We start from the raw sequence: 57671 nt of genomic DNA on the forward strand, positions 1-57671 counted from the left end.
CGGAATATTGGCCAGCGACCCCTGGAAGCTGCCAACAGCGGTGCGGGTGGCGGCGACTATGACGACTTCTTGCATGTTGAAACTCCTGCGAATTGCGGCGAGGCCATTCGCGGCCTCGACAAGCGATGGGTATTGCGGCGCGCGCGGAACGCCGCCCGACTCATCCGACGAATGAAAAAACCGCTGCGCAGGGCGCCATGCGTGGTGGCAGCCGGCGCAGCGGGGAGCAACTCAGAAGCTCATTTCGATGACATCGTCCGGCACGATCAACGGGCCTGCGGTCTTGCTGACGATCTCCTCGATGCACACCCCCGGTGCGCGCTCACGCAGGATGAAATGGCCGTTGTCGATTTCCAGGTAGGCGAGGTCCGTGAGCACCTTGCGGATGCAGCCGCAGCCGGTGAGCGGCAGGCTGCAATGCTTGAGCAGCTTGGACTCGCCGTCCTTGGAGGCGTGGGTCATGGTGACGATGATGTTGTCGGCACCGGCGACCAGGTCCATGGCACCGCCCATGCCCTTGATCAACTTGCCGGGAATCATCCAGGAGGCGATGTTGCCGTTGGCGTCTACCTCGAAGGCACCGAGCACTGTGAGGTCGACGTGGCCACCGCGGATCATCGCGAAAGATTCGGCCGAGGAGAAGATCGACGCCCCTTTACGTGCGGTCACCGTCTGCTTGCCGGCGTTGATCATGTCGGCGTCCAGCTCGTCCTCGGTCGGGAACGCGCCCATGCCGAGCAGGCCGTTTTCCGATTGCAGCATCACGTCGATGCCGTCCGGCACATAGTTGGCCACCAGGGTCGGAATGCCGATGCCCAGGTTGACGTAGTAACCATCTTTCAATTCGCGCGCCACACGCTGAGCCATCTGTTCGCGGGTAAGTGCCATGGTGAAATCCTCTGGTTGGAGTCTGATCAGGCGCGCAGGGTGCGCTTCTCGATACGCTTCTCGAAACTGCCCTGGATGATGCGATCGACGTAGATACCCGGGGTGTGGATGTGGGCCGGATCGAGCTCGCCGGGTTCGACGATTTCCTCCACCTCGACCACGGTGATGCGCCCGGCGGTGGCCACCAACGGGTTGAAGTTCTGCGCGGTGTGGCGATAGATCACGTTGCCGAAGTGGTCGGCCTTCCAGCCTTTGACGATGGCGAAGTCGCCGGTGATGGCCGGTTCCAGGATGTAATGGCGGCCATTGAATTCGCGTGCTTCCTTGCCTTCGGCGACCGGGGTGCCGTAGCCTGTAGCGGTGAAGAAGGCCGGAATGCCGGCACCACCGGCGCGCAGTTTCTCCGCCAGGGTGCCTTGCGGAGTGAGTTCGACCTCCAGTTCGCCATTGAGCAACTGCCGCTCGAACAGGGCATTCTCGCCGACGTAGGAGGCAATCATCTTGCGGATCTGCCGGTCTTCCAGCAGCACGCCGAGGCCGAAACCATCGACCCCGCAGTTGTTCGACACCACGGTCAGGCCGCGCACGCCGAGGCGGCGGATTTCGCCGATCAGGTTCTCCGGAATGCCGCACAGGCCAAAGCCGCCAGCCAGCACGGTCATGTTGTCAGTCAGGCCGGCCAGGGCCTCTGCGTAACTGCCTACCCGCTTGTCGAGTCCACTCATATCGCTGCGCCTCTTGTCATTATCGGTTTGGCAGCCGTGCCGCCAGAAAGTAAGTGAGAGCTTCACTGCTGCGGACTGATTTGTTAAGTTTGTTTTTATAAGCCATTAATCAGAAAAACAAACCAATGACCGTCAAGCAATTGCGCGCCTTCCTCGCCGTGGCGCAGAGCCTGAGCTTCGTCCAGGCGTGCGCGCGCCTGCATCTGTCGCAGCCGGCGCTGAGCCTGGCGATCAAGAACCTGGAGCAATCCCTCGGCGGCCCGTTGCTGGTGCGGACCACACGCAGCGTCAGCCTGACCCCCGAAGGCGAACTGCTGCTGCCGATCGCCCGACGCCTGCTGGCCGATTGGGACAACACCGAGGAGTTGCTGCGCCAGCACTTCACCCTGCAACTGGGCAAGGTTGCCATCGCCGCCATGCCCTCCTTCGCCGGCAACCTGCTGCCGGTTGCGCTCAAGGCGTTTCGTACGCGGCATCCGAAGGTCAATGTGGCGGTGCATGACGTCATCAACGAACAGGTGCTGGAGATGCTGCGCAACCGCCGGGTCGAACTGGGTATTGCCTTCGAGCCGGAATCCCTCGATGGCCTGGACTTTATCCCCTTCTATACCGACCGTTTTGTCGCGGTGGTACCCGCTGACTGCCCGCTGGCCGCGTGGCCCGAAGTGAGCTGGGCGGCGTTGCTGAAAGAGAGCTTTATCGCCTTGCAACGGCCGTCGGCGGTGCGCCTGCTGCTGGAGGAAAGCATCGCGGCCCAACATGGCAAACTGCAGGTGGCCTTCGAGAGCCACCAGCTGGTGACCGTCGGCCGCATGGTCGCCCAGGGCCTCGGCGTCAGCGCGGTGCCGAGCCTGTGCATCCAGCAGATGCAAGAGCTCGGTGCCCGTTGCATAGCCCTTTCCAACCCGCGGGTGGAACGCCGCGTCGGCCTGCTGCGCCTGGCCGAGCACGAGCTGTCGAGCGCGGCCCAGGCTCTGAGCGACGTGCTGCTGCACGTCACGGACTGGAACAGCCTGAATCTTGCGCCGGCCGGACCACCAGCAGACCAGAGCTGAGAGGTTGTGAAAAAACTCCCGCCTACTGCGACCGCCTCCAAACGCCCGCTGGCAGGGCAACGTCCGCGACTGCGTGCCATTATGTAATGACACCTCATGCAGCCAGCCGTCGCCTGCGGCTGGCGATTATTCAGCGGCGCTGGGAGGACAGATGAATCAACCCCTTTGGACCCCGTCCCCGGAGCGTGTGGCCGCCACCCGCATGGACGCCTTCCGCCGCTTCGTCAACCAGCGCCATGGCCTCGACCTGGCCGATTACCCAGCGCTGCATGCCTGGAGCGTGGCGGCCCGTGAGGCGTTCTGGCAGGCCATCGTCGACTTCTTCAACGTTGAATTCGCCGAGCAGCCCCACGCCGTGCTGGAAGAAGGCCTGGTCATGCCCAGCGCCCGCTGGTTCCCCGGCGCCGACCTCAATTTCGCCGAGCACCTGCTGCGCCGCCGCGACCAGCACCCGGCGTTGGTGGCCATCGGCGAAGATGGCAGCCGCGAACAACTGAGTTACGCCGAGCTGGCCGCCCAGGTCGCCGGGCTGCAGCGCAGCCTCAGGGCCGTCGGGGTTGGCGTCGGCGACCGGGTCGCGGCCTTCATGCCCAACACCTGGCAGACGGTGGTCGGCATGCTCGCCAGCACCAGCCTGGGCGCCACCTGGTCCTCCTGCTCGCCGGATTTCGGCACCCAGGGCGTGATCGACCGCTTCGGCCAGATCGAACCCAAGGTGCTGATCGCCGCCGCCGGCTACCGCTACGCCGGCAAGAACCTCGACTTGACCGGCAAACTGGGCGAAATCCTCGAACAGCTGCCGTCGCTCGAGCAGCTGCTGGTGGTGCCCTACGCCAATGCTCAGGCCGAGGCGGCGGACTTCCAGACCCCGGCCCGCGTCGCCCTGTGGCAGGACTTCTACCAGCCCGGCGGCGAGCCCAGCTTCACCCCGGTGCCCTTCGACCAGTCGCTGTACATCCTCTATTCCAGCGGCACCACCGGCGTGCCCAAGTGCATCGTCCACGGCGTCGGCGGCACCCTGCTGCAGCACGTCAAGGAACTCGGCCTGCACACCGACCTGCACGCCAGCGACACGCTGTTCTACTTCACCACCTGCGGCTGGATGATGTGGAACTGGCTGGCCTCGGGCCTGGCCCTGGGCGCCACCCTGGTGCTGTACGACGGCTCGCCCTTCCACCCTGGCCCCGAGCGCCTGATCGACCTGATCGACGCGGAAAACATCAGCATCTTCGGCACCAGCGCCAAGTACCTCGCCGCCCTGGAAAAGGCCGGGGCCAAGCCGGGCAGCAGCCACCAGCTGAATCGCTTGAAAACCATCCTCTCGACCGGCTCGCCGCTGTCCCACGAGAGCTTCGAGTACGTCTACCGCGAGATCAAAGCCGACATCTGCCTGTCGTCGATCTCCGGTGGCACCGACATCGTCTCCTGCTTCGCCCTGGGCAACCCGCTGTTGCCGGTGTGGCGCGGCGAACTGCAGTGCAAGGGCCTGGGCATGGACGTACAGGTGTGGAACGAGGCTGGCCAGCGGGTATTCGGCCAGAAAGGCGAACTGGTCTGCGTCCAGCATTTTCCCTCGATGCCGGTGGGCTTCTGGAATGATCCCGACGACGAGAAATTCCGCGCCGCCTACTTCGACACCTTCCCCGGCATCTGGGCCCACGGCGACTACGCCGAGGAGACCGCCCATGGCGGCCTGGTGATCCACGGCCGCTCCGACGCGGTACTCAACCCCGGCGGCGTGCGCATCGGCACCGCCGAGATCTACCGCCAGGTGGAGAAGGTCGACGAGGTGCTGGAATCCATCGCCATCGGCCAGGACTGGCAGGATGACGTGCGCGTGGTGCTGTTCGTCCGTCTGCGCGAGGGCGTGGCCTTAAGCGACGAGCTGCAGGCGCGCATCCGCCAGGTGATCCGCCGCAATACCAGCCCACGCCATGTGCCAGCCAAGATCATCGCGGTGGCCGACATCCCGCGCACCCTCAGCGGCAAGATCGTCGAACTGGCGGTGCGCAACGTGGTGCACGGCAAGCCGGTAAAGAACACCGACGCCCTGGCCAACCCCGAGGCGCTGGAGCTGTATCGGGATCTGCCGCAACTGCGGGACTGACCGTGTGATCGCAGGCCACCGCAATGAGCCGGCCCATACGGGCCAGCAGCACAGAGGCAGGCGGCTCTTTGCAACTACTGCCAGTTAGCGGGTAGCGTAGGGCCAGGTTAACCGCAGTCCAGGGGAGTGCAGCCGATGGTGCAGAGAAACGACTTCAACATCAGAACCATGACCCGCGCGGAAGTCGACCTGGCCATCGACTGGGCCGCGGCGGAAGGCTGGAATCCGGGCGTGCATGATGCGGACTGCTTCTATGCGGCCGATCCCAATGGCTTCCTGATCGGCTTGCTCGGCGCCGAGCCGATTGCGGTCATTTCGGTGGTGAAGTACGGCAGCGGTTTTGGCTTTCTCGGTTGTTACATCGTCAAGCCGCAATACCGGGGCCAGGGCTACGGCATGCAAATCTGGAAGGCTGGTCTGGCCTATCTGAGTGGCCGCGCCATTGGCCTGGACGGCGTGGTGGCGCAGCAGGGCAACTACATGAAATCGGGCTTCATCCTGAGCCATTGCAACGTCCGTTATCAGGGGGTCGGCGGTGGCGACTATCCAGCCGACCCACGCATTGTGCCTCTGCCCACCCTGCCCTTTGCCGACCTGCTCAGCTACGACCGAGCGTTGTTTGCCGAGAACCGTAGTGCGTTTTTACGCTGCTGGATCGACCAGCCCGAAAGCACCGCCCTCGGTATTGTCCAGGCGCAGCAGCTGGCGGGTTACGCGGTACTGCGCAGGTGCCGTGCTGGCTACAAGATAGGCCCCTTGTTTGCCGACAGTGCCGAGCTGGCGGAGCAGCTATTTCTGGCGCTGAAAGCCAGCGCCCCGGCAGGCGCGGCGATCTTTCTGGATACCCCGGCGGCGAATGCCGCGGCGATCGAGATGGCGCAGCGACATGGCATGACGGTATCGTTCGAGACCGCACGCATGTACCTGGGTGCCTGCCCGGAAATTCCCCTCGAGCGCGTGTTCGGCGTGACCAGTTTCGAACTCGGCTAATCGCACTGAGCGCAGCCGCGCCCCATGTGCAGAAACCCGACCACCGCGCAACACAGACAATACCCAGGACTTCACCCACAAGGAGCACCACCATGGCTGGACTCTACCCCGACAAGATCAAGACCCTGCCGCTGTTCGACGGTCGCTTCGATGCCTACAAGCTCGAAGCCAGCAACAGCGACGTATTGTTCGCCTCCTACCCGGCGGGCACCTCGATCCCGGCCCATAGCCATGACACCGAAAACTACGGGGTAATCACCCGTGGTGCGTTACAGCTGACCATCGACGGACAGACCACCACCTACAGGACTGGCGACTGGTATCAGGTGCCTGCTGGCGTACTGCACGCCGCCGAATTTGCCGAGGAAACCGACGAAATCGAGTTCTGGTTCAAGCCCGGTGCTCAGCCCTGAACAAAGGCCAGATCCCCCATGCAAGGGACTGCCGCTGAGCACAGCCCTCCATGCAGCGGAGCTCGCGCACCACTGCAGTTGAGCGCCGTCGCACTCAGGTGCCCATGCGGCCCGGATCTTCCGGTTCCTCATCCGCGGCGATGTCTTCCAGGGTCAACTCCATGCCCCAGCTAGGCGCTGCGGCCGGTTCCGGCCCCTTGACCTGGGTATCGGAGGCGGCAGCCGCCGTCTGATTCGCCGGGTTCTCCCGGTGCAGCTTGAGCTTGAGGCGCACGTTGTTCGCCGAGTCGGCATTCTTCACCGCCTCCTCTTCGCTGATGGCGCCTTCATGGACCAGGTCGATCAGCGCCATGTCGAAGGTCTGCATGCCCAGGTTCTTCGACTTTTCCATGATTTCCTTGATCTCGGAAAACTCGTTGCGCTTGATCAGGTCACGGATGGTTGGCGTGCCCAGCAGCACCTCCACCGCGGCGCGGCGCTTGCCGTCGCTGGTCTTGACCAGGCGCTGGGACACGAAGGCCTTGAGGTTGTTGCCCAGGTCGTTGAGCAACTGCGGGCGGCGCTCCTCCGGGAAGAAGTTGATGATGCGATCCAGCGCCTGGTTGGCGTTGTTGGCGTGCAGGGTGGAGATCGCCAGGTGGCCGGTGTCGGCAAAGGCCAGGGCGTGCTCCATGGTCTCGCGGTCGCGGATCTCGCCGATCAGGATCACATCCGGCGCCTGGCGCAGGGTGTTCTTCAGCGCCGCGTGAAAACTGCGGGTGTCGACCCCTACTTCACGCTGGTTGATGATGGATTTTTTGTGCCGATGGACATACTCCACCGGGTCTTCGATGGTGATGATATGGCCACCGGCATTGCGGTTGCGGTAGTCGATCAGCGCCGCCAAGGAGGTCGACTTTCCCGACCCGGTGCCGCCGACGAACAGCACCAGGCCGCGCTTCTCCATCACCGTACCGAGCAACACCTCGGGCAGCTTCAAGTCTTCGAACTTGGGAATATCCAGCTTGATGTTGCGCGCGACTATGGACACCTCGTTGCGCTGCTTGAAGATGTTGATGCGAAAGCGCCCCACACCCGCCAGGGAAATCGCCAGGTTCATCTCCAGCTCGCGCTCGAATTCCTCACGCTGGGCGACATCCATCACCGACTCGGCGATGGTGGCCACCTCGCCGGCCTTCAAGGCTTCCTGACTGAGCGCCTTGAGCACGCCGTTGAACTTGGCGCATGGCGGCGCGCCGGTAGACAGATAGAGGTCGGAACCGTCCTGGCTGGCCAGGACTTTCAGCATTGAGTGGATATCCATGAGCAGCGTTTCCGTCGATTGGATTTAATACAGTAGGCCAGGATTCGCCCGTGCCTCGGAGAATCCGGCAAACCTGAAAGTGACGTCATTCTGATGGCGCAGCAAACACTGGCACAATACGCGCCCGGTAGAAATGAGGAACTCGTCATGGCAAAAGCAATGGCCCGCCATATTCTGGTGAAAACAGAAGCAGAAGCCGCGGCACTGAAGAAGCGCATCGCCGCCGGCGAGGCCTTCGACCTGCTCGCACGGCAGCATTCCACCTGCCCGTCCGGCAAACGCGGCGGCGATCTCGGCGAAGTACGTCCCGGGCAGATGGTCCGGGCGATCGATCAGGTCATCTTCAAGAAACCCCTGCGTGAGTTGCACGGCCCGGTGAAGAGCCAGTTTGGCTATCACCTGGTGCAGGTGTTCTACCGCGACTGAGCGCAAATCACTCGGCAAAGCCGTCCATCTGTCCTCCCGACTGCCTTGCCGGGCCAGAAAGCTGTACAATCTTGCCCCTTTCGCGCTCCCGCGCTCGCTTTCTGGACAACGATTCGTGATCTCCACCGCCAATATCACCATGCAATTCGGGGCAAAACCCCTGTTCGAGAACGTTTCCGTCAAGTTTGGCGGCGGCAACCGTTACGGCCTGATCGGGGCGAACGGCTGCGGCAAGTCGACCTTCATGAAAATTCTCGGCAACGACCTGGAACCGAGCGGCGGTCAGGTGATGCTGGAGCCGAACGTGCGCCTGGGCAAGCTGCGCCAGGATCAGTTCGCCTACGAAGAATTCAGCGTGATCGATACCGTGATCATGGGCCATGAAGAGTTGTGGAAGGTCAAAGCCGAGCGTGACCGCATCTACTCGCTGCCAGAAATGAGCGAAGACGACGGCATGGCCGTGGCCGAACTGGAAACCGAGTTCGCCGAGATGGACGGTTACACCGCCGAATCCCGCGCCGGCGAACTGCTGATGGGCCTGGGCATTCCGCTGGCTCAGCATTTCGGCCCGATGAGCGAAGTCGCCCCAGGCTGGAAACTGCGTGTACTGCTGGCTCAGGCGCTGTTCTCGGATCCGGAAGTGTTGCTGCTCGACGAGCCGACCAACCACCTGGACATCAACACCATCCGCTGGCTGGAAAACATCCTGACCCAGCGCAATAGCACTATGATCATCATTTCCCACGACCGCCACTTCCTCAACAGTGTGTGCACCCACATGGCGGATCTGGATTACTGCGAACTGCGCCTGTTCCCGGGTAACTACGACGAGTACATGACCGCCTCGACCCAGTCGCGCGAACAACTGCTGTCGGACAACGCCAAGAAGAAGGCCCAGATCAACGAGCTGCAATCCTTCGTCAGCCGCTTCTCGGCTAACGCCTCGAAAGCCAAGCAGGCCACCTCGCGCGCCAAGCAGATCGACAAGATCCAGCTGGCCGAGGTCAAGCCGTCCAGCCGGATCAGCCCGTTCATTCGCTTCGAGCAGAACAAGAAGCTGCACCGCCAGGCCGTGATCGTCGACAGCATGGCCAAGGGCTTCGACGGCAAGCCGCTGTTCAATAACTTCAGCTTCACCGTCGAAGCCGGCGAGCGCGTGGCCATCATCGGCCCCAACGGCATCGGCAAGACCACCCTGCTGCGCACCCTGGTCGGCGAGCTGTACCCGGATGCCGGTACCGTCAAATGGACCGAAAGCGCCGAGCTGGGCTACTACGCCCAGGATCACGCCTCCGACTTCGAAGACGAGAGCAACCTGTTCGACTGGATGGGCCGCTGGACCCAGGGCGGCGAGCAACTGGTGCGTGGCACCCTCGGCCGCATGCTGTTCTCCAACGACGAGATCCTCAAGTCGGTGAAGGTGATTTCCGGTGGCGAACAGGGCCGCATGCTGTTCGGCAAGCTGATCCTGCAAAAGCCCAACGTGCTGATCATGGACGAACCGACCAACCACCTCGACATGGAATCCATCGAGGCGCTCAACCTGGCGCTGGAAAACTACCCGGGCACGCTGGTCTTCGTCAGCCACGACCGTGAGTTCGTCGGCTCCCTGGCCACGCGCATCATCGAACTCTCCGCCAGCGGCGTCACCGACTTCAGCGGCACCTACGACGACTACCTGCGCAGCCAGGGCCTGATCTGATTCAGGCAGGCTGAACCCTGGCAAGGTGGGACCAGCACGTGAATTGCTTCGGCCCCACCAACCCCCACCGCGCCCCGCTCCGCCTGCCAGGCCCCTGCCATCACGCCGGCATAAGCACGGCTGACAATCCGTTGAACAACGCTAGTGCGTGACGGCTAACCCCAGGCCTGAATTTCTCCTCAAGCTTCCTGCGCAGTCACCCGCACACTCGTGCCACCTCCCCGTCGACCTCCAAGTCTTCCAGCTGACAACCCGCCAACCGAGCGGCGCCAGTCACGCCCCCCAACTAAAAAGCCCCGCACTAGGCGGGGCTCTGGTTCAGCTCAGGTGAAGCTCAGGGCACACTGACTCCACGCTGAGCGGTTTGTGCCAGGTCCATCAGTTCGCGATTGGCGACCGCGTACATGGCGTAATCGGAGCCTGTCGCCGCACGCAACTCGGCGAGCATGGTCTTCCAGCGATCGACCAGACGACGATGCTGCTCCAGCCAGACCACCAACCGCTCTTCGATATCCGTCGGCGCCTCGACCATCTGCAGCGCCGACACGGTGATCGCTCGCTGCTGCCAGTCCAGATCGTCGCGGAAGGCTTCCCGCGCCAAGGCCTGCCAGTTGCTTTCCACCGCCAGACCGGTGATCTGTTGCAGGTACCAGGACAGCTCCAGCGACCCGCCAACTGCGAAGTAGCACGCGGCAACCCGCTGCGGATCCTGGGCGGTGACATCCGAAGCCTCGATGATTGGCAGCAGGGTGTACAGATGGCTGGTACCGGCCACCATACGCGCCAGCACCTCGGGCACACCGGCCTCGACATACGACTGGAAACGCGCGAGCCACTGCTCACGCGACGGGCCTTCGAGCAACTCGTCGAGGTTCATGGCCAGCGCTTCGATGCGTGGCGCGAAATGTGCGACATCGCGCGCCGCATCCAGCTCATTGCGGCGGCTACGCAGGAACCAACGGGTGGCCCGACGCCCCAGACGCATCAGCTCATCCATCATTTGCAGCTGCAGTTCGGCCGGCACCTGGTAGTCCAGCGCTTCGATCTGCTTCCACCAATGCGGCAGGCGGAACACATCGCGCACGATGACATAGGCCCCGGCGACGTTGGCCGAACTCATGCCGGTGGACTCCTTCAGGCGTTGCACGAAGGTGATGCCCATGTGGTTGACCAGATCGTTGGCGATCTGCGTGCTGACGATTTCGCGCTTGAGGCGATGACGACGCATCTGCTCACCGAACTTCAGCGCCAGCAGCGGCGGGAAAGCGGTTTCCATCTCGCGGGCCAGGTATTCATCGTCCGGCACCTGGGACTTGAGCAGCGACTCTTTCAGATCGATCTTGCTGTAGGAGATCAGCACCGACAGCTCCGGACGAGTCAGGCCCTGGCCTTTGGCGGCTCGCTCATTAAGCTCGTCGTCGGACGGCAGGAACTCCAGGGCGCGATCCAGCTTGCCCGCTGCTTCCAGCCCGGCCATGACCCGCTTGTACTCACCCAGCCGCTCACGCGCACGACGCTCGGCCAACGACAGGGCCTGGGTCTGCATGTAGTTGTTGGCCAATACCAGGCCGCCCACCGCATCGGTCATCTCGACCAGCAGCTTGTTGCGCTGCTTGCCGGTCATGTCGCCGGCCGCAACGACCTCGTTGAGCAGGATCTTGATATTTACCTCATGGTCGGAACAATCCACCCCAGCGGCGTTATCGATGAAGTCGGTATAGCTCGCCCCGCCATTGAGGCCGTACTCGACGCGACCCAGCTGAGTCATGCCGAGGTTGCCGCCCTCGCCCACGACTTTCGCCCGCAGCTCGCGACCGTCGACGCGCAACGCATCGTTGGCCTTGTCGCCCACATCGGCATGGCTTTCCTTGCTCGACTTGACGTAAGTACCGATCCCGCCGTTCCAGATCAGATCGACCGGCGCCTTGAGCAGCGCATTGAGCAACTCGGTCGGCGCCAGCTTGTCGGCACTGATATCGAAGCGCTCTTGCATTTGCACGCTGATGGGAATGCTCTTGGCGCTACGCAGGAAGATCCCGCCACCCGCTGACAGCAGCGAGGTATCGTAATCGGCCCAGCTCGAACGCGGCAGGTTGAATAGGCGCTTGCGCTCGACGAAGCTCTTGGCCGCGTCCGGGTTGGGGTCGATGACGATATGCAGGTGGTTGAAGGCCGCGACCAGCTGCAGCTTGTCCGACAGCAGCAGACCGTTGCCGAACACGTCACCGGCCATGTCGCCGATACCAATCACCGTGGTGTTGTCCTGCTGCACATTGATGCCGCGCTCACGGAAGTGGCGCTGCACCGAAACCCAGGCGCCCTTGGCAGTGATGCCCATGCCCTTGTGGTCATAACCGGCCGAACCACCGGAGGCGAAGGCATCGCCGAGCCAGAAGCCATAGTCGGCAGCAATACCGTTGGCGATATCGGAGAAGGTTGCGGTGCCCTTGTCGGCGGCGACCACCAGATAGGGGTCATCCTGATCGTGGCGCACCACGTTGGCCGGTGGCACCACCGCGCCTTCCTTGAGATTGTCGGTGATGTCGAGCAGGCCGCTGATAAAGATCCGGTAGCAGGCGATGCCCTCGGCCATGATCTCATCACGCGAGCCGCCCAGCGGCATGCGCCGCGGCAGGAAGCCGCCCTTGGCGCCCATCGGTACGATGACAGCGTTCTTCACCTGCTGCGCCTTGACCAGGCCAAGCACTTCGGTACGGAAGTCTTCATCACGATCCGACCAGCGCAGGCCACCGCGGGCGACGTCGCCGAAACGCAGGTGCACGCCTTCGACACGCGGCGAATAGACGAAGATCTCGAACTTGGGCGTCGGCTTGGGAATGTCCGGAATCGCCCGCGGGTTGAGCTTGAAGCTGAAGTAGGACTTGCTCTGCCCAGCGGCATCGGGCTGGTAGAAGTTGGTGCGCAAGGTGGCCTTGATCAGGTCCAGGTAGCGCCTGAGGATACGGTCTTCGTTGAGCACCGCCACGTTATCCAGCGCAGCTAGAATCGCCTGCTCCAACTTCTGCTGCTTGCTCTCCAGGTCTCCGGCGCCTAGCTTGCGCGCCAGATAGAAGCGAGTCCTGAACAGACGCACCAATTCCTTGGCGATGTTGGCATGGTTGACCAGGGTACTGGCGATATAGTTGAGGCCGAAACCCAGGCGAATCTGCTTCAAGTAGCGCGCATAGGCGCGCAGCAGCGCCACATCGCGCCACGGCATGGCCGCCGTCAGCACCAGGCGGTTGAAAGCATCGTTCTCGGCGTCGCCACCAACGATGTGGACGAAGGCATCCTGCAGGGTGTCATTGAGCTGCTGGATATCGACGTCCAGACCTTCGGCATAGGTGAAGGCGAAATCGTGGATCCAGAACTCACGGCCATTCTGCTGGTGCAGACGGTAAGGGAACTCACCGAGCACGCGCAGGCCAAGGTTTTCCAGAACCGGCAGCACATCCGACAGCGGCAACGGCGTATCGGCGTGGTACAGCTTGCAATGCAATTGCTGACCGGCGTCGGCCAGCGGCTGATAGAAACTCATTACCAGCGGTCGCTCGCTGCTCAGGCTGAGCAGGTGCTGCATGTCCACCACCGCCGAATGCGGGGCAAAACGCTCGCGATAACCGGCCGGGAAACCACTGGGGAAATCCGCCAGGACATTGGTGCCCTGGGCTTCGCCGAAGCTTTCCACCATCAGGCTGACGTAATCGTCCTTCCACGAACGACAGGCCTGAATCACTTCCTTCTCCAGGCGCACCGGATCGATCTGTACCTTGTTCTTCGGGTCGGCACGCAAAATGAACTGCACGCGCGCCAGCACCGACTCGGAGAAGAAGGTCCAGAATTCACAATCGGTGGCCTGCAGGCGCTCCATCAGCACCTGCTGGATCTTCATACGGATCTCGGTGGAGTAGACGTCACGCGGCACATAGACCAGGCAGTAGCAGAACCGACCATAGGGATCGCGGCGCAGGAACACGCGAATCTTGTTGCGCTCCTGAATCTGCACGATGGCCATGGCGGTATCACACAGGTCATCGACCGGGGTCTGGAACAGGTCGTCGCGCGGCAGCACTTCCAATACCTGAGCCAGTTCCTTGCCCAGGTGTGCCTTGCTGTCAAAACCGGCACGCTGCTCGATCACCGCCACCTTGCGGCGGATATAGGGGATGTTCCACACGCTCTCGGCATACACAGCCGAAGTGTACAGACCCATGAAGCGGCATTCCTTGATGACCCGCCCCTTGCTGTCCAGCTCGCGAATCGACACCAGATCAGGATAGGCCGGACGGTGCACGCGGCTCGGCACCGCCGCCTTGGCGAAGGACAACAGCAGCGGCTCGCGCAGGTAGCTGAGGGCTTCGGGTTCGATGCTCAGGTCCTCGCTCTTGAGGCCGCCACGCAAGCGCTTGGACATGCCCAGCAGGGATTGCTCGTCGTAGACGATGGTGCCGCCACCCGGCGCGTCCACCACGGTGAATTCTTCATAGCCCAGGAAGGTGAAGTGGTCATCGAGCAACCAGCTCAGGAACACCTTGATTTCCTCGACTTCGGCGGCCTCGACATTGAGCTTTGCCTTGCCCAGCCAGGCCAACAGCTCCTGCGCCTTGGCCTTCATCGGCTGAAAATCGACCACGCTCAGGCGCACTTCCTCGAAGACTTCGCGCAGGGCTTTTTCCAGGGTCTTCAGCTCACCGCTGCTGGCGCAGCGGTCGATTTCCAGGAACATCAAGGCTTCCTGCAGCACGCCCTCGCCCTGGGTGCCCTTGGGCAGGATTTCCAGCAGCTCGCCCTGGGCGTTGCGGCGTACGCTGAACACGGTGTTCTGCAGGGTGTGGATGCTGTAGCCACGGCGATTCAGCTCCATGCGCGCCGAGTCGACCAGGAACGGGATATCGCTGCGCAGGATTTCCACGCCGGAATGGGTCGACTGCCAGCCGTGCTTTTCGTAATCGGGGTTGAAGACGCGAATTTCAGTTTTGCTGTGATCGAAGCGCTGCAACAGGCGCCAGGATGACAGGGTGCAACCGACCAGGTCGGAAAGCCGGCGTTGGGTAAGTTCGTCTAGCGCGATGATGCCGAAGAATTGCTCGGCGAACAGCGCGACTTGTGGCAATGCTTGTTCACTGACGTGCTGCGCCAGGGCCGCTTGCAGTTGATGCTGAAAGTCGGCTTTGCTGGCCGCCGTAAAGAACGCCATGTTTATTATGCTCCGTTTGGCTTGAGATTCGATTAGCAGGCTGAGGGCAGTCACGAGTCTTGCGCTTACGCCACAACCATAGTCCACGGGGCACTTGCTGCATTGAAAATGCTTGCCCCTTAGGTTGTGGCGACTTCAACGACTCGCTGGTCACATTTGCCGCATGAGCTTAACGAGGGAATGCCTTGCAGCGCTTGCCACGCTGCGACATTTTCTTTCAAGGCTGCTCCCCCGGCGGGCAAATGCGATGGAAAGAGGATCATTCCTCCAACTTGCAGCGCCCAGTGCCGGCTCAATCGCTGGCAAAAGGCGTCGCAGCCCCATCGCCAAGACGAACTCAGGCGCCCCGCATCGCCTGCGGTAACAGCAGAACGATCTGCGGAAATGCGGTGATCAGGATCGCCGCGAACACCAGCAGCAGGAAGAACGGGAAACTGGCCTTGGCCACTTTCCACAGGTCATAGCCCGTCAGGTTCTGAATGACGAACAGATTGAAGCCCACCGGTGGGGTAATCTGCGCCATCTCGACCACCAGAATGAGGAAGATCCCAAACCATAGCAGGTCGATACCCGCCGCCTGCACCGCAGGCAGCACCACCGCCGTGGTCAGCAGGATGATTGAAATACCATCGAGAAAGCAGCCCAGGACCATAAACAACACGGTCAACGCCAACAGCAGCAGATAGGGCGAAAGTTGTTTGGCGATGATCCAATCGGCCAGCGCCGAGGGTAGCCCAGTGAAACTCATGGCCGACGTCAGGTAAGCGGCCCCCAGCAAAATGAAGAAGATCATGCACGAGGTGCAAACCGCGCCCATCAGACTCGCCATGAAGGTCTCGCGGCTCAGAGAGCCCGAGCACAGGGCAATCAGCAATGCACCGACAACCCCAACCGCCGCCGCCTCAGTGGCAGTGGCAAAGCCGGCGTAGATCGAGCCGATCACCGCCACGATCAACAGCACCACGGGAATCAGTAACTTCGAACCCCGCAGTTTTGCCATAAACGGCAAGGCTTCGGTTTCTTCCGGCAGCTTGTCGCGATTGAACATTGCCCAGAGCATTAGAAAACCACTGAAAATTACCAGCAACAGCAGACCTGGCAGGATGCCCGCGATGAACAGTCGGGAGATGGACACCTGCGCCGCTACGCCATAGACGATCATCATGATCGAAGGCGGAATCAACAGGCCCAAGGTGCCGGCACCCGCCAGCGAGCCCATGGCAATGCTGTCCGGATAGCCGCGAGACTTCAGCTCCGGCAGGGAAATCCGGCCAATGGTCGCCGCCGTGGCCGCCGACGAACCGCTGACCGCCGCAAAGATACCGCAGCCGAACACATTGACATGCAGCAGGCGCCCCGGCAGCCCGCGCATCCACGGCGCCAAACCATTGAACATGTCTTCCGAAAGTCGCGTGCGATAAAGGATTTCGCCCATCCAGATGAACAGCGGCAGTGCCGTCAACGTCCAGCTGGCACTGGAAGCCCAGCTGGTAGAGGCAAGAATAGAGCCCGCCGGCGCGCCACCGAACAGCTCCATGCCAATGATACCGACGCCGATCAGCGACAGCGCGACCCATACACCCCCACCAAGCAGCGCAAACAACGCCACCAGCAGAGTGACTGTAATTATTGTGTGTTCCATGGCTAGCTCACCAATGCGATGCGGGCACGGCCGCAGAAAAGAAGAACGTCACGGGTAGTGCTCACTCGCTCAGCGCGACGTTGACCACGGCGACCTCGAAGCGCCGTCCCAGACAGACCAGCACCAGACGCTCGGCCATCGCAATGACCAGGATGAGGGTGCCAAGCAGCATCGGCAGCTGCGGCAGCCACATAGGAATGGGCAGCAGGCCCGACGACACTTCGTTGAACTCGTAGGACTCGATCACGAACAGGGTGCAATACCACGCCAGATAGGCGGCGATCGACAGCCCGATAAACGTGCTCAGGAGATCGGCAAAAAAACGCCCACGAGCCGGCAATAACCTACAGAGCATTTCGACGCGCACGTGTGCCCCGCGCTGCAAGGCATAAGGCAATCCCAGGAAGCCTGAGGCAGCCATGGCGTAAGCCGCAAACTCATCCGCTGAAGGCACCATCGTCCCCAGCTGACGCGCGACGATTTGCGCGACTACCAACAGGCAGATCAGGACGAGAAACACACCGGACAGCCATCCGGAGAGAGTGTAAAGCTTGTGCAATGGCGTCATGGTCATGACTCCCCTGATCGCTGGTGGAGATACCGGGGGTAAAACGCACACTGCGTCCACAGTTGCACGTTACCCCCGAGAACTTGAGCCGATAACGTCAGTTCTTGTACGCGTCGATGATTGCCTTACCGTCGGCACCAGACTTTTGCAGCCATTCGTCGACCATGGTTTGCCCGATCTTCTCGAAGCCGGCTTCGACGGGCTCAGGCGCGCTCTCAGCGACCTGCATGCCATGATCGGCGAGCGTCTTCACCAGCTTGCTGGTCTCCTCCTGGGAGATCGCCCAACCGCGCGTTTCGGCACGGGCGGCGGCTTCCAGCACAGCCGTTTGCGAAGCTTGCGGCAGACGATTAAAGGCGCGCGCATTGACGATCACGAAGTTCTTCGGAATGAATGCTTTAACGTCATAGTAGTAGCTGACGAAATCCCAGGCCTGGGAGTCCACTCCGGTAGTCGGCGAAGTCAACATGCCGCTGATCATGCCGGTACTGAACGCCTGAGGGATTTCACCGGTCTGGATAACAGTCGGAATAGCCCCCATCAGCTCGGCTATGCGCGAGGTCGCTGGATTGTAGGCCCGAAACTTCATGCCCTTGAAGTCATCCATGCTGCTGATCGCGGTCTTGCTGTAGATACTCTGCGGCGACCAGGGCATGGCATAGAGCAGCTTGATGCCCTGCTTGGCAAGACGCGCCTCCACCGCAGGGCGACTGACCGCCCAAAGCTTCTGCGCATCACTGTAATTGCGCACCAGGAATGGCACGCTATCCACTTCATAAATCGGGTCTTCGTTGCCCAATACGGACATCAGCACGTCGCCAACCTGAACCTGGCCGGTCTGCACCGCGCGCTTGACCTCGGGGCGCTTGAACAGCACCGAGTTGGCATGGATGCGTATCTGCAACTCGCCAGCGGTGGCGGTTTCGACATCTTTGGCGAAGTCCTTGGCCACCGCGGTAATGAAGTTGCCATCGGGCTGTTCGACCGTCATGTTCCAGCGTTCGGCGGCCTGCACGGAAAACGCACCAATGCTCAACGCGCAGACCATAGCCGACAGTGCGAAGCGAAACGAAATGCTCTTCATGAGTTTCTCCAGATTATTGTTGTAGGCGCGATGGTCTGTGCCGGCGCTTGAGGGAAAACACCCCGAGTCTTGTTTAATAGGCAAAGCCTGTCCAACTAGAAAAACCGGGAACGCATGATCGGAAATTGTTATGAGGCGAAACCCGGCAGGCCCAGAACGCTGCACCATCGATGTGCATCAATGATAGGAGAAGGGATAGCATTGCGCGCCCATCCCTTTCGTTACGAAATCGATAGCAGGATTACCTTAGCGGCTGTAGCGCTCTGAGACACCGAGCAGAACTAGAGAAACCGTGCTTGCGAACGCCTCATCAGGGTCGGTAGCGGCGGACTCAATCCGTCCCGTGCCCCACAGCAGGGATCGTCAGGACAACCATGGCTTCGCCCATCTGCTCGCCGTATGCGCTGAGCACTTCACAGGCGAGCGCTATTATGTCTTCGCTCAGCTCGAGGCCCGCGCCCGTGCGCCACGTGGCGACAATGCCGAGTGGTGAAGGTTGCGGTACGTCATCAAGGATGGTCAGCACACCCTGCTTCAGCTCTTCGCTGACCAAGGCTGCCGGTAGCGCGCCGATGCCGAAACCGTCACGCACCAAGCGCGTCATGGCCGCTACGGAATTGACGCAACTGATCCGCGGCGCGCTGACATTGCCGGCGTGCAGCAGGTTGAGGATGTCCTGGTGCGGGCGAGAATTCTTCGAGAAGGTAATGATGCGTTCTTTGGCCAATTCATTCATCGATGCATAGCCACGGTGATACAACGAGCCCGTTGGCACTATCCATTGCACCGGGAAGCTCGCCAGTTCCAGATTGCGCACACTGTCGCCGTTAACCATGTCGGTCTGCAAAATGATATCCAGATAGCCCTTATGCAATTGATCACAGAGATTACGCGCGGTATCTGCCGTCAGCTCGATTTCCACCGCTGGATAGCGCTCCATGATCCTGGTCACGAAGGGGCTCAGCCAGGTGTGAATAACCGTGTCCATCGCCCCTATCCGGATACGCCCCTGGATGTTGCCGGCATCGCTGACTGACTGCTTCAACGCCTGCATGGTGTCGATCATTCGCTCGGCGTACTCGAGCACCTTGTGCCCTTCCGGCGTCAGCGAAACACCCTTCGAGTCACGCAAAAACAGGCGCACCCCCAACTCGTCTTCCAGCGCAGCAATTCGACTTGAAATCGAGGCCTGAGTGCTGAACAACTTTTCCGCAGTGAGACGAAAGCTCTTCAGCCGCGCCACCCACACAAAAGTCTCGAGAAATTTCAGGTTCATGGCCGGTGGCGCCCTCACTGTAATGAAGTTCTGTTGCGGGTAGAGCAAATCGCAATGATGCACCCGAAATTGGCAGCACGCCAATTGCCTGCCAAGTGGGAGGCCCATTGGATTTTCTTATTGCCCACCCCCTGCTTTTTCTCGTTGGACGCTTGCTCCGCCCCTTACCAAGAATGCGCCGACGGTATTGCAACCCCCAATAACAACAAACGTGGAACTGCGCCCTGCCAAGCCGCGCGCATAGTTCTCAGGAGATACCCCGGATGACCCCATGCATTCGCCTGGCTGCCCTGCTGATCGCCAGCAGCCTTCCCGGTCTAGCCAGCGCCGATTTCATCAGCGACAGCAAAGGCAACCTCGAGCTACGCAATTTTTACTTCAACCGTGACTTTCGCCAGCACAACGCACGCGACAAGGCAGAAGAATGGGCCCAGGGTTTGCTCCTGCGCCTGGAGTCAGGCTATACCGAAGGCCAGGTCGGCATAGGCATCGATGCGCTTGGCATGCTCGGCCTGAAGCTCGACTCCGGTGACGGCACTGCAGGCAGCGGCTTGTTGCCGGCCGACCCCTCCAGCGGCTCGCAGGACGAGTATTCCAAGCTCGACCTGACCGCCAAATTCAGAGCAGCCAAGAGCACCCTGCGAGTTGGTTCCCTGGCTTTTCGCAGCCCGATCGTCTCGTCGAATGACTCGCGCCTGCTCCCCGCATCGTTGCGCGGCGCACTGCTGAACGTGCAGGAGATCGACAAGCTCAGCCTGCAGGGCGGCAAGATCGATCGCATCAAGGCCAACAATTCCACCGACTACATCCAGATGAGCGCCAGCCGTATCGGCGGCCGCAGCGACTCCTTCGTGTTCGGCGGCGGCGATTACCAGCTGACTCCCAGTCTCAGTGCCGCCCTTCACTACGGCAATTTGCAAGACATCTACCAGCAGCACTACGGCACCCTGGTCTACCTCAAGCCGCTGGGCGAAGGTCAGTCGTTCAAGACCGACTTGCGCATCGCCAAAAGCCGCGAAGACGGCAACTTCCGCGACATCGACAACACCGCCTTCGGCGCCATGTTCACCTACACCCTGGGTGGCCATGCATTCGGCGCCGGCTACCAGCGCATGAGCGGCGATGACCCCTTCCCCTATATCGCCAGCAGCGATCCGTACCTGGTCAACTTCGTGCAGATCAACGACTTCGCCAACATCGACGAACGTTCCTGGCAGGCCCGCTACGACTATAACTTCGCCGCCATGGACATACCTGGCCTGACCTTCATGAGCCGTTACATTTCCGGCGACCACGTTCAGGTTGGCGCCAGCAACGCTGGCAAGGAATGGGAACGCGACATGGACCTCGGCTACGTGGTGCAAAGCGGTCCGCTGCAGAACCTCGGGATCAAATGGCGTAACGCCACCGTGCGCTCGAACTTCGGCAACGACCTCAACGAGAACCGCCTGATCCTCAACTACAGCTTGGCACTCTGGTAACAGACTGCGCGACCGCCTGCCCATAGCTGCGCCGTTTTTGGTGCATGCCTGCGATATGGCGCAAGCCACAACAAACGCAAGGGCGACTATCGGCATAGCTGATGCCTGCCCTGCTTTCATCGATACCGCTACCCAGCGTGCGCGAGCCGATGACGGAGTCGGCAGACCATAACTGCCATCGAATTTTCCTATCTCCGGCGCACGTTTTTATTAGTTGGACGCACCAAGTGACCCGATCAAGAATGCTTCACGGTTCATTTTTCATAGACAAACCCGTGCACTGGCCACTCAACAGCCCTCGTAGCCTGCGCCCGACAGACCAGAGCATGACGCTCCGCCCAGAGGAACACTTCCGTGAATAGCTTGCTTCTGAACTGCGATATCGGCGAAAGCTTTGGCGCCTGGCAAATGGGCATGGATGCCGAGGTCATGCCCTATATCGACTGCGCCAACATCGCCTGCGGCTTCCACGCCTCGGACCCCAGCATCATGCGCAAGACCGTGGCCCTGGCGGTCACCCATGGCGTGCGCATCGGCGCCCACCCGGGCTATCAGGACCTGGTCGGTTTCGGCCGCCGCTCGATGGATTGCTCGGCCCAGGAGGTCGAGGATCTGCTGCTCTACCAGATCGGCGCCCTCGAAGCGATTTGCCGCAGCCAGGGCACTCGTATCACCTATGTCAAACCGCACGGCGCGCTGTACCAGGACATGATGCGCAAGCCGGACACCCTCCGCGCGGTAATGCGCGCCGTGGCCAGCTACGACAAGAGCCTGCCGGTGATGCTGATGACCACCCGCGACAATCGCCAGGCACAAGCCATAGGCGACGAGTTCGGCATCACCCTGTGGTTCGAGGCTTTCGCCGACCGGGCCTATGACGCGGCCGGCTTTCTGGTCGCGCGCAACCAGCCGGGCGCGGTGCACCATGACAGCGACGTCATCGTCAACCAGGCCACAACCCTGGCCAAAGGCGACACGCTGGTCGCCAGTGATGGCAGCGCCCTGCCCCTGCAGGCCCACACCCTGTGCGTGCATGGCGACAACGCCGGTTCGATTGCCGCGGTACGGCGCATCCGCCAAGCCTTCGACGCATTGGTCCAGATATGATGGCACGCGCCCCTAGACCCCGGTTCGAAGTCGCCGGGATCGACAGCCTGATCCTGCGTCTGTTCGACAGCATCGAAGAAAGCAACATGCCCTGGATGTTGGCCGCCACCGAGCGCCTGCGCGCCAGCTTCGGTGCTGCGCTGATCGATCTGGTGCCCTCCTACACCACCCTGCTGCTGCATTACGATCTCGAACACATCAGCGCATCTCAGGCCCGTGAGCTGATCACTCAGGCGTTCGCCGACCTGCAACCAGCCAGCACCGCAGGGAGTCGCTGTCACAGCTTGCCGACCTGGTACGACCGCCGCGTCGGCCCGGAGCTGCCCCTGCTGGCACAGCGCAGCGGTCTCAGTGAGGCCGAGATCATCCGCCGCCACAGCGGCCATGACTATCAGGTGTTTGCGATCGGCTTCGCCCCCGGTTTTGCCTTCATGGGGCTGGTCGAAGAAGCGCTGGCCACACCCCGCCTGAGCACTCCACGCAAGCGCATCGCCCCCGGCAGTGTGGGCATCGCCGAACGCCAGACCGCGGTCTACCCGGGAGTCTCGCCCGGCGGCTGGAACCTGCTCGGACGCAGCCCGGCAAAACTCTTCGACCGCAACATCGACGGCTACAGCCTGTTGCAGCCGGGCGACCGGGTGCGTTTCGAACCGATCGACCATGCCGAGTTCATCCGCCTCGGTGGCGATGACAGCCCTCTGGAGACGGTGTAATGAACCACTCAGCCAACACTGGCGGCTTGCGCGTCGAACGCAGCACACCCTTTATCCAACTGCAGGATGCCGGCCGCTTCGGCGTGCGCCACCTGGGCGTGACCCAGAGCGGCGCCCTGGACTGGATATCCATGTACTGGGCCAACTGGTTGCTGGGAAATCCACTCGGCGCGGCCGTAGTGGAAATCACCTTGGGCAATCTCAACCTGGTCTGCGAGCAGGACGCGTGCCTAGCCCTGGCCGGCGCGGATCTTGGCGCCAGCCTGGATGGCCAGCCCCTGGCTCCCTGGTGCAGCTTCAGCGTGCGCCAGGGTCAGCTGCTCACGTTCGCCCAGCCACGTCATGGTGCTCGCGCCTATCTGGCAGCGCCCGGCGGCTTCGATGCCCCCTGCGTGCTCGGTAGCTGCGCCGGCATTGCCCGTGAGCAACTGGGCGGCTTGCAGGGTAACGGTAAACCCCTGGCGGCCGGCGAGCAGCTGACTTGGCACGGTACGGGGCTGCGGCAACGCACGATGGATGAGCGGCTGATCCCCGTATTCACGCCTTCACCGCGCCTGCAATTGGTCATGGGCGCACAAATCGGCGACTTCAGCGGGCAGAGTTTATTCGACGCATTCAACAGCGCCTGGAAGATTGATTCACGCTCCGATCGAATGGGCATGCGCCTGCTCGGCCCACAGTTGCAATGCCGACGCTCGGGCATGGTTTCCGAGGGGATTCCCCTGGGTGCCGTGCAGGTGCCGCCGGATGGCCAGCCGATTGTCCTACTCAACGATCGCCAGACCATCGGTGGCTACCCGCGCCTCGGCGCCCTCACCCCACAAGCAGTGGCGCGCCTGGCGCAATGCTTGCCCGGCGAAGAGCTGCACCTGACGCCCATACAGCAGGGTTCGGCGCAAGACGCGCACCTGCGCCTGCTCAATCAATGGCGGCAAGGCTGAGTGCTTGTGAAACAACTCTCGCCTACTGCGGCCACCAGCAAACGCCTGTTGCGGCATTGCACCACCTAAGAAACAGGATCATTTAGCTCGTTACCCCCCCTGTTTTTCACGCAGCGCGCCTTTGCGCAAACACCTGGAGACGGTCTCGCGAAGGCGCTCGATTTTTTCACAACCGCTGAGAATTGAAGATCGGTGTCTGCTCTTGAACGCCGCCAGATGCCTACCACTTGGCGCCGCCGAGTCAAGCATCGAGCCGTGTATCGATGGCCTGCCTGTCACCAGTAACGCCCTCCCGCTAATGGGGATGCTCAGTCCCTCAACGGAAAATCATCCCAGCCCAACAGGTCTCACCGCTCGAACCTGACAGTGACAGCGGCAGAAAGACGGCGATTGTTTCCGAAGCTCCTTGCCAAGCGGCTGTCACGTAGCGAGGATGCCGAGTCACGCATAGCCGAGGTATCGGCAAATGCATTAAAGTCATAGCCGTCGTTGCGCCCGGCACGACGTGCATTTCCCCGCCAAAAGAGTCCAACGATGGAACACCGTGAAGCGCTGCTCGCTCTGCGAACCTTTCTTTCTACCCAGATCCTTGGCCAGGAAAAACTCATCGAACGGCTGCTGATCGCCTTGCTCGCCGATGGGCACATGCTGGTCGAAGGCGCGCCCGGTCTGGCCAAGACCAAGGCGATCAAGGAACTGGCCGAAGGTATCGAAGGCGAATTCCATCGCATCCAGTTCACCCCGGACCTGTTGCCCGCCGATATCACCGGCACCGAGATCTACCGTCCGGAAACCGGCAGTTTCGTGTTCCAGCAGGGGCCGATTTTTCACAACCTGGTGCTGGCCGACGAGATCAACCGCGCGCCGGCCAAGGTGCAGTCGGCACTGCTCGAAGCCATGGCCGAGCGCCAGGTCAGCGTCGGTCGCAGCACCTACGAACTGTCACCGCTGTTCCTGGTGATGGCCACGCAGAACCCGATCGAGCAGGAAGGCACCTACCCGTTGCCCGAAGCCCAGCTCGATCGCTTCCTGATGCACGTCAAGGTCGGTTTCCCGGATGCCAACGTCGAGCGCAAGATCCTCGCCCAGGCTCGCGGCGAAGCGCTGCATGGCGAAACCAAGCCGGAATTCCGAGTCAGCCAGCAGGCGATCTTCGCCGCACGCAAGGAAATCCTCGGCCTGTACATGGCCGATGCGGTGGAGGAATACCTGGTGCAACTGGTGATGGCCTCGCGCACGCCGGGCAAGTTCGACCCGGAACTGGCCGAATGGATCGCCTACGGCGCCAGCCCGCGCGGCTCGATTGCCCTGGATCGCTGCGCACGCGCCCACGCCTGGCTGGCCGGGCGTGAGTTCGTCAGCCCGGAAGACATCCAGGCGGTGCTGTTCGACGTGCTGCGCCACCGCATCATCCTGTCGTTCGAGGCCGAAGCCGCCGGTATCGACCAGGACCGCGTGGTCCAGCGCATCCTCGATGCGGTGGCGGTCGCCTGATGCCCAGCTCCCCAGTCGCCCGCTGAACCGCCATGCACAACCAGCCCACCCAACCCGGCGTGCGGGTCAATCTCGCCGAACTGATCGAGATACGCCACCGCGTGCGCGAGGTGCAACTATTCTCCACGCCGGCCAAGCGCAGCCCGCTGATCGGCTTGCACCACTCCAAGCTGCGCGGGCGCGGCGTGGATTTCGACCAAGTGCGGGTCTACCAGGCGGGCGACGATGTGCGCACCATCGATTGGCGGGTCACCGCACGCACCCAGGAGCCGCACACCAAGCTGTTCCATGAGGAGCGTGAGCGGCCGACCTACATTCTCGTGGAACAGAGCCCACGGCTATTTTTCGGCTCCGGGCTGATGCTCAAGTCGGTGCTCGCCGCCCAAGCCGCCAGCCTGATCGGCTGGGCCGCCCTCGGCCATAACGACCGCATCGGCGGTCTGGTATTCGGCGCGGAGCAGCACGAAATCAAACCGCGGCGCAGCAAGCAGAGCCTGCTGCAGCTGCTCAATCGCCTGGCCCGTGCCAACCAGGCGTTATCCAGCGATGCTCAAGCCAGTGGCGACAGTTTCGGCCTGGCCCTGCGCCGCGCCCGCGAAGTACTGCGCCCCGGCAGCCTGGCGGTGATCATCTGCGACGAACGCACCCTCGGCGACAGCAGCGAGCAACAATTGAACCTGCTGGCGCGCCATACCGACCTGTTGTTGCTGCCGATTTCCGACCCGCTCGACCATGCCCTGCCGGCCGCCGGCCTGCTGCGCTTTGCCGAGCGCGGCGCGCAACTGGAACTCGACACCCACGACGCCAGCCTGCGCCAGGCCTATCGTGCCCAGGGCGAGGCACGCCAGGCGCGCTGGCAACGCCTGGCGCAGAAGCTCGGCGTGCCCTTGCTGGCACTGAGCACCCAGCGTGAGATGATTGAGCAACTGCGCGACCACCTCAACGCGCAACGCCCCGGTAAACGGTTATGAACCCGTTGGATCAACTCGAACCCCTGATCGCCCCGGCGCCCATCGACTGGTGGCCGCCCGCGCCCGGCTGGTGGCTGCTGGCCTTGCTCGTGCCACTGCTGCTCTGGGGCCTGACGCGCCTGTTGCAAGGTCTGCAACGCCGGCACAAGGCCAGCCTCAGCGACAGCGCCCTCGATCCTCTGCGGGTGGCCGCCCTGGCAGAACTCGAACAACTGGCCAAACCCTACGACGGTGCTGCCGCCGGCCCCTGGTTGCAGCAGCTCAACGGGCTGCTCAAGCGCCTGTGCCGCCAGCACTACCCGCACAGCCACAGCCATACCCTGAGCAGCCGAGGCTGGCTGGCGTTTCTCGACAGCCGTTGCCCGGCGGCCGGCCTGACCCGCTGGATGATTCTGGTCGAAGGTGCCTATAAACCGCACTGCACGCTCGACGACAAGGCCATTGACGGACTCAACCAGGCTGTCGCCATCTGGATTCGCAAGCATGTTTGAATTCGCCTGGCCGTGGATCATCCTGCTCGCGCCGCTGCCCTGGTTGCTGCGTCTGCTGCTGCCGGCGGCGGACAGCGGCGAGGCGGCCCTGAAAGTCAGCTTCCTCGGCGAATTGGAAGGTTTGGCCGGACACCGCGCCCGGGCCAACCTACCGGCCTGGCGCCAGCAGGCGCCCTTCGCCCTGCTCTGGCTGCTGCTGCTGGCGGCCGCCGCCCGCCCGGAATGGGTCGGCGAGCCACTGCCAATGCCCGCCAGCGGCCGCGACCTGCTGCTCGCGGTGGATGTCTCCGGCTCCATGGCCTATGCCGACATGCGCTGGGAAGACGAGGACGTCGACCGCCTGAGCCTGGTCAAGCACCTGCTGGGCGACTTCATCGAAGGCCGTCAGGGCGACCGCGTCGGCCTGATCCTGTTCGGCAGCCAGGCCTACCTGCAGGCGCCCCTGACCTTCGACCGGCGCACCGTGCGCACCTGGCTCGACGAAGCGGTGATCGGCATCGCCGGCAAGAACACCGCCATCGGCGATGCCATCGGCCTGTCGGTCAAGCGCCTGCGCCAACGCCCGGCGGATAGCCGGGTGCTGGTGCTGGTGACCGATGGCGCCAATACTGGGGGAGAGATCGAACCGATGATCGCGGCACGCCTGGCCGCCGAGGAAGGAATCAAGATCTATCCGATCGGCATTGGCGCGGATCCGCAACAAGGTGGGATCGCCGGCCTGTTCGGCCTCAATCCGGGGCTGGACCTGGACGAGCCGAGCCTGCGTGCGATAGCCGATGCGACCGGCGGCGAATACTTCCGCGCCCGCGACAGCAGCGAACTGCGTGCCATCGAGCAGCAACTCGACCGCCTCGAACCGGTGGCGCAGCAGCCGACCCTGGCCCGCCCGGCCCAGGCGCTGTATGCCTGGCCACTGAGCGCCGCGCTGCTGCTGAGCATGCTGCTGGTGAGTCGCGAGCTCTGGCCGCAACTGCGACAACGGCTGCGCCCGTTGGCGCAACGTCCCTGGCGGAGACAGCCATGATCGACGATTGGCTACTGGGTGTATGGCCCCACTGGTTGCGCCTTTACTGGTTGCTGGTGGTGCCGCTGCTGGCGGGGTTGCTCTGGCAACTCTGGCACCGGGAGAAACGCGCCGGTCGCTGGCAGCTGCTGCTGCCGCCTGCCTTTCATGCGGCACTGCTCAGCGGCGGCCGAAGCCGCGCCAGCCGCCTGCCCGCGATCGCCCTGGGCCTGGCCTGGTTGCTGGCCGTGCTGGCCCTGCTCGGACCCAGCTGGCAACGCCTGGAGCAGAGCAATCTGAAACCTGCCGACCCGCTGGTGATCATGCTCGAGCTGACCCCGCAGATGCTCGCCAGCGACGCCTCGCCCAACCGCCTGGAGCAGGCCAAACGCAAGCTGCTCGACCTGCTCCAGGCACGCCGCGATGCGCAGACCGCCATCGTGGTATTCGCCGGCAGCGCGCACACCCTGGTGCCGCTATCCGACGACCTGGCCACCAGCCGCAACCTGCTCGAATCGCTCACGCCCTCGATCATGCCCGAGCCGGGACGGCGTGCCGATCTGGCGCTGAACAAGGCCCTACAACTGCTGAAACAGGGCGGCCAAGGCCAGGGCCGCCTGCTGCTGATCGGCAGTGGCCTGGATCAGCAGGAGCGTCTTGGCATCAGCCAGGCGCTCGCCAACAAGGGCGAACGCCTGTATATGCTCGGGATCGGCAGCGCCGAGGGCGCACCTATCGTTCAGGAAGACGGCTCTTTTCTCAAAGACGCCCAGGGCGCGATCCTCATCCCGCGCCTCGACAGCGCCGACCTCGCCCGCTTCGCCCGGCAGATCGGCGGCCGTTATCGCCAGGCCAGCGCGGATGACCGCGACCTGCACGACCTCGGCCTGCTCGCCATGCCCCAGCAACTGCGCCGCGACGGCGAACAGACGCGCCTGCAGGCCTGGGCCGATCAAGGCCACTGGCTGCTCCTGCCGCTGTTGCTGCTGGCCGCCTGCGCCGGCCGCCGAGGCTGGTTGTTCTGCCTGCCACTACTGCTGCTCGGCGTACCGCAGACCAGCTACGCCTTCAGCTTTGACGACCTCTGGTGGCGCGCCGACCAACAAGGCCAGCGGCTACTCGAGGCGCAGCGCCCAGGCGAAGCTGCCGCACGCTTCCAGGACCCGCAGTGGCAAGGCCTGGCGCTCTACCAGGCGGGCGATTACCCGGCCGCCGCCGAACGTTTCGGCCGCGGCGACAACGCTGTCGCCCACTATAACCGCGGCAACGCCCTGGCCCGCAGCAACGAACTGGAAACCGCCCTGGATGCCTACAACCAGGCCCTGGAATTGCAGCCCGAGCTGCTCCCGGCGCAGAAGAACAAAGCCCTGATCGAGCAATTACTCCAGCAAAACCAACAACAGCAGAACCAGCAGCAAAATCCGCAAGAACAATCGGACAGCACGCCCACCCCGCCGCCACAACCGCAGGCCGGGCCAGCGCAGCCTGATGACGACAAACCGCCACCCGCCTCCGGCCAATCCAGCCCTGGCGACGATGAGCCAGCGCCCAGCCAGCCCACACCCGGCGACGACGAACCCACGCCCAGCGAACCCGACGATAGCCTCCAGAGCGAAGAACAAATCGCCAGCTCCGCGCCGCCCCTCGATGACGAGCGGCGCCAGGCCCTGGAACAATGGCTGCGGCAGATCCCCGATGAACCGGGTGAATTACTGCGGCGAAAATTCTGGTACGAACAGCAACAGCGTCAGGAACTAACTCGATGACCCGCCTGCTCTGCACCCTTCTCCTCAGCCTGCTGGCGCTCCAGGCCAGCGCGCAAAGCTTCACCGCGAGCAGCGACCGCGCCCGCCTGAGTACCAGCGAAACCTTCGAGTTGACGCTCGAATCCGACGACGCCACCCAATTCAGCAAACCCGACCTCAGCCCGCTCGACACCCTGTTCGAGGTGCTCGGCACCCGCCAGTTCAATCGCCTGACCACGCTCGATGGCGAATCCCGCGCCATCACCCGCTGGGTCGTCACCCTGCAACCGAAACACAGCGGCTATGTGGTCGTGCCGCCGCTAAGCCTGGGCGACCTGCAGAGTCTGCCGATCACCCTGCACGTGCAGGAAGCCGCTAGCGCCAGCGCGACCAGCAAACTGGCACCGGTGTTCATCGACGCCAGCCTCGACCAGGAAAGCGTCTACGTTCAGGCGCAGAGCGTGCTGACCCTGCGCATCTACCATTCCGTATCGCTGTATGACGACAGCAGCCTGAGCCCGCTGGAAATGCCCGAGGCGCGGGTCGAGCAACTCGGCAAACCACGCACCTACGAAAAGGACATCAACGGTATCCGCCATGGCGTGATCGAACTGCGCTACGCGATCTTCCCCCAGCGCAGCGGCGAACTGACCATTCCAGCCCAAGCGTTCAGCGCCACCCTGGTCGACCGTTCCAACAGCAACGACTTCCAGCCCTTCGGCCCGCGTCCCGGCAAAATCGTCCGGGTCAGGTCACCGGAAATCCCCCTGACGGTCAAAGCCAAGCCTGCCGACTACCCCAACGAGGCCCCGTGGCTACCGGCCCGCGGGCTGAGCCTGGCGCAGACCTGGAGCCCGCAACCGGACAAGGTCAAAGTCGGCGACTCGCTGACCCGCAGCTTGCTGCTCAAGGCCGACGGACTCTCCAGCGCACAACTGTCACCCTTGCCTGCCACCGCGGTCAAAGGCCTGCGGCGCTACCCGGATCAACCGAAACTGGCCAACCAGATCAGCGACCACGGTGTGATTGGCAGCCGCGAGGAACGCGAAGCCCTGGTGCCCAATCACAGCGGTCAATTAGAACTGCCAGCGGTTGAAATCGTCTGGTGGAATACCCTTGAGGATCGCCTGGAGCGCACCAGCCTGCCGGCACACAGCCTCGAGGTCCTGCCCGCCCCCGTGCTGGAAACGGAGTTGCTGCCCAGCGAGACACCGGCCCAGGCCTGGGTGCAAGGCCCGCCGCTGTGGCCCTGGCAATTGAGCAGCGCCATACTGACCGTCAGCACCCTGCTCGGCTTCGGCCTCTGGTGGCATGCCCGCCGCCAGCCGGCCATCGCCCGCGCCAATCAGACCGGTCCCAGCCCGCGCACCCTGCTCGACGACCTCAAGCGCGCCTGCCTGGCCAACGACTCGCAAGCCACCCGCCACGCCCTCGACGCCTGGGCCCGCCAACAGCCGGAAACCCTGGCCGCAATGGCCGCCCGCTTCGTGCCCCTATCCGACGCCCTCGACGGCCTGAATGGCGCGCTCTACAGCGAAATCGGGCAACACTGGCAAGGCGACGACCTCTGGCGCGCCATCCGCACCCTGCCCAGCAACGAAGCCGGCAGCAGCAACGAAGCTACCCAGGAAACCAGTCCACTGCCACCGTTGTACCCGCGCTGAACAGAGCGGCCTCAACCACGCGCAATGGTGGGCAGCACCCTCTCACAAAACCAAAAGCATCGCGCCGGGTCACGGAACGCCGCCCGGGCCCTCCTACAAGAGCAGCCACCACCGCATTCCCTGTAGGAGGCGCGCCCTCGCGGCGATAGCGGACAACGTCCGCTCTGCAGTCAAAAGCATCGCACCGGAGTGGCCCTTCTACAGAAACAATCACTACAACCAAACCGCATCCCAATGTGAATATTGGCCTGCATGCGCCACCAAGCCAGCACGAACAGGATTGGCAACGATGTAACGCGCCACAGCCTGCAAGTCCTCTTCTCGGCGCAGGGCTCGATCATGAAAGCCGTCCTGCCAGACGGCTCGCCCGATTCGCTTCCCCGCCAACGACTTTACTCGACCCACCAAACTCGAAAGCGCCCCCTGCTTCAACTGCAACAACCAATGCAGGTGATCCGGCATCACCACAAACGCCAAGGTCTGATGTGACCCTCTGGCCTGATCCTCCCGCATGATGCCTATGAGCATCCGCGCCCGATCAAAATCTTCGAAGAGCGGGAGACGATCACGAGTTACCGTAGTGACAAGATAGATCTGCCCGACCTCAGACCAACGCCCCGCACGTAAACGCCGAGCAGCTGGCGAACTGTTCTTACACATGATGGAATCCTTTCCATCAAAAACCCAAAAAATCGCGCCGGGTCACGGAACGCCGCCCGGGCCCTCCTACAAAAGCAGCCTGCACCGCGGTCCCCTGTAGGAGGCGCGACCTCGCGGCGATAGCGGACATAGTCCGCTCTGCAATCAAAAGCATCGCGCCGGGGCGGCCCTCCTACACAACGGCAATCAGCACCGCGGTCCCCTGTAGGAGGCGCGACATCGCGGCGATAGCGGACATAGTCCGCTCTGCAATCAAAAGCATCGCGCCGGGGCACGGAACGCCGCCCGGCCCCTTCTAAAGCAGCAGCCAGAGGCTTGCTCTATCCAGTACTGGCTAAGCGGTTTGCTTCGCCTGCGGATGCCGCACCCCGAGCAGGATGCCGACCGGGAACCAGACCAACACCCAATAGGGACTTAGCCGATGAAAGATCGCATAGACATCGGAAACCATCGCCACCATGGCGAACACCAACAGCGCCAGTCCCACCCTGGCCAGAGGCTGCGCGCGGCAGGCCCAACCTTTCCACAGCAGGCTGAGCAGCAGCAACGCAAAAAGGCTAATACCGACGATGCCGTACTGATACCAGAGTTGCAGATACAGACTGTGGGCATGCTTATAACTGGCACCAGAGTTTGGCAGTTGGAAGACTAAATCCGCCCCAGCCCCCGCGCCCATCAACCAGAACTCGGGAAGACGCTCGGCCCAATTAGCCCAGATTGGAAGCCGTCCGTTTACGCCTATTTTTTGCTCATGTTGAAGTTCAGGCCAGAACAGGTAAATGCTGACGAAAACCAAGGCACAACCCAGTCCAATCAGGGTTCGCGACTTGATATTCGGGAACAGCAGCAACATCACCAAACACCCCGCCGCAGTAGAGAGCCAGGCTCCACGGGAGAAGGTAAACAGCACATAGGCCAGTAGCCCCAGCATGCCTGCAACCAGCAAACCAGCCTGCCAGCCACGCACCTTCAAACCAACGTAGAGATAAGTCAGAAGCACCGCGAACACGCCGTAGTACAACCCGGCGATGATGGCGTTGTCCAGATCAGCCAGCCCTCGCCATCCGAGTTCTTGTAGCCGGACAGCTCTGTATTCCGGCAGTTTCTCCAGCACGCCGAATTGGTAGTACAGCGTCAGCCAGGCAAACACTGCAGCCGTTACCACAACAGCCACCAGCAGCCAGGTGAATGCGCGCTCGTGCCGTGCCAGGCTGGCCACGGCAAAGACATAAAGCAGAATCAGTGCATCGATCTTCAGCCAATAGGCAGGCCCATGACTGGAGCCGGCATTGACCGAGCCGGTGAGCAACACCCAAGCCAGCAGGCATAGCAGGATAAGTCCAGGCGTCTGGCGCCAGGTATCCACTGCCAGACGCCGCCAAAGAAATAGAACGAGCGTCGGAACGAACAACAACAAATATGTCTGGGTGGCATAGCGGCTACCATCGCTGTTGAACAACAGCCCCGACACCTGCACAAACAAGCCCAATCCCAGGATAAACAACCAAGCCTTAGGCAGTCCTGCCATTGGTGCGATCAAACGCTGACTAAAAAGCACTACTCATCCTTTAATTACTTGATCTAAAAAACGATAAACATCGATTTGTATGTGCTGATTAAGCAGCGGGGCCACTCATCATTTGCAGAAGGGCCGCGACCGCTCTCGAAAAGACTCCCGGCGTTTTGCCTACCCCCCCATGGGGTCGCCGACGGGCCTGCGCAATTCGCGGCTAAAACGGAACGCCGCCCGGCCACTCCCACAAGAACACCTCCTCAGCTGTAGGAGGCGCGACTTCGCGGCGATAGCGGACATAGTCCGCTCCATAATCAAAAGCATCACACCGAGTTTGGCCCCCAAACAACCTGCACCGAAAATCCGCTGCCTAAGGCTCAACTCGCCGTTGCTGGTGGATCCAGTCGACGATCTCGCCTTCTGGCGCGTAGCCACTCACGGATTCGCGCAACAGCTGACGCACCCGGTCGTAGTCGTCGCGTTCGACCGCATCGAGCAGATTGGTCAAGACCGTCTTGAAGTCCTCCCAAGCCAGGCACTCTTCATTGGCGCGCATGATCATCGGGTGGTCGGTCGGGCTGACGTTATCGCCGATCAGCAACTCCTCATACAACTTCTCGCCAGGTCGCAAGCCGGTGAACTCGATGGCGATGTCGCCGTGCGGGTTTTTCTCCGAGCGCACGCTGAGACCGCTGAGGTGGATCATCTTTTCCGCCAATTTGACGATCGTCACCGGCTGGCCCATGTCCAACACGAACACATCGCCGCCCTGGCCCATGGCCCCAGCCTGGATCACCAACTGCGCGGCTTCGGGAATGGTCATGAAATAGCGGGTGATATTCGGGTGGGTCACCGTCACCGGGCCACCCCGACGAATCTGATCGTGGAAGCGCGGAATCACCGAGCCGGAAGACCCCAGCACGTTGCCGAAACGCACCATGGTGAAGCGGGTCTTGTTGACCCGATGCACGCCATCGTCACTCCTGAACAGCACCGGCGCCGGTTCCGCACTCAAGGCTTGCAACACCATCTCGGCCAGGCGCTTGGTGCTGCCCATCACATTGGTCGGGCGCACGGCTTTATCCGTGGAGATCAGTACGAAGTGCTCAACCCCGGCCTTGATTGCCGCCTGAGCGGTGAACGTGGAGCCCAGCACATTGTTCAGCACGCCCTCGGCGATATTGTGCTCGACCATCGGCACATGCTTGTAGGCCGCCGCGTGGTACACCGTATTCACCGCCCAGGTGCGCATCACATCGAACAAGCGCCCGGGATTGCGGATCGACCCGAGGATCGGCACCAACCGCACAGGCAGCGACTCACGGCGAATGCGCTGTTCCAGCTCGCTGTGAATGCTGTAGAGATTGAATTCGCTGTGCTCGAACAACAACAAAGTTTTGGGCCCGCTGGCGACGATCTGCCGGCACAACTCCGAACCAATCGAGCCACCCGCACCGGTGACCATCACCACCTGACCACGGATGCAACGTTCGAACAAAGTTCTCTGCGGCGGCACCGGATCGCGCCCGAGCAGGTCGGCGATGTCAACTTCCTGCACATCATCGACCTTGACCCGACCGCTGGCCAAATCCATAAACCCGGGGACGCTGCGGACATGCAGCGGATACTGCTCAAGCAGCCCCAGAATCTCGCGACGTCGAACCCGACTAGCCGAAGGAATCGCCAGCAAAATCTCGTCTGCACCCGTTTCATCGATCAACTGCTGGATATGCTTGGAGGTATAAACCCGCAGCCCGGCAATCACCCGGTTGGCAATATTGGCATCGTCGTCGATAAACGCCACCGGCCGCATTCCCCGACCCAGCCGCAACGCTGCAACCAGCTGGTTACCAGCCGCACCAGCGCCATAGATCGCCACCTTCGGCAAACCGCTATCACGACCTTTGAACCGGCTGGGTTGGTCCGACGAATACCAGTCCCCCATGAAGTACTGACGCATGACCAGGCGCAGCCCGCCGATTATCACCAGGCTCAGCCACCAATAGTTGAACACCATAGAGCGCGGAATCAGCTTGGGCGCCCCCTGGTGCCAATACACCGCCAAGGCCAGGAGCAACGCCGACAGCGTAACCGCCTTGCCGATAGAGAGCAGCGCATCGTTGCCGAAAAATCGCATGACGGCCCGGTACATGCCGAAGCGCACAAACATGGGAATGGCGATCAACGGCGCCAAAACAAAAAGCCAGGCATGCCCGGCAAACGGCTCAATATTTTTCGAGTCGCCTAGGCGCACGACAAAGGCCAGCCACAGCGCCGCCCAGACTAACAGCACATCCACACTGACCTGAATCAGTCGCTTGTGGCGGCGTGGCAGCTTGACCAGACGGCTACGCAACTTTTCGGCAAGTCTTAACACAACGACACCTCAATCCTTGGAGCATAAAAACCCGCGTGGTGAAACGCCCCACCGGGTAAATAAACATGACAATTGCTGGGAAACCCTGACGACCTATACACGCCAGCTACAAAAGCAGCCAGCACCGCAGTCCCCTGTAGGAGGCCCGACCTCGGGGCGATAGCGGACAACGTCCGCTCTACAAGCCTCGCGCCCAGGTCACGGAACGCCGCCCGGACCCTCCCACAAAAGCAGCAGACACCGCCAAACCCTGTAGGAGGGCCGTGCCCGTTCCCTACGGGCTCGCGGCATTTCCCACATCCATGTGGGTCACGCGACCCACTATCTAAACCAACCCATCTGCCTGCAATACCGTACCTGGCGCACAGACCACCCCATCGGCAACCACAACCCGATACCCCGCGCTACACCCTGCCTGCAGCCAGGCCCAGGCACCAATCTTCACCCCACCGGCCAACTGCACACCGACGCCAAGATGGGCAAAATCCCCCAGGCTGGCATCGTGATCGACCGTCGCATGGGCATTGACGATAGCGCCCTCGCCAATTACTGCATCGACCCCAACCATCGCCAACGCCATGATCGCCGTGCCCGTACCAATGGTGGCGGCAGCACTCACGCAGGCGCGGGGATGCACGACCGTCACCAAGGGCAGCCCAGCGGCACGAATGGCCTTGACCCACTGTTCGCGTACAGCATTATTGCCAACCGCAGCAATAGCCCCCACTGCGTGGATCGCCAACGCCGCCACCCCTGCCACATCGGACACAACCGGCCAGCCAAAGGTTTCGCTCAGCGCAGGCCAACGGTCATCGACAAAAGCGATCTGCTGCCATTCGCCACTCAGCAGCGCCGCTTCTGCAACCGCCTTGCCGTGCCCGCCAGCCCCGATGATGACCAACGTCCGCTCGCTCATGCCTGCTGCTCCAACTCACCTGCATGGTATTTCACCGCCAGCACCAGCAAAGGCACATAAGCGATCAACAGCCCCAGCAAACCGTCTACCCCGCCAAGACCGACCCAAAGCGCAATGGGCAACAGCCACAGAATATTGATTCCCCCCACGACAAGCGTCACCGGCAAATGCCGACCGAACCGGCGCGAAGCGTATTGGTAAGCATGGCTGCGATGAGCCTCGTACACCTTATCCCCCCGCAACAGACGGCGTAGCAAGGTGAAGGTCGCATCGACGATAAACACACCAAGCAGGATCAACCAACTCCACAGCAACTGCGGCGCCACCCAAGCGGCCTGCAGAGACAACACGCCCAGGGTTATCCCGAGAAAGCCACTGCCCGCATCGCCCATAAAGATCCGCGCCGGCGGGAAGTTCCAGAAAAGAAAGCCCGCTACCGCAGCCGCCAGCAGCATTGGCATGATCCAAACCGTAGCTTGGGCTGGGCCCGCGAAGCCCAACAGCGCATACAGCCCATACAGCAAGGCTCCACCCAAACACACACAAATGGCCTCGACACTGGCGATGCCATCGATGCCGTCCATGAAGTTGTAGAGGTTGAGCAGCCACACCAGATACAGCGCGGCCAGCACATGACCGAGCCAACCCAGATCGACACCGAAGCCAAGCAGCGTCAGAGGCGGCAAGCCACCGAGCCAGAACAATGCCCAGATAGCCGCGGCAAAATGCCCAAGCAAGCGCCAGCGTGCGGCGATATGCCCGTGATCATCGAGAAAGCCCAACACGGCAATACCCGCACCAGCGCCCAGCAACGCCCAGGCCAAAGGCCAAGTGATCAGTTCCATGCCAGCCATCAACGGCAAGGCCAGCAGAAAGCTCACGACAATCGCCACCCCACCACCGCGAGGCGTCGGCACCGAGTGCGAGCTGCGCGCGTTGGGGATATCCATCAGGCTGCGAGTCAGGGCGTAGCGACGCAACGCGCCGGTCACGAAAAGCGAAACGCCGACCACCGCCGGCAACAACCACCAGATACTCATTTAGCCTGCTGTTCCAGAAAATGTTTGGCCGTCTTGCGCAGCGCCTCATCGACGCTGAGCGGCGGTGTCCAGTTGAGTAACTCACGTGTCTTGCTGATATCAACCTGCAGCGAGCCGCACAAGCGCTGTGAAAGTGCCTGTTTACCCAACAGCGCTGCGCCCGTCTCCAGCAACCAACTCGGGACCGGCAACAAGCGCGCCGACTTACCCAAGGCCGCTGCCATTCTGCGCAATAGTTCGCTAGTCGAGAGGTCCTCGCCATCGCTGACCAGGAAAGTCTGATTCGCGGCAGCCGGATGGTCGATGCAGGTCACGATCAAATCGACCAGATTATCCAGGGCAACCAGGCTGCGCCGGTTATGGATGGCCCCAAACGGCAAAGGCACGCGCTTGTACAACCAGCGCATCATATTGAGGAAGTTGGCTTTCACCCCCGGCCCGTACACCAGCACCGGACGGATAATCACTACCTCCATGCCGGTTTCAGTTGCCAATGAACGTAACCCCTGCTCGGCCTCCATCTTGGAGACCCCATACGGATCAGCGGGTGCGGCTTGGGCATCGGCGAGGTAAGGCATACCTGCAGAGGTGCCCTCGCCGTTAACCTTGATCGAGCTGACAAAGATAAAGCGGCGTACACCAGCGGCTGCAGCTTGGCGCGCAAGATTCAAGGAGCCATCGACATTGACCTTGCGGAACTCAGTGAGAGGATCAATGGACTGGTCGTCCATGACGTGAACGCGGGCTGCGGCATGAATCACAACATGCACATTCTCCATAGCCTGCGACCAATCCGTAGTCAGCGATAACTCGCTAACCCTAATGACAGGCATATCTGGGGAGTTCTTACTTGATGCTCTCCTCAGAACAGCCAGAGGCTGCAAACCCTCCGCTGCAATCCGCGTCACCAAATGGCTGCCGATAAAACCCGACGCTCCAGTAACCAATACTCTTGGAGGGAAAGCGCTCATTGAAGCCTCTTGCTAGCGCGTAGAAAATCGACATATTCATCAATAACCAACCCACTCACACGCAGACTGGAAAACTCCATCTCAACTCGTTCACGAGCATTACGACTCATCTCCAGACGCATGCCCGAGTCGTGCAATAAGGTTTTGATTGCAGCAGCAAGTTCGTCAATACATTTAACCGGCACCAGCAGCCCCGTTTTCCCGGCGACTATAGCATCGGACAAGCCATAAATATCCGTACCTATCGCCGGCACGCCCATCGCTGCGGCCTCGATTACCACAGTACCAAAACCTTCTCGATAACTTGGCAAGAGCAAAATGTCAGCAATAGCCATAAATCGCTCCGGCTCGTTTGAAAAGCCCGGCATAATAATTTTCTCTTTTACTGCATCAGTTAGCCCGCCTAAAAACGATTCAATATCCGTTTCAGGAGGACCTAGCAATATCAAGAACGCTTCGACATTCTCAGCGATTATTCTTTGAAATGCCGCTAATAACTCTGCAAGTCCCTTCTCACGAGAAAGCCTACCCACAAACAACAACACCGAGGCGGATGAAGCAATGCCTAATTTCGCTTTAAGTGCTTCTTTATCACTTTCAGAGAAACGCAAGGGGTTAAAGCGCTCAAGATTAATTCCAGCCAGCGAACCAGACCCAAGAACGCCAATCCGCTCTGGTGATGCAATTCCACTTCTCACGATGAAATCTTTCTGAGAACTGCTATCGGCATAGCAATGTGTATTCAAGCGTGCAATCAGCTTATCGCTGGCCTTCGAGAGAAATCGCTTAACACCTGTCAAGCCTACCCAAGGCTGCCCTGTAAATGTATGCAGCCGAACCGGCACACCAGCAAACTTTGCTGCTAGGCAACACAACAGACCAGCCTTCGGGGTTGTCGAGTGTACGATATCAAAATCGGACCGTCGAAAAAAGAACCACAACTTCAAAAGAGCTGAAAAGTCCCTGAACAGCTCGATTTTCCTTGGTATCTCAATTGATACGTAACGACCACCCGAAATCTCGCGATCCAGAGCGGGTTCGCTCGCGACAACCGTCACTTGCGCGCCAGCTTGTACAATGTTGGAAATCTGCGCATGCAGTTGTGTCTCAACAAAAAACGCTACAGTTGAAACCCTAGCCACCTTAATGCCGTGAAGTTTATTCTCAGCTCCGTTCATTGGCGAACACCAACTTCATCGATAAGCACCTCTGCAATGGTTTCCTCCACAACGCGTGTTGGCCGATAACCCAAGACAGACGCTAACTTACTCACAGGATAATGGGTCCGAGATACCAAAGCGTCGACTCGCGAGTGCGACACAGGAAAGCCTTTAATCCATGAGAACGAAGAGGCAATAAACCTCATCACACTCTCTGGCACACGCAAACTCGGAGTAGGAACATTAAGCGCTTTCGCCATGGCTCCCACAACACTTTCCTGGGGACAATCATTCGAAATATTGAAAATATGACCCTTGGCGCGCTCATCGAAGCCACACAACATTATGGCATCAACGACATCGCCGACATGCACATAAGTAGCAACAGCACCGGGTGGCCCCACATAAAAAAACAGTTTCTTTTTTATAATTTTGCCCCACTGGCGTATCGAATTATTTGGCATACCGACACCATACACATTCGATGGGCGCAAAATCGAATAACTGAAAACCTCATCTTCCTCCGCATCGACTATAAGCTCATCTGCCTGGGTTTTAGTGATCTCATACACTCCCACTGGTGCAGGAACAGTTTTCTCCGTCACTGTACGCGGAGCACTGGCTTTACCGACACTTGGACCATAAGCTCCTACGCTGCTTAACTGCACCCAGTGTATTGGCTGCCCTACTACTTTAGCCATATCCTTGGATGCGTGAACCAAACGACGCGTAGCATCAACATGCAATGACTCCATTAGTTTCTCGCTGTGCAACTCACCCGCACAATTAAAGATCACCGAACAACCAGAAACAATCTTATCAAGTAGTAAGTTAGAGTCCAACAAGTCAGCCTGTACAACTTCAATCGCTTCCATATTGCATTCTAGTGAAACAGTTTTATTTCGTGACAGGACACGAACCTGGTGCCCTGCATTACACAAGGCTGCCACTAGCTTAGAACCAATAAAACCAGCACCACCCGTTACCAAAACTCTCATAAGAACAGCCCTAAAAACTGTAACCACGCTAGACTGTGCTACCACACCAGCCATGAAAAGTAATGCTTTACAAATTGCACGCAATAATGATTACCGAAATCAATGCAACACAACAATCAAACTAAATAAAGTGCGTCATACTCCAGCAACATCCTCCCCCATTCACTCTGCCATTTACCTCAACCGGACAATACACGGCGGAGGATGTGCTGGCATTCCCATTAAAACAGGTCGCTCTCCCGATGCGCCAGTGTCAAACTGGTCTTCAGTTACCAGCAAACGTAGACAAAGGCTCACAATACCAGACATACGGCGGCCTCGATCAACTCCCTCGTGCGCGTAGCCAACGCGTGCTAGTACTCTGGCGCTGGCATTGCGAGACAATCCAACAGGCAGAGCATAGGCGGTGCTGTAGATTTTTCATGCGGCAACGTAAATAACCTCGAAATTGGGATATTCATATTGCGCAGCTTGTCTGTACTCCACCAGTTGTTTCGCATGCACTTTGAGTTCAGGTAATAATTGCCACGCCCAGTTTAATGAATGCGCCAAAAGAATTTACGCCTTACCTCTGACACAACAGCTATGCCAATAGCTTTAACAGGGAGGAGAATACGTACAACCTGCCAAACCTGCTCACACGCCCGACTCATACCGATTAAAATCAGTTAAAACAAAAGTGGCGAGCCCAACAATAAATATAAATAAGAAGAAAAACCAAACACAAAAAATATAACACCGAGAAGAAACTTAACCTTACGATCCAGCCGACTCGAAACAATGAAAAAAGATTGGATTACAGGCAACAACAACCAACCAATGAATGCATACCTATTCGAGTAAGCGCCAAACCCAAAGAAAAAATAAGGCATCATCAGCACACAGTAAAACTTCCATAGCGCAATATAGCCTTCGAGATATAAATCCTTAACATGGCACCGAGAAAAATAAAACAAACAAGCCCAAAAAATCGTATACAAGAAAAAAGCAGCCTGAAACCCGACCCAATTATTTGAACCAGACGAGTAATTAGCGATATCATCATAAAGGCTTATAGATAGAAGCCCAGAGACTACGCGAACTAAAACCTCAGTAACCCCAAAAAAATAAAGAACAGCCGAAACGATAAAAGCCAAGAAAACAAACAACGGACGCAAGAACACTAAACAAAAGAAAGGCAGAGCTAAGATAACTGCTTTATGAAAACCAAGCGACACCAGGAAAAACAATGCCGAAGGAATGAATCTTCTTTTATAGAAGAAAAGAATGGATAAGTATAAAATAGGCAATGAAAGCCCCTGCCGTAACCCATTTGTCGTAGCCACGACATACCAACTTGAAGAAAGCATTAGCCCAATCAGTATAAAACAACCTTCGAGCCATTTATTTTTATCAGAAACACAAGAATAAAAATACAAGTAGAAAAAATTAAAAATTAAGAAAACAATCATGAAATACCACTCATGACTATCTGTAATCAAACCAATGCCATAAGTCAAATACTTAAACAACGGCTCGAATCTGCTTACATCAATGACATGCTCAATATCATTAAAAAAACCTGCATAGTTTGCTGTATCTGCACCTACAGATACATCTCTCGTCCCGACAAAAACAGACAGCGTAAGAAAAAACAAGAACAAAGTAAATATTGAAATTAAATTTCTTAAGCTAACCACAGCAAATGCCTCGCACAATCAATTTTTCTTAGAGCCGCTCTACGCTAGATCCACTCGTACTCTACCCCATATTAAGCTTGAGTATGCCTATGCCTCTGCGCAAACATAAGTAAACGTCGAGGTGCCAACTCGAGAGCAAGCAGCAAGAGTCGTAGTTTTAAATACCTGGAAGCTCTCAATTTTTTAATATTCTTGAACGCGCCCTTATTCCCATCCAAACGATAGCCGGCAGCGTTATAAAAAATGCCGGACTGAAGAAACTTAAACGCGCCTTTTTCGTGCGCTTCTTCAAGAGCACCTGAGAAAATCACCTCATCCAGCCACAATAGATAATAAGGTACTTCGCCACTATAATTACGATTGCTTCTACACTGCGCATCCTGATTATAGCGCGCACAAACTCTATCACTGTAAACCAGACTTTTTTCGATTGATGCTTTTATCCAAATATAAACATCTTCGCCTTTTTTTATACCCTCCGGAAACCCTCCCATGCGTATCAATAGATCACGAGGCAAACACGCCGTAGTACTGTTTACAAGGGCCAAACTTTTAGAAAACGCCTCAAAAAACTCCTCAACTACACCAGTAAAACCTAGGGAACAGAATTGAGCCGGATGGTATTTTTTACCACCGCGCCAAATTTCGTGAGCAACGCTGTAAACTCCGCGCCCAGGGTAACTATCAATTAAACAATTCAATTCCTCTAAATGCCACGGATACCAATGGTCATCAGCATCAAGGAAAGCAATATAATCTCCCTCGGCCTCTTGAACCCCTCTATTACGCGCAACTGATACACCTTGATTTCCTTGCTCGACAATTTTTATGCGTTGATCCGATACCGAACGAGCCTGCTGGAGACTAGTATCAGTAGAACCATCATCTACGATGATAATTTCAAAATCAGTAAAGGTTTGTTCTACAACACTATTCAGTGTAGAAACTATATGACTATCTTTGTTATAAAGAGGAATAACGACTGAAAATCTTTTACGACTACCCATTTTCTCAACCATTGTTTCCCATCCTTGCTTTTACTTCACTTGTCGCCAACTCAACCCGCCTACGCCATATAGGGAGTTTGCTTTCAAGATAAGCCTTGATTTGCGCTTCATTTTCTATCAAGTAATCTAGGCCAGCCATCAGGGACGCAGCCGACAACTCTGGTGTTGGCAATACAACCGGCATATCTCCTAGCAAATCTTTATTGATCCCTTTCGCCTTGACGCTGTAGGCAATCGACAACGTTGGAACGCCACTGGACAACGCAGCAATCGTCGCATGTGTGCGTGCACCGATGAAACAACGCAATTGACTGATAACCTGCTTGATCTGCGAGGCATTGAAATGAGCGGGCATGATGGTTACAGAATTACCAAGTGCCGCAAGCTCCGCGAGCATGTCGGCCATATAGACTGCGTCATTATTGTTTTTATTCCCATCGAGCGGAACCACATGCGAAACCAGCAAAACACTAAATTCTTTGTCAACTGCGTCACGAATGAATTGAATGGTCTCTGCCCGAAGATCCTGATCATTACTTTTGTAACGTTCGATCAGCGGACTAATATTTAAACCTATCACACCATTACTACTTTCTTTAGGCCAGAACAGGGTGGTATCCACTACTTCTTTAGCTAAGGTAAAGGCTGGATCGGCCATTTGAATAACATTATTCAGACCCAACGTTTCGGTCAGATAGCTATAAGTGATACTTTCCCTGGCTGCAATAAACGACATACCGGTCAAGTGTTGCCGAATGGCCGAAACAAAATGCGGTTCCGCTTCAAACGGCCCAACTGAAGCACCCCAGATAAAAACAGGCTTACCCAAGCTCATTGCCAGTTGGTCAACCCCCATCAACAACGAGGGCAAGCGATAATCCAGCGAGTAGTTATCACCACCAATGGACAGCACAGCATCGACATTGTTGATCTCGTCGCGCAATTTTTTAGGGAACGGAAACGGCCAACCCGCCTTTTTCAAAAACTTAAACGGTAGTCGTTGAAGATGGACCCAGTACTTTGTATGAGCAGGCAGATAGGCCTCAACAAAAATAACGCCCTGCTGACTGGCTTCGGGCCATTGTTGCTTATCACGCAAAATATCATCTGACGGGACTAGTACTTCAACCTTGCCGAAGGTCTGATTGAGCATCAAAACAGTGCTGCGAACAATGGCTTCACAACCACGATTGCCAAAGGTGCGTTGACCGGTTAAATAAAATCTGTTCATTATTAATCCAAAGCTGTGTAAAAATCGCTAACAGGGCGTCTCGCCGAATAACATACTTTTAAAGTATCACGCGGCGCACCAACTGCCAACATCATTAAAACAGTATGCTCATCTTTAATATTTATAAGTTTACGCAATTTCATATCATCTAAAGGCCCCTTACTCCAATTCAAACAGCACGATGCAAGCCCTAGAGAATGAAGCGCCCAAATAATCGACATTGAAAACATACCTCCGTCAATCCAGTGCTGATAACGCTCACCAGCAGTGTCAAAGGCTGATAGATCCGTGCAAAGAATCAGCAAGCAGGGGATCTCATGGCCAAAGCCCCGATTACCATTTTGTAGTGACAAAGCTCTATCTATTTCAGCCCGAGTGTTAAGACAGTACACGAATGAAGCCTGTCTATTGCACACTGATGGTGTATTAAGAGCTAAACCAATAGCCTTTTCGACGTCTTCGCTTGAGACGGCTTTACTATCAAAATCTCTTACCGAGAACCTGGACGAAAAAAAATCTTCGGGGTTATATAATTTCCCCTTTTGTAAAAAAGCCACACTTTTTTCAAGGATACCTCCTTCATCAGAGGCTAATTTTACATGTCGTTCCCAAAAATTAATTATTCTCTCGGCCCCACGATCATCCTCAACAGCAGCCACTGCTATAAAATCACCTAAAACCTTCAAACCAACTTTTTCATGATACGTATAGTTATTACTTTTTTCCCAAGATTTTTGGAGATGATTAACAAGATCATTCGCGGCACCCCAGCCGGATTTAGCTTCACGCTGCCGAAAACTTAAACTCTTTTCAAGCCGATGATATATTTTTACAGCTTTATAATCCCTAACCGACGCCCTGCCTCCAAAAGCCCACCCGGCATATTTAAAGTACCTATAAAAATCATATAAGTAACCAAAAAAAGCATACCCAATATCTCTTACAGGCCTGAGCACATTCTTTACAGCAACATTGAACTTCATACCGCCGCACCCGTATCATTAGAAAACACAGCCCTAGCCCCCCAAAAATAAATCAAAAGCAAAACAACCTCACTTACAACAGTAGCAACCGCAGCCCCCATTACCCCGTAAGTTGGTATCAAAAAGAAATTCAAACCTAGATTTATCATGGCAGTTACCCCCATGTAATAAACCTTTCTGTGCATATTATTTTGCGTTACTAGGGTAGAACCTACACTGGTTGCTACAAAACGAACTGGAGCAGCCAGAGCCAAAATGCTTAAAGGCAACACAGCGCTCATATATTGCTCACCAAATAGAAGATGTACACCCCAAGGGGCTAGTAGCCATATAGCCAACATCGATAATAAGCCCGATACCAGCATCACCCAATTCCCGGCTCGGTAGACTTTGTAAAATCTCTGACGGTCATGAATGGCCCAGCGGTGTATTTTCGGCAGTAAAAATTTTTGATAGATCACGCTGGGCAACATATAGACAGCAGCCATAATGACGAAGGCTACGTTATAGATACCGGCTGCAGCATTCCCTGCGATGTACTTGAGCAGAATAATATCGCTCTGAAAGTAAATTAGGTGAAAAACACCCGCCAAACCAAATGGCCAGGATTGTACAATCACCTCTCTTATACTGGCGATTGCAACTGGCTGTTCTGCTTGAACGTTTTTTTCGCCATGCCCTTTAAGCGCCAGCTGGCCGCAATACATGCGCCACATGAAAAAGGCACCAAGAATAAACACACCAATGGATATTACCGTATAGGCATAGGCAATATTCCACAGCGTCAGCAACTTAACCATCGCCAAAAACAGCATAACCACCAACAGCAAGCGCAATAAATGCGGCAAGAATTGCCAGATCGCCAACGCGAGATAACGCTCTTCCAGTTGCAGTTTGGCACTGACCAGTTCTACTGCAACCTGACCCAACAAATAACTAGAGAGCACTATTAGCAGGCCGCGTGTGGTTACGTCATGCGGTCCGAACGCAGCCCAGGCCAGCAATGCTGCAAGCACCAGGCATGTGGTCACCAATGCGTACTTGAGCGAACCGCGCAGCCAACGTACTGCCTGCCATCCTTCCTGCCCAAACACCTTGAGCCAGAAACCACCGACTCCAAAGCTGGCCAGCGGTGCCACTAGTATCACCACGCCTAGAGCGGCTGCAAACGCCCCCAACGTGGCAGGCCCAAGCGCACGTGCCAAGAGCACCTGGGTAAAAAAGGCACATCCCGCCCCCAAAATCGAGCCTAGCCACAGCAGCGAAACAGCTTTAACTGCTTGTTTTTTTCCCATCATCCTAGTTTCATTTATTCTTGCTTGGTTTATGAGTATATCGAGAGCTGGTGATCACAATTAACCACATAAAGGACTTCGCCTAAATTTAGCTATACGTGATTGATTGGTGTTGCCCGCCACTACAATGCGATGCTTGCCAAACACCACTGTATGCGGTAATCAACATAACCAAGACCGATGATGGCAAGTTTTAAGTCATCTAAGAGTTGATTGTAAATACCGGGATAATTGAATCAGCACTCACGCGACCAATACTAATCTGCGAGGTTCGGCCATAAGATCCCTCTGTAAGTACGCTGCTTCACTTGATGCATTTGATTGCTTGATCGGGACGCGGACTGAAATTGAAAAAAAGCGCTCAACAAATCAAAAAGCTTCGCGCCGGGGCGTCCCTCCTACAAGTACGGGTCCAGCACGCGCCAGTGGAGGATTGCTCTCAGACACGCTACCGCCCCAAGATTTACCGTCGGTTTCCTGAGAACGTCAAAATCATCAAATTTTACTGGCGGTGCCAGGGTGTTGCCTTGATCTCGGCCTGTGCCGCGCCTAATTCAGTTCTTGACGATGCTTACCAACGGCATGCTGATCTGTTGCTGACGGTTGAGCATATTGAGCAGCAGTATCACCCGCTGCTCACCATCCATTGTCACGAAGACGGCGTCCAGCTCGGCAAAGCCACCTTCGGTAATGCGCACGCTATCCCCTGCTTCGAGGGCCAGTTTAACTGGGGGCCGTTGTACGTTGTTGCAGGCGCTCGATCAAGTTCGCTGCGGTCGCAGATATCCACTCGCTCAAAGGCATAACGCTCGCTGTCGCTAACGTCGAGCAGGGATTCAAGATTACCGGCATAAGTGAGTTTATCGAGGTTGACCACGCTATCGGTGGTGCTGTCGATGATATGGCGAATGACCGCAGAGCCAATAAAGCCGGCACCGCCGGTGACAAGAATTTTCATGATGTTATGCAGCGATCCTGGGTGAGGAGAGAGTTAAAAATTTTGTTTCTCAATTCACATCTGTAATGAGGTTGACTGAGTAAAAAGCTTTGCGGATAAATCCGCTCCTACGGGGTTTATGTACTTGTTTTAACTAGGCGTAGCAGGGCCAATAGCCAATAACTGTGCCGTCCAGCACCGCGCCGAGGTCGGCCCTCCTTCTAGAAGGTAGAAGGGTTACGCCTGCCGCTCATAGAACGGTACGCCTACGCGCTCGATGTGTTCGAGTAACGAGCTATTGTCGATTTTGTGCTTTAGCGAAATATCCACCATCCAGGGCAGTAACAGGTCGTCTATCTGGTTCTCGATGGCTAGCAGCTGCGTGAGGGTAAGCTCTTCGCCTTCTATGACCAGATCGATATCAGAGCCGGGTCGATAGCTGCCCTTGGCGCGTGAACCGTAAAGCAGTACTCGCTGGATCTGCGGCCAACCCTGGAAAACCCTGCGTAGCTTTTCGACTGCAGGCGTCGGCAGACCGAAGCTAAGCGCCTCAGTCATGCCTGGTCAGCCAGATCTTGCATGTGCTTGTGCAGCTGCTGAAACAGGTCGTGGTACTGCGCCACGATCTTGCCGGCGATCTCATTGGCGACCGACTCGTTGTACGTGTGTGCTGTCTGGTTGCGGCTTTTGATCATTTCCATCCAGCCTTCGCCATCGGCGATCACTCCTTGCTTGAATGCCGTGCGAATGGCATCGCGGGAACCCGTGATGGCAGGGTTTCCCTGGTAGAGGAAGTAGTCCTTCATCAGGTTCCAGGCCAGTTCAAAGACAAATTCAAAAGCCTGAATCAGCCCCTGTTTTTCCAGCTCGCTCAGTGGTCGTGATTGAGCCAGCTCCACCGCTCGGGTCAATTGAGCAAATGCCCGGCTGTAGTTGAGCAGGCGCTGTTGCCAGCGAATATCTTGATCAGTCATGGCGATGGACGTCTCTATTTAAGCTAGAAAATGGGGCTTGCGCTCAAGCATTACCGTAGGAGGCGCTACCTCGCGGTGATTGGCGGGCATGGCCCGCCCAACAAATAAAAAAAAGCATCGCGTCGGGGCGGCCCTCCTACAAAAACAGCTGCACCAGCAACCCCCTGTCGGAGGGCCGTGCCGGTTCTCGAAATGTTCCCGACATTTTTACTACCTTCCCCCATCCATGGGGGGCGCCTACGGGCTTGGGTCTTTTCCACATCTATTGTGTGGGTCACGCGACCTGCGGTGAAGACGGACGACGTCCGTCCAACAATCAAAAGCATCGCGCCGAGTCACGGAACGCCACTCGCCCCTCCTGCAAGAGCATGCGCGGGTAGAGGTTTGATCTGCATCAGGCACGCTACCGCCCCAAGATTTACCGTTGGTTTCTTGAGAACGTCACAATCTTCAAATTTTACTGGCGGCGCCAGGGTGTTGCCTTGATCTCGGCCAAAGCCGAGGGGTGTTCAGTTCTTGACCACGCTCATCAGCGGCATGCTGATCTGTTGCTGGCGGTTGAGCATGTTGAGCAGCAGTATCACCCGCTGCTCGCCATCCATTGTTACGAAGACGGCGTCCAGCTCGGCAAAGCCACCTTCGGTAATACGCACGCTATCCCCAGCTTCGAGGGCCGGCTTAAAGGAGGCCGTTGTGCGTTGCTTCAGGCGCTCGATCAAGCGATCATCGAGTCGCAGCGGCATACCGCCGAAACCCACTAGGCGACTGACCCCACGGGTCGAGCGCAGGGGCGCCCAGTTGGCGTCGCTGGCCAGCTGTATGAATAGATAACCGGGAAACAGCGATTCGGCGATGATTTGCCGACTGCCACGCACGATGCGCTCACAGCTGTGCTGCGGCCGATAGCAAGTGTAGCCCTGGCGCAGCAGGTTCAGTTCTGCGCGCTCATCCTGGCGGGGCTTGCAGTGCACGAGGTACCAGGCCGGGGCCGTATCTGCGATGCAGCGGGTATTGGTAGCGCTTAGGTTCATATGGATAACAAGCAAATCGGCGCAGCATCTGCACACCGACAGTTCACTCCTGTATGCAGCTGGCCTGGTTGAGCCGGTTGCTGGATTCGTTTCAGCCTGGCCAGCCGTGAGGATGACCAGGGAGTCGTTTGGCCTGTTGAGGCCACATGTGTCGGTGTTGCCAGGTGCCGGTTAGGGGGGCAGCCTGTGGGATTGCCTAGCTGCTCGTGATAGCCATCGGGTGGTGCGTGCCTGTACCCGCTGAAAGGGCGCATTTCAATGATGGGTTACGGCGCGTTTGTTCTGCGGGCAGCAGGTCAATGTGTGGGCGCCTAACCCATCCTACGGTCTGTAGGTGCGACTTGGCGGCGTTCCGCCCGCCCCCTCCTGCACGGTAATCATTTGTTTGCACCACTGGGAATTAATAGCTCCAGGTTACGTTGGGTCTGCTGATAGAGCGCCTTGAGGCGTTCACCGAGTTCGTGCTTGGCGCCGGTTTCGCCGTGGACGATACGGACCTGGCTGGGCCAGTCGCGCATGCGTGTGACGAAGCCCAACAGGCCTTTCTGATCCGCGTGGGCCGAATAGCCGCCTATGGTATTGATTTTGGCGCCAATTTTGTAGCGCTCTCCATCTAAATCCACGTAACCGCCGCGCCCACCATACATCTGGATCGCCCGGCCAGGTGTGCCTTGGGCCTGGTAACCGATGAAGAGTACATCGTGCCGGGGATCGTGGAGCATGGCTTTCAGGTAATTGACAATTCGACCGCTGCTGCACATTCCGTTCCCGGCGATGACAATTGCCGGACGAGCGGTAGCTGTCAGGTGACGCACCATGGCCAGGTGGGCCTGGTGGCTGTCGACGGTCAGCAGTTGCTCGAAACCCAGCGGCTTGCGCCCGCGCTTGACGCGCTGCAGCGCTTCGTTGTCCCAGAAGGGTTTCAGCTCGCGGTAGACCCGGGTGAAACGGCTGGCCAGGGGCGAATCGAGGATGATCGGCAACGCCGGCCAGTCGATGCCCGGATCTGCATCATCTTGGCGGTTAACCGTTGCCTCTTCACGGCTCCCCTGCCCTTTGCCATCGAGCTTTTTGCTGTGGATGATGTCTTCGAGTTCGTAGAGCAATTCCTGGGTGCGGCCGATGCTGAAAGCGGGGATCAGCACAGTGCCGTTGTTGGCCAGGGCTTGTTCGATGACGCCTTCCAGACGCTGGCGGCGGGTGCGGCGGTCTTCGTGCAGGCGGTCGCCGTAGGTGCTCTCGATCACGAGGATGTCGGCGCGATACGGCGGCTTGGGTGCTGGCAATAGCGGCGCATGGGGCGCGCCCAGGTCACCGGAGAAGACGATGCGTTTTTTATCGCCGGATTCGGGGTACTGCAGGTCGATCTCCACATAGGCCGAGCCGAGGATGTGCCCGGCGCGCTGCAGGCGGATACGGCAAATCAGGTTCGCGCTTTCGTGCAGGCTGAACCAGGTCTTGTAGGGCAAGGCGATGATGCGCTGCTCGATCAGCTTGAGGTAGCGCTCGACCTGCTTCTGATCGCGGCTGAAGCCCAGCTTGAAGGCGTCTTCCAGGACGATGGGCAGCAGCTTGGCCGACGGCTCGCTGCAGAGAATCGGCCCCTTGAAACCGGCGGCCAGCAAATAGGGAATGCGTCCGACATGGTCAATGTGCACATGGGTGGCGACCAGGGCCTTGATCGTTTCCAAGGGGAACTCGATGGCCAGGCGATCGGCAGCGGACTTGCCTTCGGCCGAGGTTTCCGCGCCCTGGAACAGCCCGCAGTCGATCAACAGGCTGTGTTCTGCGTCCATCAGCAGTTGATGGCAGGAGCCGGTCACGCCGTCTTTAGCGCCATGGTGGAGGATGTCGGGGTAGTCCATGTGATTGATCTCTGTTAATCCATTAACGATGGCCGGCGATTGCAGCTTTGCCGGATGCGGTCCATTGCTGCGGTCGAGACCGCTTGTGTGAACCCAGAGTTTCGCAGCTGAAACCACTGCTGCCCCGCGCCTGCATACTCAGGAGCGGGGCACGCCGTCTTTGCCGTATTGGCGGTCTAGCCCGCCCCGGCACAATCGGTAGATCATTCGGGGGCGCCTCTGCCCGGATCGCCGGAATGCCGGACCACGGCAAGAACCAGGAGCCCCTTGGGTCTATAGGCTGTGTGCAGGCTCTCGAGCTGCTTGCGTCTGGGCGAAAGTCTCAGGTTTACGCTGCAACATATTGCGCAGCAGGGCGATGAACAGTCCGAGCATGCCACCCAGCACCAAACCCAAGGCCAGAATCAGGGCCTTCTTCGGTTTGATTGGTTTGATCGGCTGCATCGCCAGCTGGTCAACAGTGGCCAACTTGAGGGTTGAAACATCGACTTCAAGGTTGCGCAAGCGTGCGGCTTCCTCACGCCAGCTGGCCAACTTCTTGAGAAACAAATCCTCATTCTCACGCTTATTGAGCACTTCAATCTGCCGATTGTTCGCCAGCAACTGCAGTTCCTTGGCGATCTGCGCGACACGCGGCTCGGTGAAGTCGTCGGAACGGCGTTGCAGCAAGGCATTGCGTTCGGCCTCGAGCGCTTCACTGCCCATGAAATAGAGCGGTATCTGCTGGCTGTTCACCTCGGTGCGGATCACGCTGCCCTGCGAAACCCGCTCGCCCTCGCCCAGAGCCGAAGGGGTGGTTGGCTTGACTATGCCAAGGGTCTTGGCGATGCGTATGGATTCATCCAGTTGGGCAATGCGGTTGTTGCGACGCGTCTTGAGCTGCTGGCGCAGGGCTCTGAGTTCGTCTTGCAACTCTGCACGTTTGAGGTTGTCGGCTTCAAGTAGCGCGGCAATCCTCGATTCCTTAGTCGCTTCATAGCTGGCGCGCGCCGCGGCGATTTGCAGCTCGAGTTGGTTCAGGCGATTCTGAATGACCACGGCCAGGTCGGCGGCGATACGCTCGCGCTCAAGCTGAACACTGTACTCGACCAGGCCATTGACCAAGGCGACGCCGTTGACGTCCTCGGGATAGGTCAACTGAATACCAACGTAAGCACTCAGGTTATCGGTCTTCTTCGTATCGGGCTGGAGCATCTTGAAGGCTTGCTGGTTGAAGACTTCGAAGGTCTGCTCGAGGCTGCGATTGGACCGGCGCAAGCTTTCGAACAAGCCCTGATTGGCGCGAAAGAACTCAAGACGGGTGTCGTAAGACTCCAGGGTTGCACCGACACGCCGCATGGATTGGCCTGGAGTGAGCTTGTAGACACCCGTGCGGTTAAGCGCATCGAGGTCCTTGATGAGCGCCGGGCGCAGCACGCTTTGCACTTGGTATTCAGGCGTCGCCAGGAAGGCATATGCCGCTGCCATCAGGCCGACCAGCAGCGTGATAGAGGCAATCAGCAGCTTTTGCTTCCAGAGCGCGCGAAAAAGCGCAGCCAGGTCGATTTCATCACTGGAGGTTTGCGGTATCGCCTGGGAAATTGCATTCACGATCAAGATCCATCTTCGAAAAGGGCTTCACTAATGTACCGGCAGGCAGACCACGATATTTGCGCTACTTTCTGCTTGGGCCATTGCCCGAGAGCATGTGGCAGCAGGGCTTGCGTCAATCCTGCCAGCTGAGACAGCGCGGCATTGTGCCAGCAGCGTATGACATTACAAGTCTTGACAGCTATCTTGCGGGCACAGGCAGATAGACGGGGAACTTGTGATGCTAGTCACTGCCGTCGAGTTGTTGTGTCTTGCGCCTTGCACCGCGGGTGTCTGTCGGTTCGCCTGGGGCGCAGCTGGTTGCGCAACGGCCCCTGTATCCAGGTAGGGCGGACTCAGGAGCGCAGCGAACAGTCCGCCGTTTGTGCGCACGGCCACGGCGTACTGCTGCGCGAGTACGCCCTACGGTCTGTCGGTTTGTCTGGGCGCAGCTGGCTACGCAACGCCCCCTGTATCCAGGTAGGGCGGACTCAGGAGCGCAGCGAACAGTCCGCCGTTTGTGCGCACGGCCACGGCGTACTGCTGCGCGAGTACGCCCTACGGTCTGCCGGTTTGTCTGGGCGCAGCTGGCTGCGCAACTCCCCCTGTATCCAGGTAGGGCGGATTCAGGAGCGTAGCGAACAGTCCGCCATTTGTGCGCACGGCCACGGCGTACTGCTGCGCAGTACGCCCTACGGTTTGTTGGTTTGCCTGGGGCGCAGCAGGTTGCGAATCAACGCTACGAAGATGCCCAGCATCAGGCCGCCGACGCCACCCAAGGCGATGATCAAGGCCTTCTTCGGCTTGACTGGTGCAAGCGGTTCGAGTGCGTGCTGATCCAGCCGTACCAGCTTTAGTGCGCTGGTATCGAACTTGATCCCCTTGAGTTGCGCCGCCTCCTGGCGCCATTCGGCCAGATCCTTGAGGTAGAGATCTTCGTTCTGGCGCTTCTCGAGAATTTCCACCTGGCGGTTTTGCTTCAGCAGCGTCAGTTCCTTCTCGATCTCGGCAATTCGCGGTTCGATGAAGTCGTCCGAGCGGCGTGCATTCAATGCCTCGCGCTCGGCCTTCAGAGCCGCGCTACCCATGAAATAGAGCGGAATTTCCCGGCTGTTTACCTCCGTACGCACCACTTGACCCTGACGCTGCGACTCAGACATCGACGAGGGGGTGGTTGGATTATCGATACCCAGCGATTCAGCTATCTGGATAGCCTCGTCCAGAACAGCGATGCGCGACTGCCGCCGGGTTTTCAACTCGCTGCGCAAAGCGTGGAGTTCGTCCTGCAACTGGGCGCGGGTCAGCGTGTCCTGCTCGAGCAGAGCGGCTATCCGTGCCTCTTTGCTCGCGGCATAGCTTGCTCGTGCCGCGTTAATCTTCTGCTCGATGTTAAGCAACCGATTGGCGACCAGCACCTTCAAGTCCGAGTCTATTCGCGCCCGCTCAGTCTCCAGCACAAAGGTGACGAGACCGTTGACCACTTCCACTCCCTCCACGCCCCGCGGATAGGTCAGCGACAGCCCAACAAACTCGCTTTGGCCAGCGGCTTTTTTAGGGTCGACTTGCAGCATGGTGAACGACGTTCGATTGAATTCTTCAAAAACCTGTTCAAGCGAACGGCCCGGCTCGATCAGACCGCTGAAAAGCGCCTGATGATCTCGAAAGAACGCCAGGCGGCTTTCGTAAGATGAGAGCCCTGCCCCCACGCGGCTGAGCGCTTCAGATGGGGTCAAGTCGTAAACGCCAGTGCTATTCAATTCATCGAGACTACCACGATCAACCGGCCGCAATATGCTCTGCACCTGGTAGTGCGGCGTGGCCAGAAACGCATAGGCAGCTGCCATAAGAGTCACCAAAGCAGCGACAGCCAGGATAAGAAACTTTTGCTTGAACAGGGATTGAAACAGTTCGACCAAGTCGATCTCGTCATCGCGAAAGGAGCGCGGGGGGTTGTCTTGCATATTCAGGGAGACTCCAAAGCAAAATTTTCTATTGCTTATCCCTAAGCCGCCTGCTGAGGCCATTACCCGGCCAACAGAATAGATATCCATATACATCAAGAGGAAATATGGCAGCTTTTTGCAAAAAAGGTTCCGTGAACCCTGCAAATTTGCGCGAAGCAGAGCAAAAGGCCGTTAATTCATGACTGAACTGCGAATTGCGCTAAAAAAGCAGGCCAATAAACTGCTGCCATGAGTGAAGATGATTGATCCGCGAGTGCAGGCTGTCAGTCGCCGCAGGCTGTGGGCCATAGGTTCAGTGGCGCCAAAGAAAAAAAAAGACGGGGTGCATTACGCTTCGAGCGGAATGCTGTCGCGCTTTTCACAAGCCCTGACACGCAGAAATGCGCTTGGACAGAATGCGCACTGCCCTACTCGTCTTCATTGACCCGATCACGCAGCTCTTTGCCCGGCTTGAAGTGCGGGACAAATTTGCCGTCGAGGCGAACCGAATCACCCGTTTTCGGGTTACGCCCAACACGCGGCGCGCGGTAGTGCAGAGAAAAACTGCCGAAGCCGCGGATTTCAATGCGGTCACCCGTAGCCAAGGCTTGGGACATCTGTTCCAGCATGGTTTTGATGGCCAGCTCGACATCTTTGTTTGAGAGCTGCCCCTGGTGGGTGACGATCCTTTCGATCAACTCCGACTTGGTCATGTTTTTCCCTTCTTTTTCAAGCGGCTAGATCACTCGATAGAATGGTTTTAGCACGCTGCCCAGCATTTGAACAGCCCGAAAATCAATGGATTAGGGCGGATAGCGGTGTTCGTTGCCTTTGAAGAAGGGCCGACCTCGGCACGAGGCTTTCGATTGTTGGGCGGACGTTGTCCGCCATCGCCGCCGGGCGCGTGACCCACATGGATGTAGGAAATTCCGCAGCCCGTCAGCGACCCCCATGGATGAAAATGTAGTAAAAATGTCGGGAACATTATTGAGAACGGCCGCAGCCCTCCTGCAGGCGATTGCGGTGCCTGCTGCTGTTGTCGGAGGGCCGGGCGGCGTTCCGCGACCCGGCGCGATGTGATTACTGCTGCAGTTCCTGTTCGCTGAACATGTCGCTGAACAGCATGCTGCTCAGGTAGCGTTCGCCGGAGTCGGGCAGGATCACCACGATGGTTTTACCTTGCATGGTCGGTTCGGCGGCAATGCGCAGGGCGGCGGCCATGGCGGCGCCGCAGGAGATGCCGCAGAGGATGCCTTCTTCACGCATCAACCGCTGCGCCACAGCCTTGGAATCCTCGTCGCTGACCTGTTCGACGCGATCGACCATGCTCAGGTCGAGGTTGTTCGGCACGAAGCCGGCACCGATGCCCTGGATCTTGTGCGGACTGGGCTTGAGCTGCTCACCGGCGATGGTCTGGCTGATCACCGGCGAGCTGATCGGCTCGACCGCCACCGAGAGAATCGGCTTGCCCTGGGTTTGCTTGATGTAACGCGACACGCCGGTGATGGTGCCGCCGGTGCCGACGCCGGAAACCAGCACATCGACCGCGCCATCGGTATCGTTCCAGATTTCCGGGCCGGTGGTTGCTTCGTGGATCGCCGGGTTCGCCGGGTTGTTGAACTGTTGCGGCATGAAATACTTGGCGGGGTCGGCGGCGGCGATTTCCGCAGCCCGTTCAATCGCGCCTTTCATGCCCTTGGCCGGTTCGGTCAGCACCAGCTCGGCGCCCAGAGCCTTGAGCACCTTGCGCCGTTCCAGGCTCATCGAGGCGGGCATGGTCAGCAACAATTGATAGCCGCGCGCCACGGCGACGAAGGCCAGGCCGATGCCGGTGTTGCCCGAGGTCGGTTCGACGATGGTCATGCCGGGCTTGAGTACTCCCCGCTCCTCCGCGTCCCAAACCATGCTGGCGCCGATCCGGCATTTCACCGAATAGGCCGGGTTGCGCCCTTCGATCTTGGCCAGGATGGTCACGCCAGCCGGGCCGAGGCGGTTGATCTTGACCAGCGGGGTGTTGCCGATGGTTTGTGCGTTGTCTGCGAAAATGCGGCTCATGGCGGTGTCCTTGTGCTTACTGCCGGGAGAGGGTCTGAGAACTTGTGAAAAAATCTTCACTTACTGCGATTGCTTCAAACATCGGTAGTCCGCTCGGGGCGTAGGGCGGTTCGGGCGGCGTTCCATTCGGAGGTAGGGCGGCTTCGGCGCGCAGCGACAACCCGCCAGCTTTCTGCCGCGCCACTGAACCACGGTGCACTGCCTGCGGCGAGTGTCACCCTACGGATCGCCAAAAACGTCGGCTGCGGCGTTGCGCTCGATATTTTCACAAGCTCTGAAGCCTATGATGCTCAGACTCAGCCGTCCAGCGCGGCGCACACCGATTGCGGCGCCAGCCGACGGCAGTGACGCGCGAAGCGTGACCCGCCATTCAGTGACTGAATGGTGCGTCTACGTTCACAGTCACCAAGGCTGCGCGGTATAGTCGCCTTTTCAAATACTGAACCCGCGGGTATTGCCCGACGCGTTACCGTTCGAGGAT

46 protein-coding genes and 1 pseudogene are annotated in these 57671 nt (G+C 58.8%); 16 read left to right on the forward strand and 31 right to left on the reverse strand.

Annotated features, from left to right (window positions below; all coding sequences use genetic code 11):
* From PH586_RS19000 to PH586_RS19010, 3 genes are all read right to left on the reverse strand, one after another.
* The coding region (locus PH586_RS19000; RefSeq protein WP_271349526.1) for a hypothetical protein at positions 1 to 75 on the reverse strand (75 nt) is incomplete at its 3' end.
* Between the two features lie 156 nt (positions 76 to 231).
* The gene (locus PH586_RS19005; protein WP_271349372.1) at positions 232 to 888 is read right to left on the reverse strand and encodes a CoA transferase subunit B; all 657 of its coding nucleotides are present in this window, start codon (positions 886 to 888) and stop codon (positions 232 to 234) included.
* 26 nt (positions 889 to 914) lie between these two features.
* Positions 915 to 1613 (reverse strand): CoA transferase subunit A, encoded by a 699-nt coding sequence (locus PH586_RS19010; RefSeq protein WP_271349373.1) that lies wholly within the window; start codon positions 1611 to 1613, stop codon positions 915 to 917.
* Positions 1614 to 1738: 125 nt separating this feature from the next.
* On the opposite strand from PH586_RS19010, the gene PH586_RS19015 reads away from it, so the two are divergent.
* From PH586_RS19015 to PH586_RS19030, 4 genes are all read left to right on the forward strand, one after another.
* Complete coding sequence (locus PH586_RS19015; RefSeq protein WP_271349374.1) at positions 1739 to 2668, forward strand: LysR substrate-binding domain-containing protein; 930 nt, start codon at positions 1739 to 1741, stop codon at positions 2666 to 2668.
* Between the two features lie 151 nt (positions 2669 to 2819).
* A complete protein-coding gene (locus tag PH586_RS19020; protein ID WP_271349375.1) occupies positions 2820 to 4775 on the forward strand; it encodes an acetoacetate--CoA ligase in 1956 nt (651 codons plus the stop codon).
* A 135-nt stretch (positions 4776 to 4910) separates the two neighbouring features.
* Positions 4911 to 5765, forward strand: coding sequence for a GNAT family N-acetyltransferase (locus PH586_RS19025; protein WP_271349376.1), 855 nt, complete (start codon positions 4911 to 4913; stop codon positions 5763 to 5765).
* A 92-nt stretch (positions 5766 to 5857) separates the two neighbouring features.
* Positions 5858 to 6178, forward strand: a complete 321-nt coding sequence (locus tag PH586_RS19030; protein ID WP_271349377.1) for a cupin domain-containing protein — start codon at positions 5858 to 5860, stop codon at positions 6176 to 6178.
* A gap of 94 nt (positions 6179 to 6272) precedes the next feature.
* On the opposite strand, the gene PH586_RS19035 is transcribed toward PH586_RS19030, so the two are convergent.
* A complete protein-coding gene (locus PH586_RS19035; protein ID WP_271349378.1) occupies positions 6273 to 7481 on the reverse strand; it encodes a PilT/PilU family type 4a pilus ATPase in 1209 nt (402 codons plus the stop codon).
* 147 nt (positions 7482 to 7628) lie between these two features.
* On the opposite strand from PH586_RS19035, the gene PH586_RS19040 reads away from it, so the two are divergent.
* Entirely contained in the window at positions 7629 to 7907 is a 279-nt protein-coding gene (locus PH586_RS19040) for a peptidylprolyl isomerase (protein ID WP_271349379.1), read from the forward strand.
* A 115-nt stretch (positions 7908 to 8022) separates the two neighbouring features.
* A complete protein-coding gene (locus tag PH586_RS19045) occupies positions 8023 to 9609 on the forward strand; it encodes an ABC-F family ATPase (protein ID WP_271349380.1) in 1587 nt (528 codons plus the stop codon).
* Positions 9610 to 9943: 334 nt separating this feature from the next.
* Here PH586_RS19045 and PH586_RS19050 read toward each other — a convergent pair whose 3' ends face one another.
* From PH586_RS19050 to PH586_RS19070, 5 genes are all read right to left on the reverse strand, one after another.
* Positions 9944 to 14806, reverse strand: coding sequence for an NAD-glutamate dehydrogenase (locus PH586_RS19050; protein ID WP_271349381.1), 4863 nt, complete (start codon positions 14804 to 14806; stop codon positions 9944 to 9946).
* Between the two features lie 337 nt (positions 14807 to 15143).
* On the reverse strand, positions 15144 to 16448 hold the full coding sequence (locus tag PH586_RS19055; protein WP_271349382.1) for a TRAP transporter large permease: 1305 nt from the start codon (positions 16446 to 16448) through the stop codon (positions 15144 to 15146).
* Between the two features lie 61 nt (positions 16449 to 16509).
* Positions 16510 to 17016, reverse strand: coding sequence for a TRAP transporter small permease (locus PH586_RS19060; RefSeq protein WP_271349383.1), 507 nt, complete (start codon positions 17014 to 17016; stop codon positions 16510 to 16512).
* Between the two features lie 97 nt (positions 17017 to 17113).
* Positions 17114 to 18268, reverse strand: coding sequence for a TRAP transporter substrate-binding protein (locus PH586_RS19065; protein ID WP_271349384.1), 1155 nt, complete (start codon positions 18266 to 18268; stop codon positions 17114 to 17116).
* 163 nt (positions 18269 to 18431) lie between these two features.
* On the reverse strand, positions 18432 to 19376 hold the full coding sequence (locus PH586_RS19070; RefSeq protein WP_271349385.1) for a LysR family transcriptional regulator: 945 nt from the start codon (positions 19374 to 19376) through the stop codon (positions 18432 to 18434).
* A gap of 263 nt (positions 19377 to 19639) precedes the next feature.
* On the opposite strand from PH586_RS19070, the gene PH586_RS19075 reads away from it, so the two are divergent.
* The 10 genes from PH586_RS19075 to PH586_RS19120 all read left to right on the forward strand — a co-directional run bounded on the left by PH586_RS19075 (position 19640) and on the right by PH586_RS19120 (position 30986).
* The gene (locus tag PH586_RS19075; RefSeq protein ID WP_271349386.1) at positions 19640 to 20857 is read left to right on the forward strand and encodes an OprD family porin; all 1218 of its coding nucleotides are present in this window, start codon (positions 19640 to 19642) and stop codon (positions 20855 to 20857) included.
* Positions 20858 to 21211: 354 nt separating this feature from the next.
* Positions 21212 to 21964, forward strand: coding sequence for a 5-oxoprolinase subunit PxpA (locus tag PH586_RS19080; RefSeq protein WP_271349387.1), 753 nt, complete (start codon positions 21212 to 21214; stop codon positions 21962 to 21964).
* Positions 21964 to 22677 (forward strand): 5-oxoprolinase subunit B family protein, encoded by a 714-nt coding sequence (locus PH586_RS19085; RefSeq protein ID WP_271349388.1) that lies wholly within the window; start codon positions 21964 to 21966, stop codon positions 22675 to 22677. Before PH586_RS19080 ends, PH586_RS19085 begins: the two co-directional genes overlap by 1 nt.
* A complete protein-coding gene (locus PH586_RS19090; RefSeq protein ID WP_271349389.1) occupies positions 22677 to 23618 on the forward strand; it encodes a 5-oxoprolinase subunit C family protein in 942 nt (313 codons plus the stop codon). The genes PH586_RS19085 and PH586_RS19090 overlap by 1 nt, the downstream gene beginning before the upstream one ends.
* A gap of 534 nt (positions 23619 to 24152) precedes the next feature.
* A complete protein-coding gene (locus PH586_RS19095) occupies positions 24153 to 25112 on the forward strand; it encodes an AAA family ATPase (protein ID WP_271349390.1) in 960 nt (319 codons plus the stop codon).
* 32 nt (positions 25113 to 25144) lie between these two features.
* On the forward strand, positions 25145 to 26083 hold the full coding sequence (locus tag PH586_RS19100) for a DUF58 domain-containing protein (RefSeq protein WP_271349391.1): 939 nt from the start codon (positions 25145 to 25147) through the stop codon (positions 26081 to 26083).
* Positions 26080 to 26574 (forward strand): DUF4381 domain-containing protein, encoded by a 495-nt coding sequence (locus PH586_RS19105; protein ID WP_271349392.1) that lies wholly within the window; start codon positions 26080 to 26082, stop codon positions 26572 to 26574. Before PH586_RS19100 ends, PH586_RS19105 begins: the two co-directional genes overlap by 4 nt.
* Positions 26567 to 27598 carry a vWA domain-containing protein gene (locus PH586_RS19110; protein ID WP_271349393.1) on the forward strand — a complete coding sequence of 344 codons (1032 nt, stop codon included), beginning with the start codon at positions 26567 to 26569 and terminating at the stop codon, positions 27596 to 27598. The genes PH586_RS19105 and PH586_RS19110 overlap by 8 nt, the downstream gene beginning before the upstream one ends.
* Positions 27595 to 29343, forward strand: coding sequence for a VWA domain-containing protein (locus PH586_RS19115; protein WP_271349394.1), 1749 nt, complete (start codon positions 27595 to 27597; stop codon positions 29341 to 29343). The genes PH586_RS19110 and PH586_RS19115 overlap by 4 nt, the downstream gene beginning before the upstream one ends.
* The gene (locus tag PH586_RS19120; protein ID WP_271349395.1) at positions 29340 to 30986 is read left to right on the forward strand and encodes a BatD family protein; all 1647 of its coding nucleotides are present in this window, start codon (positions 29340 to 29342) and stop codon (positions 30984 to 30986) included. The genes PH586_RS19115 and PH586_RS19120 overlap by 4 nt, the downstream gene beginning before the upstream one ends.
* 213 nt (positions 30987 to 31199) lie before the next feature.
* On the opposite strand, the gene PH586_RS19125 is transcribed toward PH586_RS19120, so the two are convergent.
* The 22 genes and pseudogenes from PH586_RS19125 to cysK all read right to left on the reverse strand — a co-directional run bounded on the left by PH586_RS19125 (position 31200) and on the right by cysK (position 57190).
* Complete coding sequence (locus PH586_RS19125; RefSeq protein ID WP_271349396.1) at positions 31200 to 31646, reverse strand: REP-associated tyrosine transposase; 447 nt, start codon at positions 31644 to 31646, stop codon at positions 31200 to 31202.
* 334 nt (positions 31647 to 31980) lie between these two features.
* Complete coding sequence (locus PH586_RS19130; protein ID WP_271349397.1) at positions 31981 to 33204, reverse strand: O-antigen ligase family protein; 1224 nt, start codon at positions 33202 to 33204, stop codon at positions 31981 to 31983.
* A gap of 325 nt (positions 33205 to 33529) precedes the next feature.
* Positions 33530 to 35536, reverse strand: coding sequence for a polysaccharide biosynthesis protein (locus tag PH586_RS19135; RefSeq protein WP_271349398.1), 2007 nt, complete (start codon positions 35534 to 35536; stop codon positions 33530 to 33532).
* A gap of 325 nt (positions 35537 to 35861) precedes the next feature.
* A complete protein-coding gene (locus PH586_RS19140; RefSeq protein WP_271349399.1) occupies positions 35862 to 36452 on the reverse strand; it encodes an acetyltransferase in 591 nt (196 codons plus the stop codon).
* A complete protein-coding gene (locus tag PH586_RS19145) occupies positions 36449 to 37492 on the reverse strand; it encodes an MraY family glycosyltransferase (RefSeq protein ID WP_271349400.1) in 1044 nt (347 codons plus the stop codon). The genes PH586_RS19140 and PH586_RS19145 overlap by 4 nt, the downstream gene beginning before the upstream one ends.
* Positions 37489 to 38463, reverse strand: a complete 975-nt coding sequence (locus PH586_RS19150; RefSeq protein WP_271349401.1) for a UDP-glucose 4-epimerase family protein — start codon at positions 38461 to 38463, stop codon at positions 37489 to 37491. The genes PH586_RS19145 and PH586_RS19150 overlap by 4 nt, the downstream gene beginning before the upstream one ends.
* Positions 38460 to 39641 carry a glycosyltransferase family 4 protein gene (locus PH586_RS19155; protein ID WP_271349402.1) on the reverse strand — a complete coding sequence of 394 codons (1182 nt, stop codon included), beginning with the start codon at positions 39639 to 39641 and terminating at the stop codon, positions 38460 to 38462. The genes PH586_RS19150 and PH586_RS19155 overlap by 4 nt, the downstream gene beginning before the upstream one ends.
* Entirely contained in the window at positions 39638 to 40675 is a 1038-nt protein-coding gene (locus PH586_RS19160; protein ID WP_333908336.1) for an NAD-dependent epimerase/dehydratase family protein, read from the reverse strand. The genes PH586_RS19155 and PH586_RS19160 overlap by 4 nt, the downstream gene beginning before the upstream one ends.
* A gap of 614 nt (positions 40676 to 41289) precedes the next feature.
* Positions 41290 to 42318 carry an EpsG family protein gene (locus PH586_RS19165; RefSeq protein WP_271349403.1) on the reverse strand — a complete coding sequence of 343 codons (1029 nt, stop codon included), beginning with the start codon at positions 42316 to 42318 and terminating at the stop codon, positions 41290 to 41292.
* Positions 42319 to 42371: 53 nt separating this feature from the next.
* The gene (locus PH586_RS19170; RefSeq protein ID WP_271349404.1) at positions 42372 to 43319 is read right to left on the reverse strand and encodes a glycosyltransferase family 2 protein; all 948 of its coding nucleotides are present in this window, start codon (positions 43317 to 43319) and stop codon (positions 42372 to 42374) included.
* Positions 43312 to 44538: a polysaccharide pyruvyl transferase family protein gene (locus PH586_RS19175; RefSeq protein WP_271349405.1), complete on the reverse strand. Its 1227-nt coding sequence runs from the start codon at positions 44536 to 44538 to the stop codon at positions 43312 to 43314. Before PH586_RS19175 ends, PH586_RS19170 begins: the two co-directional genes overlap by 8 nt.
* Before the next feature lie 2 nt (positions 44539 to 44540).
* Positions 44541 to 45521 carry a nitroreductase family protein gene (locus PH586_RS19180; RefSeq protein ID WP_271349406.1) on the reverse strand — a complete coding sequence of 327 codons (981 nt, stop codon included), beginning with the start codon at positions 45519 to 45521 and terminating at the stop codon, positions 44541 to 44543.
* A complete protein-coding gene (locus PH586_RS19185) occupies positions 45518 to 46819 on the reverse strand; it encodes a flippase (protein ID WP_271349407.1) in 1302 nt (433 codons plus the stop codon). Before PH586_RS19185 ends, PH586_RS19180 begins: the two co-directional genes overlap by 4 nt.
* Before the next feature lie 754 nt (positions 46820 to 47573).
* A pseudogene (locus PH586_RS19190) lies at positions 47574 to 47774 on the reverse strand (NAD-dependent epimerase/dehydratase family protein); the annotation flags it as partial.
* 216 nt (positions 47775 to 47990) lie between these two features.
* On the reverse strand, positions 47991 to 48311 hold the full coding sequence (locus tag PH586_RS19195) for a nucleotidyltransferase family protein (protein ID WP_271349408.1): 321 nt from the start codon (positions 48309 to 48311) through the stop codon (positions 47991 to 47993).
* A complete protein-coding gene (locus tag PH586_RS19200; RefSeq protein ID WP_271349409.1) occupies positions 48308 to 48727 on the reverse strand; it encodes a nucleotidyltransferase substrate binding protein in 420 nt (139 codons plus the stop codon). The genes PH586_RS19195 and PH586_RS19200 overlap by 4 nt, the downstream gene beginning before the upstream one ends.
* Before the next feature lie 509 nt (positions 48728 to 49236).
* The gene (gene rfaH, locus PH586_RS19205; protein WP_271349410.1) at positions 49237 to 49758 is read right to left on the reverse strand and encodes a transcription/translation regulatory transformer protein RfaH; all 522 of its coding nucleotides are present in this window, start codon (positions 49756 to 49758) and stop codon (positions 49237 to 49239) included.
* A gap of 377 nt (positions 49759 to 50135) precedes the next feature.
* Positions 50136 to 51623, reverse strand: a complete 1488-nt coding sequence (locus PH586_RS19210; RefSeq protein WP_271349411.1) for an MBL fold metallo-hydrolase — start codon at positions 51621 to 51623, stop codon at positions 50136 to 50138.
* 273 nt (positions 51624 to 51896) lie between these two features.
* On the reverse strand, positions 51897 to 53213 hold the full coding sequence (locus tag PH586_RS19215) for a Wzz/FepE/Etk N-terminal domain-containing protein (RefSeq protein ID WP_271349412.1): 1317 nt from the start codon (positions 53211 to 53213) through the stop codon (positions 51897 to 51899).
* Positions 53214 to 53884: 671 nt separating this feature from the next.
* Positions 53885 to 55153, reverse strand: a complete 1269-nt coding sequence (locus PH586_RS19220; RefSeq protein ID WP_271349413.1) for a Wzz/FepE/Etk N-terminal domain-containing protein — start codon at positions 55151 to 55153, stop codon at positions 53885 to 53887.
* Positions 55154 to 55563: 410 nt separating this feature from the next.
* Positions 55564 to 55848 carry an integration host factor subunit beta gene (gene ihfB / locus PH586_RS19225; RefSeq protein ID WP_172149193.1) on the reverse strand — a complete coding sequence of 95 codons (285 nt, stop codon included), beginning with the start codon at positions 55846 to 55848 and terminating at the stop codon, positions 55564 to 55566.
* A 367-nt stretch (positions 55849 to 56215) separates the two neighbouring features.
* A complete protein-coding gene (cysK, locus tag PH586_RS19230; protein ID WP_271349414.1) occupies positions 56216 to 57190 on the reverse strand; it encodes a cysteine synthase A in 975 nt (324 codons plus the stop codon).
* Between the last annotated feature and the right edge of the window lie 481 nt (positions 57191 to 57671).

This window comes from Pseudomonas aestuarii (assembly GCF_027988105.1).
Classification (GTDB): domain Bacteria; phylum Pseudomonadota; class Gammaproteobacteria; order Pseudomonadales; family Pseudomonadaceae; genus Aquipseudomonas; species Aquipseudomonas aestuarii.

Coding starts and splice junctions, on each gene's coding strand:
- PH586_RS19115 (WP_271349394.1), top strand. CDS start 27,595: ATGATCGACGATTGGCTACTGGGTGTATGGCCCCACTGGTTGCGCCTT.
- PH586_RS19150 (WP_271349401.1), bottom strand. CDS start 38,463: ATGAGCGCTTTCCCTCCAAGAGTATTGGTTACTGGAGCGTCGGGTTTT.
- PH586_RS19060 (WP_271349383.1), bottom strand. CDS start 17,016: ATGACGCCATTGCACAAGCTTTACACTCTCTCCGGATGGCTGTCCGGT.
- rfaH (WP_271349410.1), bottom strand. CDS start 49,758: ATGAACCTAAGCGCTACCAATACCCGCTGCATCGCAGATACGGCCCCG.
- PH586_RS19175 (WP_271349405.1), bottom strand. CDS start 44,538: ATGAACAGATTTTATTTAACCGGTCAACGCACCTTTGGCAATCGTGGT.
- PH586_RS19110 (WP_271349393.1), top strand. CDS start 26,567: ATGTTTGAATTCGCCTGGCCGTGGATCATCCTGCTCGCGCCGCTGCCC.
- PH586_RS19095 (WP_271349390.1), top strand. CDS start 24,153: ATGGAACACCGTGAAGCGCTGCTCGCTCTGCGAACCTTTCTTTCTACC.
- PH586_RS19145 (WP_271349400.1), bottom strand. CDS start 37,492: ATGAGTATCTGGTGGTTGTTGCCGGCGGTGGTCGGCGTTTCGCTTTTC.
- PH586_RS19020 (WP_271349375.1), top strand. CDS start 2,820: ATGAATCAACCCCTTTGGACCCCGTCCCCGGAGCGTGTGGCCGCCACC.
- PH586_RS19120 (WP_271349395.1), top strand. CDS start 29,340: ATGACCCGCCTGCTCTGCACCCTTCTCCTCAGCCTGCTGGCGCTCCAG.
- PH586_RS19185 (WP_271349407.1), bottom strand. CDS start 46,819: ATGATGGGAAAAAAACAAGCAGTTAAAGCTGTTTCGCTGCTGTGGCTA.
- PH586_RS19100 (WP_271349391.1), top strand. CDS start 25,145: ATGCACAACCAGCCCACCCAACCCGGCGTGCGGGTCAATCTCGCCGAA.
- PH586_RS19040 (WP_271349379.1), top strand. CDS start 7,629: ATGGCAAAAGCAATGGCCCGCCATATTCTGGTGAAAACAGAAGCAGAA.
- PH586_RS19085 (WP_271349388.1), top strand. CDS start 21,964: ATGGCACGCGCCCCTAGACCCCGGTTCGAAGTCGCCGGGATCGACAGC.
- PH586_RS19015 (WP_271349374.1), top strand. CDS start 1,739: ATGACCGTCAAGCAATTGCGCGCCTTCCTCGCCGTGGCGCAGAGCCTG.
- PH586_RS19090 (WP_271349389.1), top strand. CDS start 22,677: ATGAACCACTCAGCCAACACTGGCGGCTTGCGCGTCGAACGCAGCACA.
- PH586_RS19105 (WP_271349392.1), top strand. CDS start 26,080: ATGAACCCGTTGGATCAACTCGAACCCCTGATCGCCCCGGCGCCCATC.
- cysK (WP_271349414.1), bottom strand. CDS start 57,190: ATGAGCCGCATTTTCGCAGACAACGCACAAACCATCGGCAACACCCCG.
- PH586_RS19210 (WP_271349411.1), bottom strand. CDS start 51,623: ATGGACTACCCCGACATCCTCCACCATGGCGCTAAAGACGGCGTGACC.
- PH586_RS19140 (WP_271349399.1), bottom strand. CDS start 36,452: ATGAGCGAGCGGACGTTGGTCATCATCGGGGCTGGCGGGCACGGCAAG.
- PH586_RS19075 (WP_271349386.1), top strand. CDS start 19,640: ATGACCCCATGCATTCGCCTGGCTGCCCTGCTGATCGCCAGCAGCCTT.
- PH586_RS19170 (WP_271349404.1), bottom strand. CDS start 43,319: ATGGTTGAGAAAATGGGTAGTCGTAAAAGATTTTCAGTCGTTATTCCT.
- PH586_RS19055 (WP_271349382.1), bottom strand. CDS start 16,448: ATGGAACACACAATAATTACAGTCACTCTGCTGGTGGCGTTGTTTGCG.
- PH586_RS19160 (WP_333908336.1), bottom strand. CDS start 40,675: ATGGCTGGTGTGGTAGCACAGTCTAGCGTGGTTACAGTTTTTAGGGCT.
- PH586_RS19005 (WP_271349372.1), bottom strand. CDS start 888: ATGGCACTTACCCGCGAACAGATGGCTCAGCGTGTGGCGCGCGAATTG.
- PH586_RS19035 (WP_271349378.1), bottom strand. CDS start 7,481: ATGGATATCCACTCAATGCTGAAAGTCCTGGCCAGCCAGGACGGTTCC.
- PH586_RS19010 (WP_271349373.1), bottom strand. CDS start 1,613: ATGAGTGGACTCGACAAGCGGGTAGGCAGTTACGCAGAGGCCCTGGCC.
- PH586_RS19030 (WP_271349377.1), top strand. CDS start 5,858: ATGGCTGGACTCTACCCCGACAAGATCAAGACCCTGCCGCTGTTCGAC.
- PH586_RS19070 (WP_271349385.1), bottom strand. CDS start 19,376: ATGAACCTGAAATTTCTCGAGACTTTTGTGTGGGTGGCGCGGCTGAAG.
- PH586_RS19200 (WP_271349409.1), bottom strand. CDS start 48,727: ATGACTGATCAAGATATTCGCTGGCAACAGCGCCTGCTCAACTACAGC.
- ihfB (WP_172149193.1), bottom strand. CDS start 55,848: ATGACCAAGTCGGAGTTGATCGAAAGGATCGTCACCCACCAGGGGCAG.
- PH586_RS19155 (WP_271349402.1), bottom strand. CDS start 39,641: ATGAACGGAGCTGAGAATAAACTTCACGGCATTAAGGTGGCTAGGGTT.
- PH586_RS19195 (WP_271349408.1), bottom strand. CDS start 48,311: ATGACTGAGGCGCTTAGCTTCGGTCTGCCGACGCCTGCAGTCGAAAAG.
- PH586_RS19050 (WP_271349381.1), bottom strand. CDS start 14,806: ATGGCGTTCTTTACGGCGGCCAGCAAAGCCGACTTTCAGCATCAACTG.
- PH586_RS19125 (WP_271349396.1), bottom strand. CDS start 31,646: ATGTGTAAGAACAGTTCGCCAGCTGCTCGGCGTTTACGTGCGGGGCGT.
- PH586_RS19065 (WP_271349384.1), bottom strand. CDS start 18,268: ATGGTGCAGCGTTCTGGGCCTGCCGGGTTTCGCCTCATAACAATTTCC.
- PH586_RS19220 (WP_271349413.1), bottom strand. CDS start 55,153: ATGCAAGACAACCCCCCGCGCTCCTTTCGCGATGACGAGATCGACTTG.
- PH586_RS19180 (WP_271349406.1), bottom strand. CDS start 45,521: ATGAAGTTCAATGTTGCTGTAAAGAATGTGCTCAGGCCTGTAAGAGAT.
- PH586_RS19025 (WP_271349376.1), top strand. CDS start 4,911: ATGGTGCAGAGAAACGACTTCAACATCAGAACCATGACCCGCGCGGAA.